Source organism: Aquirufa beregesia (assembly GCF_011090385.1).
GTDB classification, from domain to species: Bacteria; Bacteroidota; Bacteroidia; order Cytophagales; family Spirosomataceae; genus Aquirufa; species Aquirufa beregesia.
Genome location: NZ_SEWW01000007.1, coordinates 115,343 through 173,013, shown reverse-complemented (window position 1 = coordinate 173,013; position 57,671 = coordinate 115,343). Strand labels below are relative to the sequence as shown.

The 57,671-nt window shown below is 38.1% G+C and carries 52 protein-coding genes (2 of these 52 running past the window's edge); 32 read left to right on the top strand and 20 right to left on the bottom strand.

The genetic code is table 11. The features are described from left to right. From pgeF to EWU23_RS11285, 7 genes are all read left to right on the top strand, one after another. A protein-coding gene (gene pgeF / locus EWU23_RS11315; RefSeq protein WP_166232232.1) for a peptidoglycan editing factor PgeF crosses the window boundary here: on the top strand, positions 1 to 162 show its final stretch. It extends 585 nt beyond the left edge of the window; the window shows 162 of its 747 coding nt (coding positions 586–747); its start codon lies beyond the left edge, outside the window; it ends in the stop codon at positions 160 to 162. 407 nt (positions 163 to 569) lie between these two features. Then, the gene (locus EWU23_RS11310; RefSeq protein WP_166232230.1) at positions 570 to 1,439 is read left to right on the top strand and encodes a hypothetical protein; all 870 of its coding nucleotides are present in this window, start codon (positions 570 to 572) and stop codon (positions 1,437 to 1,439) included. Positions 1,440 to 1,455: 16 nt separating this feature from the next. Next, positions 1,456 to 2,724 carry a YcaO-like family protein gene (locus EWU23_RS11305; RefSeq protein WP_166232228.1) on the top strand — a complete coding sequence of 423 codons (1,269 nt, stop codon included), beginning with the start codon at positions 1,456 to 1,458 and terminating at the stop codon, positions 2,722 to 2,724. Positions 2,725 to 2,727: 3 nt separating this feature from the next. After that, the gene (locus EWU23_RS11300) at positions 2,728 to 3,438 is read left to right on the top strand and encodes a hypothetical protein (protein ID WP_166232226.1); all 711 of its coding nucleotides are present in this window, start codon (positions 2,728 to 2,730) and stop codon (positions 3,436 to 3,438) included. A 4-nt stretch (positions 3,439 to 3,442) separates the two neighbouring features. Further along, a complete protein-coding gene (locus EWU23_RS11295) occupies positions 3,443 to 4,273 on the top strand; it encodes a SagB family peptide dehydrogenase (RefSeq protein WP_166232224.1) in 831 nt (276 codons plus the stop codon). A 2-nt stretch (positions 4,274 to 4,275) separates the two neighbouring features. After that, complete coding sequence (locus EWU23_RS11290) at positions 4,276 to 5,439, top strand: hypothetical protein (protein WP_166232222.1); 1,164 nt, start codon at positions 4,276 to 4,278, stop codon at positions 5,437 to 5,439. Beyond that, positions 5,436 to 7,547 (top strand): carboxypeptidase-like regulatory domain-containing protein, encoded by a 2,112-nt coding sequence (locus EWU23_RS11285; RefSeq protein ID WP_166232220.1) that lies wholly within the window; start codon positions 5,436 to 5,438, stop codon positions 7,545 to 7,547. Before EWU23_RS11290 ends, EWU23_RS11285 begins: the two co-directional genes overlap by 4 nt. Before the next feature lie 2 nt (positions 7,548 to 7,549). On the opposite strand, the gene EWU23_RS11280 is transcribed toward EWU23_RS11285, so the two are convergent. The 4 genes from EWU23_RS11280 to EWU23_RS11265 all read right to left on the bottom strand — a co-directional run bounded on the left by EWU23_RS11280 (position 7,550) and on the right by EWU23_RS11265 (position 10,329). After that, positions 7,550 to 8,224, bottom strand: coding sequence for a peptidase associated/transthyretin-like domain-containing protein (locus EWU23_RS11280; protein ID WP_166232218.1), 675 nt, complete (start codon positions 8,222 to 8,224; stop codon positions 7,550 to 7,552). Between the two features lie 111 nt (positions 8,225 to 8,335). Then, positions 8,336 to 9,166 carry a phosphatidate cytidylyltransferase gene (locus tag EWU23_RS11275; protein ID WP_166232216.1) on the bottom strand — a complete coding sequence of 277 codons (831 nt, stop codon included), beginning with the start codon at positions 9,164 to 9,166 and terminating at the stop codon, positions 8,336 to 8,338. A gap of 9 nt (positions 9,167 to 9,175) precedes the next feature. Further along, on the bottom strand, positions 9,176 to 9,382 hold the full coding sequence (locus tag EWU23_RS11270) for a hypothetical protein (RefSeq protein WP_166232214.1): 207 nt from the start codon (positions 9,380 to 9,382) through the stop codon (positions 9,176 to 9,178). Next, entirely contained in the window at positions 9,379 to 10,329 is a 951-nt protein-coding gene (locus EWU23_RS11265) for a CPBP family intramembrane glutamic endopeptidase (protein WP_166232211.1), read from the bottom strand. The genes EWU23_RS11270 and EWU23_RS11265 overlap by 4 nt, the downstream gene beginning before the upstream one ends. Before the next feature lie 33 nt (positions 10,330 to 10,362). On the opposite strand from EWU23_RS11265, the gene dusB reads away from it, so the two are divergent. The 3 genes from dusB (at position 10,363) to EWU23_RS11250 (ending at position 13,617) form a co-directional block, all read left to right on the top strand. Continuing rightward, a complete protein-coding gene (gene dusB, locus EWU23_RS11260; protein WP_166232209.1) occupies positions 10,363 to 11,355 on the top strand; it encodes a tRNA dihydrouridine synthase DusB in 993 nt (330 codons plus the stop codon). 3 nt (positions 11,356 to 11,358) lie between these two features. Beyond that, positions 11,359 to 12,246: a DMT family transporter gene (locus EWU23_RS11255; protein WP_166232207.1), complete on the top strand. Its 888-nt coding sequence runs from the start codon at positions 11,359 to 11,361 to the stop codon at positions 12,244 to 12,246. Between the two features lie 102 nt (positions 12,247 to 12,348). Then, positions 12,349 to 13,617 carry a DUF2851 family protein gene (locus tag EWU23_RS11250; RefSeq protein ID WP_166232206.1) on the top strand — a complete coding sequence of 423 codons (1,269 nt, stop codon included), beginning with the start codon at positions 12,349 to 12,351 and terminating at the stop codon, positions 13,615 to 13,617. Here EWU23_RS11250 and EWU23_RS11245 read toward each other — a convergent pair. Next, positions 13,609 to 15,363 carry a family 43 glycosylhydrolase gene (locus tag EWU23_RS11245; protein ID WP_166232204.1) on the bottom strand — a complete coding sequence of 585 codons (1,755 nt, stop codon included), beginning with the start codon at positions 15,361 to 15,363 and terminating at the stop codon, positions 13,609 to 13,611. The genes EWU23_RS11250 and EWU23_RS11245 overlap by 9 nt on opposite strands. 87 nt (positions 15,364 to 15,450) lie before the next feature. On the opposite strand from EWU23_RS11245, the gene EWU23_RS11240 reads away from it, so the two are divergent. Genes EWU23_RS11240 through frr form a run of 3 tightly spaced genes read left to right on the top strand, consistent with a single transcriptional unit; the run spans position 15,451 to position 17,489 of the window. Continuing rightward, the gene (locus EWU23_RS11240; RefSeq protein ID WP_166232202.1) at positions 15,451 to 16,149 is read left to right on the top strand and encodes a fatty acid desaturase; all 699 of its coding nucleotides are present in this window, start codon (positions 15,451 to 15,453) and stop codon (positions 16,147 to 16,149) included. Positions 16,150 to 16,201: 52 nt separating this feature from the next. Continuing rightward, positions 16,202 to 16,912, top strand: coding sequence for a UMP kinase (pyrH, locus tag EWU23_RS11235; protein WP_166232200.1), 711 nt, complete (start codon positions 16,202 to 16,204; stop codon positions 16,910 to 16,912). A gap of 16 nt (positions 16,913 to 16,928) precedes the next feature. Continuing rightward, positions 16,929 to 17,489 carry a ribosome recycling factor gene (gene frr, locus EWU23_RS11230; protein WP_166232198.1) on the top strand — a complete coding sequence of 187 codons (561 nt, stop codon included), beginning with the start codon at positions 16,929 to 16,931 and terminating at the stop codon, positions 17,487 to 17,489. 82 nt (positions 17,490 to 17,571) lie between these two features. Here frr and EWU23_RS11225 read toward each other — a convergent pair whose 3' ends face one another. Beyond that, entirely contained in the window at positions 17,572 to 18,459 is an 888-nt protein-coding gene (locus EWU23_RS11225; RefSeq protein ID WP_166232196.1) for a patatin-like phospholipase family protein, read from the bottom strand. Between the two features lie 85 nt (positions 18,460 to 18,544). Here EWU23_RS11225 and EWU23_RS11220 point away from each other — a divergent pair, with 85 nt between their 5' ends. Then, complete coding sequence (locus EWU23_RS11220; RefSeq protein ID WP_166232194.1) at positions 18,545 to 19,519, top strand: polyprenyl synthetase family protein; 975 nt, start codon at positions 18,545 to 18,547, stop codon at positions 19,517 to 19,519. 93 nt (positions 19,520 to 19,612) lie between these two features. Here the strand turns inward: EWU23_RS11220 and EWU23_RS11215 are convergent, their stop codons facing one another. Next, complete coding sequence (locus tag EWU23_RS11215) at positions 19,613 to 22,225, bottom strand: TonB-dependent receptor domain-containing protein (RefSeq protein WP_166232192.1); 2,613 nt, start codon at positions 22,223 to 22,225, stop codon at positions 19,613 to 19,615. A gap of 141 nt (positions 22,226 to 22,366) precedes the next feature. Here EWU23_RS11215 and EWU23_RS11210 point away from each other — a divergent pair, with 141 nt between their 5' ends. The 5 genes from EWU23_RS11210 (at position 22,367) to argH (ending at position 27,213) form a co-directional block, all read left to right on the top strand. Further along, complete coding sequence (locus tag EWU23_RS11210; RefSeq protein WP_166232190.1) at positions 22,367 to 22,927, top strand: GNAT family N-acetyltransferase; 561 nt, start codon at positions 22,367 to 22,369, stop codon at positions 22,925 to 22,927. An 83-nt stretch (positions 22,928 to 23,010) separates the two neighbouring features. Further along, the gene (locus EWU23_RS11205) at positions 23,011 to 23,985 is read left to right on the top strand and encodes a Rossmann-fold NAD(P)-binding domain-containing protein (RefSeq protein ID WP_166232188.1); all 975 of its coding nucleotides are present in this window, start codon (positions 23,011 to 23,013) and stop codon (positions 23,983 to 23,985) included. A 4-nt stretch (positions 23,986 to 23,989) separates the two neighbouring features. Next, positions 23,990 to 24,775 (top strand): acetylglutamate kinase, encoded by a 786-nt coding sequence (argB, locus tag EWU23_RS11200; protein WP_166232186.1) that lies wholly within the window; start codon positions 23,990 to 23,992, stop codon positions 24,773 to 24,775. Then, positions 24,776 to 25,864, top strand: a complete 1,089-nt coding sequence (locus EWU23_RS11195) for a M20 family metallo-hydrolase (RefSeq protein WP_166232184.1) — start codon at positions 24,776 to 24,778, stop codon at positions 25,862 to 25,864. Between the two features lie 5 nt (positions 25,865 to 25,869). Next, the gene (gene argH, locus EWU23_RS11190; protein WP_166232182.1) at positions 25,870 to 27,213 is read left to right on the top strand and encodes an argininosuccinate lyase; all 1,344 of its coding nucleotides are present in this window, start codon (positions 25,870 to 25,872) and stop codon (positions 27,211 to 27,213) included. Here the strand turns inward: argH and EWU23_RS11185 are convergent. Next, a complete protein-coding gene (locus EWU23_RS11185; protein WP_166232180.1) occupies positions 27,199 to 27,786 on the bottom strand; it encodes a riboflavin synthase in 588 nt (195 codons plus the stop codon). The two genes, argH and EWU23_RS11185, sit on opposite strands and share 15 nt — an antisense overlap. Before the next feature lie 199 nt (positions 27,787 to 27,985). Here EWU23_RS11185 and EWU23_RS11180 point away from each other — a divergent pair, with 199 nt between their 5' ends. Continuing rightward, positions 27,986 to 28,444: a DUF1684 domain-containing protein gene (locus tag EWU23_RS11180; protein ID WP_166232178.1), complete on the top strand. Its 459-nt coding sequence runs from the start codon at positions 27,986 to 27,988 to the stop codon at positions 28,442 to 28,444. Here the strand turns inward: EWU23_RS11180 and EWU23_RS11175 are convergent. The 3 genes from EWU23_RS11175 to EWU23_RS11165 form a co-directional block, all read right to left on the bottom strand. Beyond that, on the bottom strand, positions 28,441 to 29,157 hold the full coding sequence (locus tag EWU23_RS11175) for a head GIN domain-containing protein (RefSeq protein WP_166232176.1): 717 nt from the start codon (positions 29,155 to 29,157) through the stop codon (positions 28,441 to 28,443). The genes EWU23_RS11180 and EWU23_RS11175 overlap by 4 nt on opposite strands. A 66-nt stretch (positions 29,158 to 29,223) precedes the next feature. After that, positions 29,224 to 31,656, bottom strand: a complete 2,433-nt coding sequence (locus EWU23_RS11170) for a PspC domain-containing protein (RefSeq protein ID WP_166232174.1) — start codon at positions 31,654 to 31,656, stop codon at positions 29,224 to 29,226. A gap of 12 nt (positions 31,657 to 31,668) precedes the next feature. Further along, positions 31,669 to 32,010, bottom strand: a complete 342-nt coding sequence (locus EWU23_RS11165) for a PadR family transcriptional regulator (protein WP_166232172.1) — start codon at positions 32,008 to 32,010, stop codon at positions 31,669 to 31,671. Between the two features lie 141 nt (positions 32,011 to 32,151). On the opposite strand from EWU23_RS11165, the gene EWU23_RS11160 reads away from it, so the two are divergent. From EWU23_RS11160 to porT, 4 genes are all read left to right on the top strand, one after another. Further along, positions 32,152 to 33,363 carry a sensor histidine kinase gene (locus EWU23_RS11160; RefSeq protein WP_166232170.1) on the top strand — a complete coding sequence of 404 codons (1,212 nt, stop codon included), beginning with the start codon at positions 32,152 to 32,154 and terminating at the stop codon, positions 33,361 to 33,363. Continuing rightward, complete coding sequence (locus tag EWU23_RS11155) at positions 33,360 to 34,286, top strand: AEC family transporter (protein WP_166232168.1); 927 nt, start codon at positions 33,360 to 33,362, stop codon at positions 34,284 to 34,286. Before EWU23_RS11160 ends, EWU23_RS11155 begins: the two co-directional genes overlap by 4 nt. A gap of 72 nt (positions 34,287 to 34,358) precedes the next feature. Continuing rightward, positions 34,359 to 35,084, top strand: a complete 726-nt coding sequence (ubiE, locus tag EWU23_RS11150) for a bifunctional demethylmenaquinone methyltransferase/2-methoxy-6-polyprenyl-1,4-benzoquinol methylase UbiE (RefSeq protein WP_166232166.1) — start codon at positions 34,359 to 34,361, stop codon at positions 35,082 to 35,084. 4 nt (positions 35,085 to 35,088) lie between these two features. Next, the gene (gene porT, locus EWU23_RS11145; RefSeq protein ID WP_166232164.1) at positions 35,089 to 35,760 is read left to right on the top strand and encodes a type IX secretion/gliding motility protein PorT/SprT; all 672 of its coding nucleotides are present in this window, start codon (positions 35,089 to 35,091) and stop codon (positions 35,758 to 35,760) included. Here porT and EWU23_RS11140 read toward each other — a convergent pair whose 3' ends face one another. Continuing rightward, complete coding sequence (locus EWU23_RS11140; RefSeq protein WP_166232162.1) at positions 35,761 to 36,681, bottom strand: DUF4249 domain-containing protein; 921 nt, start codon at positions 36,679 to 36,681, stop codon at positions 35,761 to 35,763. Position 36,682: 1 nt separating this feature from the next. Further along, complete coding sequence (locus EWU23_RS11135) at positions 36,683 to 39,058, bottom strand: TonB-dependent receptor (protein ID WP_166232160.1); 2,376 nt, start codon at positions 39,056 to 39,058, stop codon at positions 36,683 to 36,685. 197 nt (positions 39,059 to 39,255) lie between these two features. Here EWU23_RS11135 and EWU23_RS11130 point away from each other — a divergent pair, with 197 nt between their 5' ends. Next, positions 39,256 to 39,462, top strand: a complete 207-nt coding sequence (locus tag EWU23_RS11130) for a helix-turn-helix transcriptional regulator (RefSeq protein ID WP_166232158.1) — start codon at positions 39,256 to 39,258, stop codon at positions 39,460 to 39,462. A gap of 10 nt (positions 39,463 to 39,472) precedes the next feature. Then, positions 39,473 to 41,374 carry a glucosamine-6-phosphate deaminase gene (gene nagB, locus EWU23_RS11125; RefSeq protein ID WP_166232156.1) on the top strand — a complete coding sequence of 634 codons (1,902 nt, stop codon included), beginning with the start codon at positions 39,473 to 39,475 and terminating at the stop codon, positions 41,372 to 41,374. Between the two features lie 9 nt (positions 41,375 to 41,383). Here the strand turns inward: nagB and EWU23_RS11120 are convergent, their stop codons facing one another. The 5 genes from EWU23_RS11120 to EWU23_RS11100 all read right to left on the bottom strand — a co-directional run bounded on the left by EWU23_RS11120 (position 41,384) and on the right by EWU23_RS11100 (position 50,082). Then, entirely contained in the window at positions 41,384 to 44,308 is a 2,925-nt protein-coding gene (locus EWU23_RS11120; protein WP_166232154.1) for an FAD-binding and (Fe-S)-binding domain-containing protein, read from the bottom strand. A 14-nt stretch (positions 44,309 to 44,322) separates the two neighbouring features. After that, a complete protein-coding gene (locus EWU23_RS11115; RefSeq protein ID WP_166232152.1) occupies positions 44,323 to 44,988 on the bottom strand; it encodes a lysoplasmalogenase in 666 nt (221 codons plus the stop codon). Positions 44,989 to 44,993: 5 nt separating this feature from the next. Beyond that, entirely contained in the window at positions 44,994 to 45,947 is a 954-nt protein-coding gene (locus tag EWU23_RS11110; protein WP_166232150.1) for a glycosyltransferase family 2 protein, read from the bottom strand. Between the two features lie 4 nt (positions 45,948 to 45,951). Next, positions 45,952 to 47,544, bottom strand: a complete 1,593-nt coding sequence (locus tag EWU23_RS11105; RefSeq protein ID WP_166232148.1) for a glycosyltransferase family 39 protein — start codon at positions 47,542 to 47,544, stop codon at positions 45,952 to 45,954. 90 nt (positions 47,545 to 47,634) lie between these two features. Beyond that, positions 47,635 to 50,082: a ribonucleoside-diphosphate reductase subunit alpha gene (locus tag EWU23_RS11100; protein ID WP_166232145.1), complete on the bottom strand. Its 2,448-nt coding sequence runs from the start codon at positions 50,080 to 50,082 to the stop codon at positions 47,635 to 47,637. Between the two features lie 518 nt (positions 50,083 to 50,600). On the opposite strand from EWU23_RS11100, the gene EWU23_RS11095 reads away from it, so the two are divergent. From EWU23_RS11095 to EWU23_RS11075, 5 genes are all read left to right on the top strand, one after another. Further along, positions 50,601 to 50,846 (top strand): type B 50S ribosomal protein L31, encoded by a 246-nt coding sequence (locus EWU23_RS11095; RefSeq protein WP_166232143.1) that lies wholly within the window; start codon positions 50,601 to 50,603, stop codon positions 50,844 to 50,846. 72 nt (positions 50,847 to 50,918) lie between these two features. Next, complete coding sequence (locus tag EWU23_RS11090) at positions 50,919 to 52,049, top strand: putative sugar nucleotidyl transferase (protein ID WP_166232141.1); 1,131 nt, start codon at positions 50,919 to 50,921, stop codon at positions 52,047 to 52,049. Positions 52,050 to 52,076: 27 nt separating this feature from the next. Further along, positions 52,077 to 53,210 (top strand): DNA polymerase III subunit, encoded by a 1,134-nt coding sequence (locus EWU23_RS11085; protein WP_166232139.1) that lies wholly within the window; start codon positions 52,077 to 52,079, stop codon positions 53,208 to 53,210. Positions 53,211 to 53,212: 2 nt separating this feature from the next. After that, complete coding sequence (hemC, locus tag EWU23_RS11080; RefSeq protein ID WP_166232137.1) at positions 53,213 to 54,139, top strand: hydroxymethylbilane synthase; 927 nt, start codon at positions 53,213 to 53,215, stop codon at positions 54,137 to 54,139. Positions 54,140 to 54,156: 17 nt separating this feature from the next. After that, positions 54,157 to 55,062 carry an SDR family oxidoreductase gene (locus EWU23_RS11075; protein WP_166232135.1) on the top strand — a complete coding sequence of 302 codons (906 nt, stop codon included), beginning with the start codon at positions 54,157 to 54,159 and terminating at the stop codon, positions 55,060 to 55,062. Here EWU23_RS11075 and obgE read toward each other — a convergent pair. Continuing rightward, the gene (obgE, locus tag EWU23_RS11070; protein WP_166232133.1) at positions 55,059 to 56,147 is read right to left on the bottom strand and encodes a GTPase ObgE; all 1,089 of its coding nucleotides are present in this window, start codon (positions 56,145 to 56,147) and stop codon (positions 55,059 to 55,061) included. The genes EWU23_RS11075 and obgE overlap by 4 nt on opposite strands. A 19-nt stretch (positions 56,148 to 56,166) precedes the next feature. Beyond that, entirely contained in the window at positions 56,167 to 56,736 is a 570-nt protein-coding gene (locus EWU23_RS11065; RefSeq protein ID WP_166232131.1) for an adenylate kinase, read from the bottom strand. Between the two features lie 264 nt (positions 56,737 to 57,000). Between EWU23_RS11065 and EWU23_RS11060 the strand changes: the two genes are divergently transcribed. Continuing rightward, positions 57,001 to 57,671 carry the start of a SusC/RagA family TonB-linked outer membrane protein gene (locus tag EWU23_RS11060; protein ID WP_166232129.1) on the top strand. Its footprint extends 2,584 nt past the window's final position, so only the first 671 of its 3,255 coding nucleotides appear in the window; its start codon is at positions 57,001 to 57,003; the stop codon falls past the right edge of the window.

Here is a 57,671-nt window from a genome sequence, read left to right as displayed (position 1 = left end):
GATTTGAAAAAACACCACGTACTTCAATTAGTTGAATTGGGGATTTCACACATAGAAATTTCCCCTTGGTGTACAGTTGAGCATAACGAACACTTTTTCTCACATAGAAAAGAGCAAGGTTTGACGGGTAGAATGTTGGCATTTGCTGGATTTCAGTCCTAAATTTTAATCAAGTATTTGGAATCTCAAATCTGGTGATTATACCAAATTGTCTTTCAATTGAGCTCCCAAGCCCATTTATTCTCACAAATTATCTACAAACTGATAATGTACTCCTAGACCATGAACAAGCCTTTTGTAATTAGGACATTTTTTTGAAATTGCCTTCGAAATAATTCAATCAATCTAACCCTAATTACAATGAAAAAGTTAAAATTAACCCTGACTGTTTTAGAAAACAGAGATGCCTCTTTTGGAGGATCAAACGAGGTAGCTCTTGCTGGTTCGACTTGCACATGTACATGTACCTGTTGCAAATCAAACAATGATACTCCAGCAGAAGCTACAGCCTAATTGGATAAATGGGTAGAGATTTTCTCTACCCATTTTACATACATACCTACCCACACATGAAAACTACGATACCCCACCAAGCCATATTTTGTGGTCCAGATACGCTATTCATCGTAAACGGAGATCAGAACCTGATAGAAATTCATGGAGAATCCACTCCATTAATCAAAGAGATACTTAAAGGAATACAGCAAGAGGAACCTTTAGAACGTATTTATGAAAACCATAAAAGGGATTTTGGGCATGATATTGAAACATTTCAGGAATTAATTTCTTGGATGAAGGAAAAACAAGTAATCCAACAACCCAGAAGTCCCCAAACAATAAAAATCCATTTACTAATTGGCGCTACGTATTCAAATCAATCAACATCATCCATCATAAACTCACTGAATCAACTAAGCCTTAATTCATTTGAGTATCTATTGGAAGACAACCTAAAGGCCTCAGATTTAATCCTTTATATGGGTTCTCTCTTTACTCATCGAAGCAGCATAAAAGAACTTGCACAACTTAGTTATGAGGCAAAAATACCCCTTTTATATACAGAAATTGACAGCTCATCATTCACCCTTGGGCCGATTATTTCTCCAGAATTATTAAGTCCATGCTTGAATTGCTATGCTGATCGAAAACAAGTGCAGCTTAAGAACCCAAAAGCATTTTCCATCCTACAAAAAAAACAAAACCAAGAGTACATCTATACTCCCTTAGTAGAGAACAAAAAGTACTTCCCTGCATTGATCAATTTCATCAACGAAGAAATACACCAATTTTTCTTGTCGGGCTTAACCTATTCTCCACTACTAAGTCAAAGTTATGTTGTCAATGGCAGTCCAATCGAAATACAAAAATACAACATCCTAAAAGTACCACACTGCCCAATTTGTAGTCAAAAGAATCAATCCATGACATTCAATGTATAAACCTGATAAGCTCACCATGACTCCATTAAAAGATGATTTAATCCACGGAAATCAATATCCGATTCCTACAAGAAGGTGTTTACCTTCAGGTTTATATCAAAGCTATGTTGAGGCAACGCACCTAGACTTATTAGCTTCCAACACCCATATGCTACAAGGTTCAGGGATAGGTTTCAGTCAACTAGAAGCTAATAATTCCGCCATAGGAGAATGGATAGAAAGATATGCAGCATCACATCAGGACATCAAGAATCTCATCTTTGCCAGTGAATCAGACATGAATCATCAAGGTAGAACTTTCTTGCCAATTGAAACATTCATCCCATTTATTTCAGATCAGTATTGCACTAATCTCCCATATCAAATGTGGGAAAAAGAAGATGTAACTAGTTGGATTGAAAGTAAAAACATACTCAATCAACAGTCCGTTTGGGTCCCTGCTTTCGCTGTTCATTTACCACACAATACAGATTGGGATCAAAAAAAGAATTACATCCTTCAAACTTCCACAGGCATTTCGGCAGGTAAAAATCTACAAGATGCCACGATTGGAGGCTTTTTAGAATGTGCAGAAAGAAATGCCTTTGCGGAGTTTTGGTACCGGCAGGAGCAATGGATTCAGCAGATTCCCATGTTAAATCAAGAAGATGTACTTCGTTCACACAAACATCCGAAAATCAAACATTTGTTTGATAATAACCGAGTTCAAATAAAGCTTTTTGATTTATCTCCCATTAGCCCCATAGAAACTCATGTGGTTGTTCTCTATTTTCCATATAAAGGTCAACTATTCCAATCCATGGGATGCGCTAGTCGATTTAATCAAGAGGAATCCATCATAAAAGCTTGCTTAGAAGCATACCAAGGAATTGAATATGCCATTGGGCTAAGTCAGAAACCAGAAAACTGGATTCAAAATCTGCCAGGATTTGAAAGCATCAATAGTTTTGACAAGCATTTTGCATTCTACAATCGATTCCCTCTATGGAGGAAAAAATCACCCATACTCCAGGCTGCACTAAGCAAAGATTCTTTTTTCCCAGACCAGGCATCTTTTCAAAGCAAAATCCATTCTTGGGAAGATATAAATCAAATGGGCTTAAATCATATTTTGGTCATTCCATTAAGTACGGAAGATGTACAATCACAGGGTTTCGAAGTTGTTCGTGTGATTGTCCCCCATTGGAATTTACTCACAGGAGTACATACACAACCCTTCTTAAAAAATCTAAGAGCTCAATCAGGTGAAAATCTATTTCTAACATATCCACATCCTTTCCCATAAACCATGAAAAAACGACTAATTGTTCTATTGACCACTCTTCTATTCCCTGCCTTAAGTTGGGCACAGGAAAACATGTTTCATGAGGTTCAAAAAATTTCATGGAAAACACACAAGGATAGTTTACAAAAAATCATCACATACATGAATAATCACCCAAGCAACGATTATTACTATCTGTACTGGACTGCCTATGCGCATTATATGAACTACTTCAATTACAAATTATCAATACCCGCTGAAGAGAAAAAAGCACATCAATGTCTAGAACAAGCATCCAAAATTCTTAGCCAAATTACCAAGCCAAATTCGGAAACCATGGCTTTACAATCACTAATAGATGGACTCAAACTCAACTTTACGAATATTTTCCTATTGCCAATCAAAGCTGGGAAAGTGGGGAAATTAGCTGAAAGAGCGATTGATTTAAATCCTAAAAATCCACGAGCCTATTATGCATTAGCGATTTATGATTTTTATACCCCAAAAATGTATGGAGGGAGAAAACAAGTAGAATCTAACCTGATTAAAGCCATATCTCTCTCAACTATCGTAGCCGAAAACTCCAAAGAACCGCAATGGTGCATCATCGAATCTTATTTATTTCTAATCCGATATTTCAAAGAAGAAAATCAAAAAAACAAGGCACAACATTATTTACAAGAGGCCAAAACCAAATTCCCTGAGAATACCACATTCCTTCAGTATAAACTATAACTCCATGGCTAAGACTAGAAATCTATTATTTGAACCCTGTATTTCGGACATTTCCTATGATTTCCTTGAACAAAGTAAATTATATAGCTATCAGGCTAAAGAATACAGCGAACGTCTTCATGCGGTCATGTCCAGTGACTACTTCATGAGAAACATTAGTCAACATAGCATTGAATTGGGCTTTTGTGATGAATATGACTTGTTGAAAAATGACCAATTGCCCCCCTTGGCTCAAGCATTAAATCAATTAAACCACCTAAGAAGTAGCCAAAGAAATTATGATCTAGAGGACAAAATCACCTTACAAGATCTTTCTCATTTTCTTCATTTAAGTTATTCCATTACTCAAGGGTTTGATCCGTCCCTACTAATTCCTCCTCGAAGAAACATTGCTTCGGGTGGCGGATTATACCCGATTGATGTGTATGTGATTAATCAACACATCCCTGAGCTTCCCTTGGGTGTTTTTATCTATGATCTCTTTACCTATAAACTCAAATTAATCTATGCATTCAAGGATCGAGATGAGTTAAATAAAGCTCTAAATAAAACACTATTTGCCGAGCAAAAAAATGACATCGACTATACAAATGCTAGTGCTTTTATGGTATTGGGTGCAGAATTAGAAAGATCCTGTTTTAAATACTTAGATAGAGGTATACGATGGGCCATGCTAGAAGCAGGCGAGATTGTACAAGCCATGTATCTAGCTGGTGCATCACTTGACATGAGTAATTGTGCCATAGGTGGATTCAATGATGAAGCGCTGGCTCAATTAATTACTTACCAGAATCCCAGTCAGATTACCCTCTTAGCTCTAGCCCTAGGTAAATAAATATGAACTATGTAATTAATCCTGATTTTAAACTAATCTATGCTAAAGAGAGCACGGAAGAACTATTTTTCAAACACACTTGGAAAGATATGCTCATTCAAATCAGTCAATGTGAATGGGAAATACTATCTCATTTAGTAAACAATCGAGATGAAAACAAAACCTTAGCATACATGATGCAAAGCTATGATGCAGACCAAAGTATACTAAATCAATTAATCCAGTATTCACAGGAAATCGAATTACTCATACTCGAGGATGCATTGGAAGAGTACCAAAAACAGAAAACTATATTTCAAAAACAAAGTCTCTCCACTTGGAAAATGGGCATTAGTCAGTTGCTTTCCTATATATCTATTCCTATTGAATTTATTGGTAGAGGAAATCTTCGTTTTTATAAAATTGCCAAAATCCCTTTAGAGAAAACTTGGATGGAAACATGGGCCAAGAATTATTGGACACAAAACCTAAGTCAGATTTTGGCCTTATTCATCATGGTAATCGGAATTGGGCAAGTCATATTTAAGCCTCAGTTCATAGAACATTGGCTTGAGTTTGAATTACTAAGCAGTCCATATCTCCTCCCCTTTTTGCTCCTTGGACTTCTTTTCTCTACCTTTTTACATGAATTTGCCCATTATATCATCTATTTGAAACATGGAGGTTTAGTCGCTGATTTGGGATTTTCTTTCGTTCTAGGCTTCATTCCTTTTGTTCATATTAATACCAATTCCCTGCATTTCTGGGAAAATCAAAGACACCGAATTGAGGTCATTGTAGCGGGAATCATATTAGATATTTCTTTGCTAATGGGAATTAATATCATCTTGAACTGGAATATTGATACAATCTGGATGTCTCACTGGCAATTTCTACAATGCTTTATTGCTTTCCGGATCGCCTTCAATGCCATTCCGTTTATTCCAGGAACAGATGGCTATTTTCTTCTTTCAGAATATCTACATGAACCCGCACTTTTCCATGAGGCTAGCCGCGCACTGAACAAATGTAAATCGACTCTCTTCCGAAAGGAAGTAAACAAATTAAAGCCAAAAGACTATTTATATGTAAGCTATATAATCATGAGCTACTGCTTTATAACGGCCTACTACTGCTTGTTGGCTCTTTGGATTATCGTTCCATATTTCATTAGTATCATACCATGATAAGAAAAAGTTTGCTCCTATATTTCATACTCATTTCATCTTGTTCGATGGCTCAAACTAGTTTAAAAGGGAGAGTTCTGGATGCTTATCACCAAATTTACTTGGAAAGTGTAAGTCTATATTTAGTCCAAAATAAACTCAGTTTACTAAGTGACTCAACTGGCTCATTTCAATTTCAAAAACTTACCAAAGGACTTCCAGATACATTAGTAGTATCCATAATCGGTTACAAAAAACGGAATATCCCAATACTTGAAAACAACTTCCAACATATTCATTTACAACTAGATAAACCCAATGCTCTGGCTGAAGTTAAAGTAAAGGCAAGTGTCCCTATGTCAGAAGATTTTGTCAATCAAAAAATCAATTTCTTGGATGTTGTAGTAAATGCCTCCTCCAAAGCCGATCCTCTTTTAGCCGTTCAGTCGACCTCAGCTGCCAGTCCCTTTAGTGAATCAGCATCCATTAGTTTCAGAGGAAGTAACCCACAATTGACTCAAATATACATCAACGATATCCCCATACCCGAACCCATCAAATTTACTCAAATGTCAAGTTTGGGTACTTTCAGTCTCATCCCTATCAACACCATCAAGGATTTACTAATTTTCCCAAGCAACCCACCGCTCGAACTGATGAATGCCAGCACTGGGGTTGTCCAAATTCAGAGTAATGAATCATTTAAAAAGCAAAACCTTGAAATAGATGTTAGCCTAGGGCAAGCAGGATTTCATTGGACCCCATGGGCAAAAGAAAAAAATGGGATCGGCCTATTTGGTCACCATCAATTTAGCTCATTGCTAAAATTCGTCAACCCTAACTCTTTGAGTGATTTACCTCATTTTAGTGAAAGCGACTGGGGGATAAATGGCTATTTCCAAACAAAAAATTTATGGCGTTTGAAGTTATTTAGTCTATTTATGACGGAAAAATATGCTAGCCAATTTAGACATCCTTCTTTTGAGGGCACTTTTGATTATCAAAAATACAGACATGTTCAAACCATCAATTTATCCAAACTCCTAGAACATGCTCAATGGACCTTCAAGTTTGGATTTCATGAATCCACCCAACATGACAGCACGGGTAATTATGCTTATCACCCAAAAGCACATCAACTATTCAGTGGTATTGACTTACAACTATTTCCACATGAAAACTGGACGATAAAAACAGGTTATCAATGGTTTCAAACACAAACACAATACCAAATCCGAAAACCCTACTATAATTTTGACTACCGTCCACAATCCGCATTTGTTTCGTTTTCAAACAATCCTTGCTTATCACAACATGAATTATTTCTTTCTAATAATTATACTCTTTCCAAGCCATTCAGAATTGGAGTTGGAATGAAACTGACCCATTTCCCTCAGCTAAACGATATGCAATTAACCCACCAAATCCATACCCGATGGTATTTAAATGATTCCTATACGTATACTAATCTAGCCTGGAGCAAACAAATAGCCAGTTTATTTACCCAAGAAAATGATTACATATGGGTCAATACTCAGCAGGTGTCTTGGGATATCGTGCAGGAGCAAGAACTAAAAAAATGGAGTTTCCATGCCTTTTATAAGTCAGAAAAATCACTCATAAGCACAGGACAAGCTTGGGGGGCAGAAATTAACTTCAGCCTAATCAAATCAAAATCAAAACATGAATGGGGTATAGGTAGTCATTGGAGTCAACTGAAAACAGGAATAAATACTCAAAATTCACCATATCAAATTCCCTTTTTCTTACGAACAACTTCGCAATGGAAATGGAAACATTTTGACTTGAGTATGAGTAGCCTATTTAGGATAGGGAATTATTTTAGAACATTAAGTTCATCTACTTATTCAACCGAATTGCAAATGTATATTCCACAATATGAACCAACAGCATCGAAAAGCTTACCTCCCTACATGAGAATAGATGCTATGCTTAGTAAAATGATCCATAAAACAAATCATGGCTCTTGGATTACCTATTTATCTATAAGCAATTTATTGAACCATGACAATGTCAAATCCATTAATTATAGCTGGGATTATCAACAGTCTTTCCAAGAATATTTTCAGAAAAGAGTTATTTATATAGGTGTACAGATGAGGTGGTAATTCTATTTATTGGCGTTGGTTTCCCTTAAAAACTGTTGTCTAGAGATATTTTCCTTCGGCAAAAATTCATACGCTTTCTTCCATTCTTTTTTCTTTAAATCCCCATTTTTAATTGATTGAATGAAATTAATCCAAGCAAAAGGATTGGTTAAAGATAAAATAGGGCTAGCATAAAATGTTTTGTTTGCCTGAGCAGAAACCATTTGATCCGAAAAATTTCTAAAATTGGATGAGGCCCCCATACCTGCCTGTAAAGCAAAGACATTGAGCTTCGACTGTTCCAGATTATTGGCCAAAATCCCCCTCTGTTTTTCATCTCGCAGTCGCATATTTAAGAAAGCTTGCTTAAACTCATCTTCGGTACTATGCGGAAAAACTTTTACCTCGGACAACATTTTAGATTCTTCTGATAAAGAAATAATCGCTCGATGAACCTGATCTGTATTTTTAGGAATAATGTAATATTTTTTCTGATATCCCACATAAGTAAATACCAAACTATCTCCTGGAAATACATACATCTCTACCATACCAAAATTATCGCTCAATGCCCCTCGGCCCGCCTTTGGATTGTAGACATAAGCTAAAGGCAAATCCTCTGCTTTGGTCGCGGTAACGACCCTTCCAAGAAATAATACTGTTTTATCCTGCCCTTGAGCCAATAGGTCTTGACTCATACATGCAACAAAAAAGAAAAGTCCCAATATGACTCGTTTGCAAATTTTCATTGAGCTGCAAATAATATTTTTTTAATGATTCTCTTATAATATTCGTTAAACGAATGAAGCCTAAAATAATTTCAAAAAGGTGATAATAAATGGAATTGATAAAAGTAAGCCATCAAAGCGATCTAAAAATCCCCCATGTCCTGGAATAGTATTCGCCGAATCCTTAATATTAATACTCCTCTTAAACAAAGATTCTACCAAATCTCCATAGGTTCCCGCTACCACGATAATTACTCCAATGGCGAACCATTCCCATACTTCATAATTCGTAAAATATATCGAAATAATATATGCCGCAATCATGGCACTCAATAAACCTCCCATCAATCCTTCCCATGATTTTTTGGGAGATACTCTTTCAAATAATTTCGTCTTTCCAAAATACGTTCCGGCAAAATAAGCTCCGGAATCACTCGCCCATAATAAGAATAAACAACCCATGATAATGTTCGCATCATAGTTTCCTGACCTCATGAAGGCTAACACCGTCAATAAGGCAAAAGGAAGCGCTACATAAATAATTCCTAAAAATGTAAATGCAATATTTTGAAATGGTTTGCCATCTCCTGATTTATACAATTTGATAAAAAAGATAATCGTTAATAAGGGCGACAAAATATAGTAATTATGGTAACCTATCATCCCTTTTTCAATAAAAAAGGTTAGTAAATGAAGTATTACCCCACAAAAAGTCCCATAAAAAGTTAAAGGTAAATTACCTTCCAAACTCCCAACTAACTTATAAAATTCCAGTTGGGCTAAAACACCAATCAACAGGAATAATCCCAAAAAAGTATAGTCATTAAAATTGATACAGAACAACAAAAACGGGATGGCAATCAATGCCGCAATAACCCTTTGCCATAAATTACTCAAATTGGACAATCCCATAGGTTGATTTTAATTCTTGGATTCGATAATAGCTAACTTAGCCTGCTCGAAATTATCTTGGTGTACATACAATTCAAATACTCCTAAGTCATAAGGACTAATTTTCTTATTAATCACAACTGCAGGTATCTCATAACTTTCAGTGAGCATCAATTTTTGTAATTCCAAATCAATACCATGTTGAGAACTACCTAACAAAGTCCAGTCCTTGATCATAATTCTTCCCTTTGTTGATACATTAAACGAATATAATAAATAAGGAACAGCAATGAAACAGCCGCAGACCATAAGGGAATCATCTCGCCTACTTGCTCGGGATCTAAATCAATTAGCTTTTCTTGATGCAAATAGGTTAATGTTAATGTCCATGCATTATTAAAAAAATGGGCTAAAATGGGTAACCAAATATTTCTATACCAAATGTACAAATACCCAAAAAAGGCTCCCAATAACATTCTAGGTAGAAACCCATAAAATTGAAAATGGATAAAACTAAAAATGGCCGCTGATAACCAAACAGCCACATGTACATTGACCAAATATCGCTCAAACAAATTTTGCAAAACCCCACGGAAAAATAATTCTTCCCCAATAGCCGCCATGCCTGCAATCACGGCTAATGCCGTCACAAAATCCAATGGAGTTTCAAAATGCAATAAAAACTTGGTCAAACGTGCCATATTATCTTCCGAAGATCTCATCCAAGCCTCCACTTCTTCATATCCAGCTGGAAGAACAATGGATTGATTCCATTGAATGATATATTCCATCAAGGGAATGGAAACCAACAAAGCAACGATGGCCCAAGAAAAAACCCGCCAAGAAGGTACTTCTAGTGGACTTAACTCATATAAAGTACGTTTTTCTATAAATTTCAAATATGCCCATGAGCCCCCCACAAAGGTAAATAGGGAAACAAACCACTGCAAGGCCATGATTCCCTTAAAGGCTCCTTGGTATTTTTCTGGATTTGCCATAAAATCCAAAAGCAATTTTTGAAACTCCGCTACATTTGTCGAAGGAAATTCCATAATTAAAACCACCGCTACCAGACCCAAAAACTGCCCTAAAAAGCTTCCAAGCAGAAAAAATCCAAATAAGCTAAGCAGCTTCGAAAAAAGACCAAACCAACGCGCGGGTCCAGAAATGTAGTTTTCTTCCATAATGGTCGTAAATTTACTGAATTTTTAATGAGAATGGTAAAAATAGGTAACATCGAATTAGGCTCTTTTCCCCTGCTTTTAGCACCCATGGAAGACGTATCCGACCCTCCTTTTCGTGCAGTATGCAAAGAAAATGGAGCAGACTTGATGTATACAGAATTTATCTCCTCCGAAGGCTTAATCAGAGATGCTGCTAAAAGCATCCAGAAATTAGACATCTTCGAATATGAGCGCCCCATAGGTATTCAACTTTTTGGGTCATCCATTGAAACCATGGCTTCCTGCGCAGAAATAGCTACCCAAGCTGGCCCTGATTTAATTGATATCAATTATGGTTGCCCAGTGAAACAAGTCGCTTGTAAAGGTGCCGGAGCTGCACTTTTACAAGATATCCCCAAAATGGTTGCCATGACTAAAGCTGTGGTCAATGCGACTCATTTACCTGTCACAGTAAAAACTAGATTAGGATGGGATGAGTCTACCAAAAACATTGAAGATGTAGCAGAGAGACTACAAGACATTGGTATTCAGGCATTAAGCATACATGGCCGAACTCGAGTCCAGATGTATAAAGGAGAAGCCAATTGGGAATTAATAGCCAAAGTCAAAAACAACCCCCGCATCAAAATACCTATTTTTGGAAATGGCGATATTGATACTCCAGAAAAAGCCTTGGAATATAAAAACAGATACGGGGTTGATGGAGTCATGATTGGTAGAGCCACCATAGGTTATCCTTGGATTTTCAATGAAATCAAACATTTCATCCAAACTGGTGAACACCTAGCTCCTCCTACTTTAGAAGAACGAATCCGCGTTTGTCAAAGTCACCTAGATTTTTCTATCAAATGGAAAGGAAATCATGGTGGAATCGTAGAAATGCGCCGACATTATGCCAACTATTTCCGTGGCATGGATCATTTCAAACCATTTAGAAGCCGATTAGTTACCTCTTTATCTTACGAGGAAATCAATCAAATATTACAGGAAATTGCCGAACATTACCAGGCAATTTTACAAGCATAACACATGACATCAACACAAAAAGTGCCCTCCCTTTGGATTATTTTAGCCATAGCTGCCATTTCATTAATCTGGGGTAGCTCTTTCATTTTGGTCAAAAAAAGCCTGAGCACCTATTCTGCCATGGAAGTGGGTGCCTTGCGCATTGCCTCTGCTGCACTATTTTTCAGCCCATTCTTTTTTAATAGGAGAAAATACATTCAAAAACAACATTGGCCTTCTTTCTTACTAGCAGGTTTAACGGGAAATTTGTTTCCTGCCATTCTGTTTTCCATTGCAGGTGAACATCTACCTAGTGCTCTTTCTGGCATGTTAAACGCTTTCACTCCCCTATTCACACTGATCATCGGGATTGTTTTATTTCATCAAAAGTTCGTTTTAAAACAAACTGGGGGCATCATCTTGGGCTTAATTGGATGCATTGGGTTATTGGTTGCAGGAAAAAGCTTTTCCTTTCAATTTAACTACCATACTCTTTGGGTTATTTTAGCTACATTCTTATACGGCATAAATTCACATACTGTCAAATCAAAATTTGCCGATTTACACCCACTTACATCCACTGCTGGCGTGTTTATGATGATAGGACCCTTAGCCCTAGGACTATTAGCCTATTCGGGATTTTTCAACCGCCCCTGGTCTGACCACGCACAAATGTGGCCTTTACTAGCTGCCATTGCTCTGGGACTATTTGGTTCAGCTATTGCGATGGTCCTATTTAATCAATTAATCAAATGGACCAGTGCCATTGTGGCAAGTTCAGTTACCTATTTAATCCCCATCGTGGCCGTGGCCTGGGGGCTTTTTGACGGGGAAACCATTTATTGGGCACAAATCGTATTTATGTTCATTTTACTTTGGGGAGTATACCAAGTTAACAATTCAAAATCTTGATAAAATTTGAATCTCCAAAGTCCTATTAGAGATTATCAAATAACTTTTAAGAATGGATGGTAGATTGCTTAGACCTTTTAAATAGGTCAAAATGTCCTACCTATGAATGAACAAATCCTAAGTCAAATTTGGAGTAAACAGCTTTTTGATCGTAAAAACTTACGTAGCCAACAAGGGGAATACCTTCAAATCATCCACCCTGGATTTTTAAATAAACATGCCGGGGCAGATTTTCAAGAAGCGCATATCCTTCTCAGTGATTATGCTTGGATTGGATCCGTAGAATTGCACGTTTTAGCTTCTGATTGGTTGCTTCATGCTCACCACCAGGATACCTCTTTTGAAAATGTCATTTTACATGTTGTCTGGAAAGCCGATTTACCCATTTATTATCAAGATGGACGGGAAATTCCTACCCTTGAATTATGCCATCGAGTACAAGATATAAATTTCGTTGAATCGCTCGCTCCTGCTACTGATTCCATTGCATGTCAATCTTTTTTTCATGAAATCCCTCATGAGATAAAAACACAAATGCTGAACCGTTGTGGAGAACAACGCATGCAAATCAAATATGAATCCATCTTGGACTTATGGAATAAAAATAAACAAGATTGGGAAGAAACATTTTACCAATCTCTAGGTAAAAGTTTTGGTTTTGGATTAAATGCGGAACCCATGCTCCGGCTTACCCAAGCCATACCACTAAAACTCATATTAAGAAATAGAGATCGCCCCTGGGGCATTGAAGCAGCCATGATGGGTCTAGCAGGCATGTTAGAAGAGCCCATCAAAGATGAATACCAATGGGAATTAAGAAGAGAATTTATCCATCTCAAGAAAAAACATCAGTGGGAGAATGCCTATTTACATATGTCCGACTGGAAATTTCTTCGATTAAGACCCGCCAATTTCCCCACCATTCGGATGGCCCAGTTTGCCGAGGTCATTCGAAACAATTGTTCATTACTCTCCATTTTGCTCGAAATCCAAGAGCTCAATGTCATACAAACCCTCTTTGAAATTAGTCCATCCTCCTATTGGCAAAAGCATTACCATTTTGGTAAAATAAGCAAAAAACCTCATGGACAATTAGGTAAATCTACCTTTCACTCCTTGTGCATCAACACCTTAATTCCCATATTATTGGCCTATGCTCAAAGCAAAAGAGAACCTAAATATGCGAACAAAGCGTATCGTTGGCTATTTGAAATGGAAGCAGAAAACAATGTAATTTCCCGGATTTATACTCAAATGGGTTTAAAAATCAAAAACGCCCACGACTCTCAAGCTTGTTTACATTGGTACAAAAATTACTGTCAGACAAAAAAATGTCTCACCTGCCAAGTTGGGCAGCACATTTTACTCTGATTTAATGATGGCCCCTCGTTTACCAATTCCATTTTCATTGAATGCCTCCATTTGAAAATAATAGGTCTTATCCTTATCCATGGATTTAAAATAGTACTCATTGGCACCAAAAACTTGTACGGAAGTATATAACTTATCTGGAGCAATACCCGCATAAACCACATAACCCGTAGCCTGTGGATCATGTCGCCATTTCAACCAAGCAGATCGCTTATCATGTTCCCCTCGAAGTACTACAAAATCCTTGACCTCCTTAGCCAATTGGCCATGCCCCTTTCCAAATACCCGTAAACCGCTGATGGCAAATTTCCCTACTGCCATATGTTCATTAACTAATTTGATATACCTGGCCTCCACTGGCTTTGCCAATTCGACATAGTCATGCGGAACGTCCTTTCTATTCTTTAATTTATCAATCATCAACTGCCATTTTTTCCCATCCTTACTTCCATATACTCGATATTGATGATAAATTCCTGGTATTTTACCTAAAAAACTGGAGTCCACATCCTGATCAGCATAATTAATTTGTATAGCCTTCACAGTAGATATTTCTCCTAAATCCGACTGAATAAATTCTCCTTTTTGGGATGTTTTAGCTGACCAATAGGTTTTCATTTGCTCATCTACTGCATAATTAGCACCGTATCCAGCTAAACTTGATGATACTTTCACAGGCTTATTATAATTGAGCAACATCCAGCCGGTAAATAAATCAGCCGGTTTATCGAATTTGGAAGTAGGCATGCGATATGGGTAATCCCCATAGGCCGTCTCCGTATACAAAATTCCCTCTTTATCAAAGGTACTTGGCCATAGTCCCAATCGACGCTCAAAGCTATTTTTAACAGCAATGGTAATGGTGGACACATGCCACCAATTTCCATATTGACCTTCAAAAGTAGCGCCATGACCGGCCCCACGAGTAAACCCACCTGGCTTAAATGAAAAAGGATTATGCGCTTGATAAGTAAATGGCCCCATAGGTTTATCCGCTGTATAAACACCATCTCCATAGGCAGAAAATTCCGTACCAGGAGCACCATACTGGAGATAATACTTGCCTTTATATTTATTCATCCAAGCCCCTTCCATAAAGGGCTTTAAAAATGTATTGTCCTGATATTCTCCAAATCGCTCCCAACCATGTAGCTCATCATTCAGACGGATTAAATCCATTCTTTCACCGATAGGTTGCAAAGTCCTGCGATCAATCTCCTGTCCATACATGGGATAAAAATTACTTGACCCATGATATAAATATATCCGACCATCATCATCCACAAAAAAAGCTGGATCCCAAGCCCCTGCCTTAAACGCATGAACTGACTCTTTCCAAGTATCTGTTTCAGGTGAATGACTGGACCAAAGCGTAAAATCTTTGGCATAAGTAGACCCAATAACATACAAACTATCCCCCATCACGAAAGTCGCAGGTGCACAAAGCTCATCATAGACTTTATGGTATGCTTGTAAAAAGCGGCGGGAGACAAAATTCCATGTTAACATATCATGACTCCACCAATAGCCCCATTGATTGGTCGAAAATAAATAATACTTATTTTTAAAATAGCTGATGACTGGATCTGCTGTAGCCCTATGCCGCCCAGCTTCTGAAAAATTGGGGATAGGTGTAAAACCATAATCCAGATTCATGGGATTACAATAGGTATTTTGAGCCGAAATATTGCTGAATCCTAAAGCCAAACAAATGGCAAAAATCCAAGTTAAGTAACTAGTTTTCATTTTTACGCAGTGAAATTATTGTCCAAAATACACATTGATCTCGATAAAAATACCAATTTTACAAAGACAAAGACACGTAGATCCCCTATGAAAAAATATACCGGTATATTCAGTGCAGGGATAATCATATTGCTCTGGATTCTACATCTAGCCTTTTGGATACAAATGCCACTGGATTGGGGAAATCCATTTCTATTTTTGGCTATTCTAGTCCAAACTCATTTATATACAGGTTTATTCATAAGTTCACATGATGCCATCCATGGTGTAGTTTCTAAAGAATATCCCCAATTAAACCATGCGATAGGTAGACTCTGCGCTACCCTTTTTGCCTTCAATAATTATACGATACTACGAAAAAAACATCAACATCATCATGCCTATGTGAATACCGCCGACGATCCTGATGTACACCAAGGAAACTTTTTTATCTGGTGGTTTAAGTTCCTGTTTCAATATGTACATTGGACACAAATTTTGGCCATGGCCATCACCTACAACCTATTAAAAATTTGGTTTCCCATGGAAAACATCATACTTTTTTGGGAATTGCCCGCCATATTAGCTACACTTCAATTATTTTATTTTGGGACTTATCTACCCCATCGGGGAGTACATGAACCTGATAATAAACACCAGTCAAGAAGCCAACAAAAAAATCATATTTGGGCTTTCCTTTCCTGTTACAATTTTGGCTATCATTATGAACATCACGATAAACCCTATTTACCTTGGTGGAAATTAGCAGAAGTCAAGGAGCAAAACAGCCAAATTTCTAGCAGATAGATGAATATTTTTTCTAAATTTGCAGCGCACATAATCGACCCATCACATTCCAATGTCAGAACCCAAATACAAGCGAATTTTATTAAAACTTTCTGGTGAAGCCCTTTCCACTCCTACGGAAGTCATTGATCCAAGCATTTTAGATCAATACGCAGCAGAAATTAAAAAAGTCCATGATTTGGGAGTTGAAGTAGCCATTGTGATTGGAGGAGGAAATATTTTCCGTGGAGCTAGCGCAGCTAAAGCGGGTATTGACCGAGTACAAGGTGATTATATGGGCATGTTAGCCACGGTTATCAACGGTATGGCGGTTCAAGCATCTTTAGAAAAACACGGATTGTACACACGAATGATGACTGCCATAAAAGTGGAAGCCGTTTGTGAGCCTTTCATCAGAAGAAGAGCCATGCGTCACTTAGAAAAAGGCAGAATCGTTATTTTTGGTGCAGGTACAGGTAATCCTTACTTTACAACAGACTCGACAGCCTCCCTTCGTGCCATCGAAATTGAAGCGGATGTGGTGTTAAAAGGCACTCGTGTCGACGGCGTTTATACAGCAGATCCAGAAAAAGACCCTACCGCCACAAGATATACCCATTTGAGTTTTTCAGAGGCTATTGGGAAAGGTTTAAAAATCATGGATACAACGGCATTTACCTTATGCCAAGAAAATAAATTACCTATCATCGTATTTAACATGAACAAAAACGGAAACCTGTGTGATTTGGTTTCTGGAAAAGATGTAGGAACGTTAATTAGTTAATCAGCAATTAAATTAAATGGAGGAGTTAGAATTTTATATAGAAGCCGGACAAGAAACCATGGAAGGTGCTATCAAGCACCTAAACATTGAACTTTCAAAAATTAGAGCAGGAAAGGCCAGCACTAGCATGTTGGATGGTTTAATGATTGAGTACTATGGTGTCCCCACACCCATCACCGGAGCATCATCCATTACAACACCAGACGCTAGAACCATTGCTATCAAACCTTTTGAAAAAAATATTTTTAGCGAAATTGAAAAAGCGATTCGCAATTCAAACCTAGGCTTAAATCCCATGAATGACGGTGAGTTAATCCGTTTATCCATCCCTCCATTGACAGAAGAACGTAGAAGAGATTTAGTCAAGCGAGTAAAACAAGAAATTGAAACCGCTAAAATCAATATTCGTAATGCCCGCCAAGATGCCAACAATAGTATCAAAAAATTAAAAGGCGAAGGTGTTGCAGAAGATGATATCAAAGCATCCGAAGATCGAATCCAAAAATTGACTGATGCATTTGTGTCCAAAATTGATCAAATCTTTTTGGACAAAGAAAAAGATATCATGTCGGTTTAAGCTCATACTACCCACATAAAAAAAGCTGATCTAGACGATCAGCTTTTTTTATACCCAATTCTGTCATTCAAATTGCCATGATTTAAAAATACTCCTCTGCCTTACCCATGGCATAACCAATTTCCAGCATACGACGAATATCCAATTTATTAAAATGCTGAATATCGATTGATAAGGGCTGAATCGGCCTTATGGAATAAATAGCCAAATCACTTCGTTGGTTTTGAATCAATAATGCTTCCTTTAAATCTGCATTTAAAATCTCATTGACAGCAATGTCCATGACACGGTCTACCAAAGCCAACAAATCCCCCGTTTCAAAAACTCCACCTTCAATGGTTTGTGTATGGCAACTGATACAAACTATGTGTTTTCCGCCATCTTTGATGGCTTTTTGTAAAGGTGCAACATCCCGTAAACCTCCATCCAAAAAACTGCGCCTCTTTTCCAGATTGATTCGAACTACTGGCATCAAAATGGGCACAGCCGAGGAAGCTAATAAATAGTCATAAAAATGATCATAACTAGGATCAACATACAGGATTCCCCCATCAATGATATTGACTGCCCCAATGCGCATTTCAATGGGACTAGCTTGTAAATTTCGCATGTCTAAAACTCCCTCCACTAATTCTTTTAATGGCTTTGTGCTTACTAATCCCCTAAAATTCTTAGTTAATGCTGTCCAGCCTAATTCCCATATGCTTAGAGGTTTTGACAAACATTCTGGATGTGTAATTCTTGTTTCCCAAAAATCCCATAAATCTTGTCCTGCCTGAGGAAAATTCAATGGCTCTCCGTTCAATTTTTGTCGACCTAACTGATTGACCAAATAGGCTGCATTTAAACTTCCAGCAGAAATACCATAAATCAAATCAGGTTCATATCCCCTTTCAAATAATGCTTTAATGACTCCTGCTTGAAATGCGCCCTTAACAGAGCCTCCAGATAATGCCAATATCTTACTCATAAATTTGAATATTGTAAGGACTATTTGTCCCAAATTGTTTTAAATTTACAAAATTAATAAGCTTAAAGCTTCTACTCTTTACATTATGTCCTATTCGCTTTCATCCATTCAAGTGCCCATTGCGGAACCGATGAAAGCATTCGAAGGCAAGTTTCGCCAATTCATGCGCTCCAAAGTAATGCTCTTGGATACCATCATGAATTACATCATTCAACGCAAAGGAAAACAGATGCGACCTATGTTCGTATTCCTTTCTGCTGGGGTAATGGGTGAAATTAACGAAAAAACACATCGTGGCGCTGCACTCATAGAATTATTACATACAGCTACTCTGGTTCACGATGATGTGGTCGATGATTCCAATTATCGACGAGGTTTTTTCTCCATCAATGCCATCTGGAAAAACAAAATTGCCGTTTTAGTCGGTGATTATTTATTATCCAAAGGATTATTACTATCCATTGAAAACGAAGATTTTGATTTATTAAAATCCGTTTCCACTGCGGTAAGAGAAATGTCGGAAGGCGAATTACTCCAAATAGAAAAAGCCCGTAAACTCGACATCACAGAAGACATCTATTTTGATATTATCCGCAAAAAAACAGCCACACTTATTTCAGCTTGTTGCGCCATAGGTGTTCAATCCGTGGGAGCTAGCGAGGAATATGTACAAATTGCCCGAGAGTTTGGGGACCGCGTAGGGGTAGCATTCCAAATTAAAGATGACCTGTTTGACTACGGTGATGCTGAAATAGGTAAGCCATTAGGTATTGACATTAAGGAAAAAAAAATGACCTTGCCTTTGATCTATTCCTTACAACATACCAGCTCCAGCACGAAAAAAAGAATCATACATTTGATTAAACATGATTCTGAAAATCCACAAAGTGTGCGTGAAGTCATTGAATTTGTCAAAAATACGGGGGGGCTGGAATATGCTACCCTACGGATGCATGAGTTTGCTCAAGAGGCTCGAGAAATCTTACATAAATTCCCAGAATCTACGTATCGTAACTCACTCCATGATTTACTGGGATATACTATTGAAAGAAATAAATAGCCTGTTCCGATAAATTATCTTATTTTCAGGGGCAAAAAAAGCTGGAAACCATCGGTTTCCAGCTTTAAGCACTAAACTACTTTAAAACAAAATCTATCTTGGGCCGCCGCCGCCCATTCTACCTCCTCCGCCGCCCATTCTACCGCCACCTGGTATTCCTACCGGTTGAGCTTGAACGGGTTGTGGTGTAGGTGTAGCTTCTCCTCCCCCATCTTTCTGGTCATCGTTATTCACGGATTTCTTTCTCTTCGTTCCTTCAAAACTCATTTTACCAATTCGGAAAGAGAAATTAACCTTAAAGTTCATATTACGCATGGTATTATATCCCACTTGCGAAATAACGGGTGTTGTGGTCTCACTACGAATGATCATAGCCGAAGTAAAGAAGTTCTCCGCTCCAAATCCAATACTTCCCTTCTTGTTTTTGAAATCCTTTTTGAAACTTAAACTGTAAATTCCAAATCCTCCACGCTTTCCTTGCAACTGAATCTCGTTCGCACGGTAGAAAGAGAATAATTGCGCTCCCCAGCCTCCACCTAAGTTATAGTTACCAAAAATACGGAAGTTAGATACCAAGCCTTCATTCTTCGCATTCAACAATGGATCTGGTACATTATTAGCCAATTTCAAATAAGAGAAATCTGCACCACCACCAATCATCAATCGATTCGTTAAATTGGCATTGATATTCAAGTTCATACCATATGCATCCTCATTTCCAATATTCACAGAACGAGTCTTCACGGTATCACCAATGACTTCGCGAATTTGGTTAATGGCCCCAGTTGTATTTCTAACAAACACAGCAGAAGAAATATAGAATGATTTGATGTACTTACTGTAACCAATCTCAAAGTTATTGGTATACTCCGGTGCTAAATTTGGATTACCCGTAGAGATATTTAAAGGATTTGTCGAATTCACGTTAGGATTCAAGAATTGAACCGATGGACGTTGAATACGCTTATTATAACTGAATCTCCAAGTTCCCGATTTAAATGTTTTGGACATATTAAAACTTGGAACAATTACTCCATATGGAGGAATGGTCAAGTTCTGTCCTTCTTTCTTCAAGAAACTAGCAGTAATGTCCGTATGCTCATAACGAGCACCCGCTTTCACACTCCATTTGTTTTTAGTGGTTAAGGTATAAGAAGCATATGTACCCCAAATATTTTGATTATAATCAAAAACGTTGGTTGGCAAAGAAGCTAAATTAACTTGATTGTATCCCGCTGGATTATTTCCTGTAGGATTAATAAATGACTTGTAATCAGAAGATGCATTTCTCAAAATACCTTTTCCTCCAAATTCAAGTATCTGATTTTTTAAGATTGGTGTCTGATAATCCAATTGGAACGTAGCCTCTTCATTATAAGCTAAGTTCTCATTTTTAATAGAACTCAAAATTTGGCTCATCGTCGCATTCGGATTCATGATATCATTGTAGAAATCACTGGTACGATTACTGCGGCTGTACATCGACAAAATACTAAACTCTTTTTGTGGCGTATCGTAGGTATGAGAATAGTCAATATTCAAATCCACATTGCCCGATACATCGGAAGAGTTTGTGTTTCTTAAGCTAGTAAGCAAGCCATTACGAATCTGTTGTAAATTATCTTGGTAGTTATTTCCATTTCTTACCCCAAATCTAGATGAAGCTGTAATGGAATTATGTTTGTTAATATCCCAATCAAAACCTATTTGATAATTACCAAATAAATTATTGGTTCTGCTTTCTGCTGTTTGAACGTTAATTGTTTCAACACCCTGACTTCTGGTAGTTTGTGTATTTTCATATTTACCTGTCACGTTGTACTGAGAACGACCAAAACCACCTAATGACATACCCCAAGTCTTATTACGGAAATTACCATTCAAAGACATGTTAGAACCTCTAACACCCACACTTGAATCAAAACCTAAAGTCAAACCTTGCAAGGTATTTTTCTTTGTAACAATGTTAATAATACCAGCAGAACCCTCTGCATCGTATTTAGCTGATGGAGAAGTAATCACCTCCACCGTCTTAATCATGTCAGCAGGAATTTGCTTCAAAGCATCAGCCACATTGGATGCCATAATAGAAGATGGCTTGTTGTTAATCAACACTTTAATATTAGTAGAACCACGGAGTGAAGGATTACCGTCTAAATCAACCGATAACATCGGCACCTTTTTTAATACATCAGTCGCATCACCACCACGATTGGTTTGATCACGTTCAGCATTGTATACCGTACGGTCCACTCTTTCTTCAATCATGGCTCTTTGACCTTCTACGGTTACTTCTTGTAACATCTTGTTCGATGACTGCATTTTGATAACACCTAAATCATGGTTATCTTTTTTGTCTGTTACATCAATGGATAAGGTTTTACTTTCATAACCCAAAAAAGAAATAACAATTTTATAACTTCCTACTGCCACTTTAGTCATCGTAAATTTTCCAACCTGGTCGGCAACCGTTCCATCCACTGGGCGATTAGTAGCTTTATTAATTAAAGCAACGGAAGCAAATTCAACGGGCTTATTGTCCGTGGAATCTAAAGCATAACCCACAATTTTGGCAGAACCTTTAGGGCTAGCTGCAACTGGGGCTGCCACCTCTCTTCGTGCGGGTGCACCTGCTCCACCTGGAACTTGAGCGTTAACCTGCATAGCGCAAACTACTAAGGCAATAAGAGCGAATAATTTTTTCATAGTTTTTTTAAATTGGCTAATTGATTTTAAACTAGTAAAATCGAATGCAAAACTGAGGTAATTCCTTTGAGTAATTTCTTTTTTGCGACCAATAGTCATAATTTGTAGGTCAATTTCAAAGATACAAAACGACCATAAAACATGATTACTATTAAAACACCACGTTTACAATTAATTCCGCTAGACCATTCGTTATTGTCGACTTGGGCAGAACATGGACGTGATGCCCTAGAAATTCAAATAGGTTTACAACATAATACCTGGGAAATAGAAGCATTTTTTCAAGAAGAAACCCAAATGGCCCTACAAGACTTTTGGCTTCCTATGACAAAAAAATTCCCCTTCGATTTTATTTGGTATACAAGTTGGGAAATAATCCTAACAGAAAAGTCCTGTTCTATAGGGGGAATTGGACTAGCAGGTTTACCCAATGACCAAGGTTTCACAGAGGTTGGCTATTGCTTAGACAAAAAATTCAGAGGACATGGCTACGCTAGTGAGGCTTTACAGCGTGTCATTGAATGGGCCAGTCAAGATAAAGATCTACAATACTTAATAGCCGATACTCCCATCGAAAATCTGGCTTCCCAATCAGTCCTGTTAAAGAATGGCTTTTTTCAAACTGGACAAAAAATACTCACGCAACCCAAAGGCATGGAAGTGTTTACTTGGAAACGTCCTATACAATCCCCAAGAACTTAATTCTTGGATTTTATTTCCTTTCGAGCAATTTTCGGTAATTTTACTGAATTATAAATGCCCAAAGTCCCTAAGGACCCAATCATATGCATCATTTCACTTCCATCCGTGACGCTTACAACATTCCTCAATTGGTCAATGAAGCCCTTTTAATGAAAAGAGCTCCTTATTCCGATTGTTTCATTGGCAAGAATAAAACCATTGGATTGTTGTTCTTTAACTCCAGTTTGCGCACTCGGTTATCTACCCAAAAGGCCGCCCAAAATCTAGGAATGAACGTGATGGTGATGAATGTAGGTGCCGATTCTTGGCAATTAGAAATGAATGAAGGTGTCATAATGAATGGCGACAAAGCAGAGCATGTTTCAGAAGCCGCAGCCGTCATTGGTCAATACTGCGATATTGTAGGACTTCGTAGTTTCCCAAGTTTAGTAAATCGCGAGGAAGATTATTCCGAATTGGTACTAAATCAATTCATGAAATATACAGGTAAACCCATATTAAGCTTAGAGTCAGCTACTAGACACCCTTTGCAGTCGTTAACAGATTTAATAACAATCCAAGAATATAAAAAAACGGCCCGCCCTAAAGTGGTCCTAACCTGGGCTCCTCACGTAAAAGCCCTACCCCAATGTGTGCCTAATTCCTTTGCAGAATGGATGAATCACTCCGAAGTGGACTTTACCATTGCACATCCCAAAGGTTATGAACTGGCTCCTGAATTTAGCGGTAATGCCCCAATATGTTATGACCCTAAGGAAGCTTTTGAAGGAGCAGATTTTATCTATGCCAAAAACTGGTCATCCTATCAAGATTATGGTAAAATCCTAAACTCTGATCCAGCTTGGATGGTAACGATGGAAAAAATGAACTTAACCAATCAGGCTAAATTCATGCATTGTTTACCTGTACGCAGAAATATAGTGGTGGAAGATGCCGTTTTAAACTCAGAACATTCCATTGTCATTCAACAAGCTGGGAATCGCGTTTGGGCTGCTCAAACTGTCCTAAAAGAGATGCTATTATCGCTTGCTAAAAAAGAAAGCCCTTACTTATTCTAATGTTATGAGTGTAAATCTGCCTACGCTTCAGGTAATAAAAATAGGTGGAAATGTCATCGATAATCCTCCTTTGTTAGAAGCTTTTTTACGTGATATTGCTAGCATTAAAGAAACCTTTGTTCTCCTACATGGCGGTGGTAAAATTGCTACTGAAATGGCTAAAGAATTAGGTATTACGAGTCAAATGATTGATGGGCGCCGCGTCACCGATACGGCCAGTTTACGCATTGTTACGATGGTATATGCTGGATGGATTAATAAAACCCTGGTTGCGAAACTACAATCCAAACAGAAAAATGCATTAGGTTTTACAGGACCAGATGCAGGATTAGTGATAAGTAAAAAAAGAAATCCTTTACCCATCGATTATGGTTGGGTGGGAGATATTGACCAGGTCAATGGAAAAGCTTTAAGCGACTTCATCAAGCAAGGATATTGCCCCATTTTTGCACCCATCACTGCCGATAAAGAAGGGAATTTATTAAATACTAATGCAGATACCATGGCACAAGCCATCGCCATAGCATTAAGCGAGTTTTTTGAAGTAACCTTAACCTATTGCTTCGAAAAAAATGGGGTTTTAAGTAATCCAGATGATGATCATTCTGTTATTCCTCACATCAATCAATCTTCCTTCATGGAATTGAAAAAAAGTGGAATTGTAACTGCTGGAATGATTCCCAAATTAGAAAATGCCATAAAAGCCATTTCTCAAGGTGTTAATACGGTCAAGCTCTGTCACGCAAGTCAAGTATTACTCCAAGAAGGTGGCACAAGAATAACAGCATAGATGTATAGAGAATCTGATTTTTTAGAGGCCCTTTCTTTACTTTCTCAATTGATTGCTTGTCCATCGTTGAGTAAAGAAGAAGCAGGTACAGCTAACATTATCCAGCATTTTCTGCACCAAAAGGGTATTGAATCCCATCAATATTTGAATAATATTTGGGCAAAAAACGTGAATTTTGACCCAAATAAACCAAGTATTTTATTAAACTCTCATCACGATACAGTCAAGGCCAATGCCTCTTGGACATTTGATCCATGGGGAGCCACAGAAATAGAAGGCAAACTCATTGGTCTAGGTTCAAATGACGCAGGTGCCAGCTTAGCTTGTTTAATACAAACATTTTGTTCCTTCTACGCACAAGAAAACTTACCATTCAATATCGTGTTAGCAGCCACTGCCGAAGAAGAGATTTCAGGAAAAAACGGCATTGAAGCTCTTCTTCAATCCCCCAATTTCCCCAAAATTGATTGGGCCATTGTAGGTGAACCCACAGATTGCCAATTAGCCATTGCAGAAAAAGGCCTCATGGTGATTGATGCCATAGCTCATGGAAAAGCTGGTCATGCCGCTAGAAATGAAGGAATAAATGCCATTTACGTCGCGATGAAGGATATTCAAAAAATTGAAAACTTTCAATTTGAAAAAATATCTCCAGTATTAGGACCTGTTAAAACGACAGTCACCATCATCCATGCAGGTAAACAACATAATGTCATACCAGATACCTGTGAATTCAGCATTGACTGCCGGGTAAATGAATGTTATACTTTGGAAGAAATTCTTGACATATTAAAACATGAACTTAGCTCTGATTTAAGCCCCAGATCCATCCGATTACAGCCAAGCCGTATCGATGAAAATCATGTTATTTGTCAAGCAGCCAAAGCATTAGGAATAGTAAGTTTTGGGTCACCCACCCTTTCTGACCAATCCTTATTGAACTGCCCTTCCGTAAAAATAGGCCCTGGACATTCGGGTAGATCTCATACTGCCGATGAATTCATTTACTTAGATGAAATCAAACAGGGTATTCAGACCTACCAAAATTTATTAATGCAAACGATTATTCAATACCAACATAAATCATAAGAAACGTGGCAAAACTTTGGCAAAAAGCGAATCAGACTACAGATGCTAAAATTGAAAAATTTACGATAGGGAATGATCCCATCTATGATTTACAATTGGCTCGCTACGATGTATTGGGCTCTTTAGCCCATATAACCATGTTGGCGGAAGTCGGACTGTTAAAAAAAGAAGAACTAAGCCCTTTATACCAAGAATTGAAAGTCATTTTAGCCTCCATTGATGCAGGAGAATTTGAAATTGAATCTGGTATGGAGGATGTTCATTCTCAAATCGAATATTTACTAACAAAAAAGCTAGGTGATTTAGGAAAGAAAATTCATGCGGGCCGTTCTAGAAATGACCAAGTGTTAGTGGATTTAAAATTATTCATGCGTGCTGAAATTCAAGAAATTGCTGAAGCTGTTGAAAAGCTTTTCAATTTACTACTTGCCAAAAGTGAGGCCCATAAAAAAGATTTGCTTCCTGGCTATACCCACTTGCAAATTGCCATGCCGTCCTCTTTTGGTTTATGGTTTGGCGCTTATGCAGAAAGTTTGGTAGAAGATGTTGAATTACTAGAAGCAGCCTTTCGATTAGCTAATAAAAATCCACTAGGTTCAGGTGCAGGATACGGTTCTTCCTTTCCCTTGGATCGCCAATTAACCACCGACTTATTAGGCTTTGAAAGTCCTCATGTCAATGTAGTTAATGCCCAGTTATCCCGTGGTAAAACAGAGTTTTATTTATTAACTGCCATCAGCCAAATTGCTAGTACGTTGAGTAAATTGGCCATGGATGTGTGTTTATACAATTCTCAAAATTTTGGATTCATTGAATTACCTGATTCTCTTACTACAGGGAGTTCCATCATGCCACATAAAAAGAATCCAGATGTGGCTGAATTATTGAGAGGAAAGGCCAATAAACTCAAAGCACTCCCTAATCAATTGCACCTGCTGACCAGCAATTTGCCTTCAGGCTATCATCGCGAGTTTCAATTAACCAAAGAACTTTTAATGCCTGCTATTGAAGAAATTTTAGATGGTTTGGAAATTACTCACTACCTAGTAGAGCACATGAAAGTAAAATCTGATTTATTAAATCATGATAAATATGACTTACTTTTTAGCGTAGAAGAAGTGAATCGACTAGTAGTTCAGGGTGTTCCATTTCGGGAAGCTTACCAACAAATTGGTAAAATGATTGAAGATAAACAGTTTGATGGTAGCCAAAGGAATCTGAATCACACCCATTTAGGAAGTATAGGTAATTTAGGTTTAGATCAAATTCAAGCCCAAAAAGATACTGCTTTCCAACGATTTGGATTTGAGAAAGTTAATCAAGCCATTGCTCGGTTAATTGCTAGCTAGCATTTTTTGAACATATTTTCCTACAATATCAAATTCTAAATTGACAGAATCACCTACTTTTAATTGGTGGAAGACGGTATGCTCATAGGTGTAGGGGATGATGGCCACCGAGAAATCATGTTGACCAGAATTGACTACGGTTAAACTAGTTCCATTCACACAAATAGAACCTTTGCTTACCGTGATATGCTCTTTGGAAAGAGGATATTCAAAATAATATTCCCAAGAGCCTTCTTTAGAAACGATTTGAGTACATACGCCCTTGGTATCCACATGACCTTGGACAATGTGCCCATCAAATCGACCAGTAGCCGCTAAGCAACGCTCTAGATTAACCTTTTGCCCCAATTTAAGTGCTCCTAAATTAGTCTTATTGAGGGTCTCTTCTATGGCAGTAACTCGGTATTGATTATGCTTAATTTCGACTACAGTTAAACAAACTCCATTATGCGCCAAAGATTGATCTATCTTTAATTCATGGGTAAAAGGTGAACTAAACCAAAAATCGATATTTGTTCCTTGAACCAATCTATTCTCTAAGGTGCCCATGGCCTCCACTATGCCTGTAAACATCGAATTAAATTTTATATTTTTGCCTAAACTCAAAATTACACCCAATCTTATGAAATTCAATAAATGGATTTTGATTCTTATACTTGGTGCTATCGCTTTGGTGATAATCAGTTTACCCAAAAATAATATTCCTAGCCTTAGTAAATCTCATGAAGATTCTTTGGCGGTAATGAAACATCGACAAGAAAAAGACATTTCGATGAAAGAGCAAGAAGATTCTCCTATCAAGAATAAAGAAAACTTTAAGGGCTTAAGCTATTTTCCTTTCTCTAGTGCCTGGCAAATAGAATTTGAATTAGAAAAAAATAAAAAAGCAGATAAAATCGCCTTGCCGATGAATGATGGCACGAAGGAAGACATCCTGTATATTGGAGATATTAAAGCCCAAATAAATGGACAAGATGTTCGCTTAAAGCTTTATCAACATGATAATGGTGATTTCTTCCTTCCTTTTAAAGACAAAACCGCCTCCACAGAAACCTATGGAGGCGGTAGGTACTTAGATATACCCCTAATAAATCTAAACGGTAAAAAACTTAAGGCGGATTTTAATTTGGCTTATTTTCCTTTTTGTGCGTACAATCCGGAATATGCTTGCCCTGTACCACCAGCAAGTAACCAACTAAACTTTAGGATACCCGCTGGTGAAAAAAACTAGTCTACTTGGTTAATGGAAGCTGCACCTGACAGATCTTTGCTGATAGTAGGCACTCCTTTATAAGATACTTTTGAAGCTCCAGAGGCATCAACACGTAAAGTCTTTTGGCTTTGTACACTGACATGACTAGCGCCACTTGCCTCGACATCGGCATCACGGGCCATCAAATTAGTACCCTCCAAGTGACTTGCACCTGAAGCATCTACATTTAATTTTCCTGCATGTCCGCTGATATTTAATTTGGAAGCACCAGATAATTCAACATTTAACTTATCGGCATTAATTTGATTTAATTGCCCCTTAGAAGCTCCAGTAAACACAAAATTCATTTGTTCTTCGTTCGAGAAACCGTCCACATCTACGCGGCAAGCTCCAGAAAATTCTGCATTGGCTAAACGAGGCATCGTGATAACCAAACGTACTCTTTTACGATTTTTACCCCAGCTAAAACCCCAATTTCTATCTTTATAAGAAACCTTCAAGGTATTGCCGTCGATGTCTACTTCTAAGTCATCTACATCTTCTTGACGTCCATAAGCCGCCAAAGAGAAGGCACTTCCTTTGCTTACCTTAATTTCAAAAGCATGACCTAAGTCTAGGTTTTGAAAACCCGATACCTTAAACTTTTTTGAATAATCTTCTGGAGATGCGAATGCCACTATTGACATGAATAATGCTCCCAGGAAAATGAATAAATTGAATTTTGTTTTCATGATTGTTATTATTTTGGAATGTAGAGAAGATGAAATGAATGATCAAATGGTTGCATGATCTTCTATTTATTTTTGCGTTTTAAGGTTTACTTGTAAGTTGGAAATGGTTGGATAACTTAAATTGGCATCCATGGATTTATTACCTGTAATACTTTTGATCACTTGTAAATCCATTTTAGATTGATCTTTTAAGGATACAATGGCCTTTTGAACAACCAAGTTTGGAGCAATAAGCTCAGAGTTTTGATCAGATGAAGCAATCAATAAATCCGTAGTACCGTCAACATTGACACTATGGAAATCATGCAAGACAACTTCTAATTTAGCTTGATTGAATCCTTTGATTTCAGTTCTAGCATTTCCTCCTAATTCCACTTTAGAGAGCTTAGGGGATTGAATTTCAATCTGAACGCCAGATTGTACTTTATCCAATTTCAATATACCATTCACCACTTTAGCTTCCGTTACAAAACTAGGCTTATCATTTCCTTCAAAGCGAATGACATATTTATCACCTGACACGATGCGAATGCTGGCACCTTCGGTATTCAAGGCTTCTATACTTTGAAAGTTCTCCAAATCCTTACTGATAGAAAAATTAACTCCTATTTCATCGGAAGAACGATCTTCATGGAATGACTCATTCTTATCCTCAATCGGTTCACGGTTAATACAAGTCAAACCTTTTTCAGGAGTAAAATTCCACATCGAACCAACAAATAAGTCACCTGTACTTTCGTTGAAGTAACCTCCATGAATTTCATTTTCAATATAGGAAGCAAAATCACGGGTCATTCCAAAACTCTGACCAAAAGGAATCAACACCTTAACACGCATTCGCTGATTTCTGAATCGTTGATTCGTAATTCCAAAATGACTATCAAATATGATTTTATCATTTTGAATGGAGTAATCGTATTTAATACTTCTGGCATTTTTCTCCGCATCTAAACGGTCCTTTCCGTTTGATTTTGAAAATTCAATGACTTGAATCGTTGTTCCTGAATATCCCTCAATGGTGATTTGCGTACGCGTAAATCCTTCGCGATTATAGTCATGCATATCTTCATCATCCAAGATCTCATCTACCAGTTCTCTACTACCTAACATCTTTTCCCAAATCGACTCTTGAGATTCTTTTTTGATATCAAATACAAATGGCTTTGTCGGAATACTAATGTCTTTTACTTGATTGACAGAAGCTGTTCTGGAAAAATTTCTTCCAACTGTTGGTAAGGCCACAAATAAGCCAACCCAACCAATAATGCATAATGTAGTAGCAATGTATTTATATGTTCTATTATAAAATTTACGGTTGGCTAATAAGGACACTCCAGAAATAATTATGGAAACCAGAATAGGTAGAATTGCCGCAATGAAGGCTAAATAAGTCCAAGAAGGCAAGTCATTAGCTAATAAATATAATGGAATAGCTTCACCAAAGGCAATTTGAACTTGACCATGATCGAATCCTGAGAATCCAACAGAAGAAAATGTAATCAAGGCAATGATACTACCCAAACCAAAAACGGTTAAAATGATACCAAATGCTATTTGAACAATCCACCGAAGAGCTATAAAAAAGCCTTTAAATGCACCAAAGAAAGCAGCAATCAGTCGAAAAGGAACTAATAAGATACGTGTCAAAGCACTTTCTTCAGCCTCTCCTTCCTTTTGGAAGTTCTTTTTGATGTTATTTTCAATATTTTCAAGTGTGATAGGTTCACCTGTCATCTCCATTTTATCGGTAAGGGTTTTAGCCTCTGGTGCTATGATTAATATCACCAGATAGGCTACAATTCCTGTTCCAAAAAACAATACAGAGAGTACGGCTAACACACGCAATAAACCTAAATCCCATCCTGTATAGGCAGAAAATCCGGAGATAACACCTCCAATTACTTTCTTTTCAGGATCGCGGTAAAACTTACGGAAGGATTTATCCTCTTCTAAATTGATTTCACCTGGGATAGCAATCCAACAAATGACATAAGCCCAGAAAATGACATTAGCTACGTGGAATAATGGGATAAGACCAAAGAATCCAACGATCATGCATAAACGAACCCAAATAGGATCAGCATGTAGATAACGAGCCAAACCCGAAGCCACACCACCAATCATTTTCCTTGACAAATCTCTTCTAAATACTTTTTGATGAGGACTAGACTTTTCTGAATGAGTCGAATGAGTCTGAGATGAGTTACTTTCTTTCTTATCTTCTTCGCTTTCTAAAGCCTGAAAATCTGCTACAGTTCCTAAAGAAGCGATTAAGGTATTCACATGTTCCAATGAAATGGCCTCGGTTTTCTCGTCCTCCCGAATGCCCCAAAATTTTTCGGCAATTCTTGCTTCAATGTCAGCAATAATCTCTTTTGAACCTTCGAAATTCTCGAAGTAAGCATGGATGGATTTGATATAGGCATCCAATGTTGCAAACGCATCCTCCTCAATGTGGAAGATAATCCCTGCGATATTAATTGAAAGGGTCTTTTTCATACAATAATAGATTTATGAATTGGGGGTGACGGGATTGGTTATTTGAAGTACTGAGCCTTGTAACTCATCCCATGTTAAATGAAGTTCTTCTAAAAATTCTCCTCCTTTTTCTGTTAATACGTAATACTTACGTGGTGGGCCTGAGGAAGATTCCACCCATTTGTAATCTAAAAACCCAGCATTTTTTAGGCGGGTTAAAAGAGGATATAAGGTTCCCTCCACGACCATGATTTTTGCTGAGGTTAATTCTTCCAACATGTTGGATGCGTAAACCTCGCCTCGCGAAATAATCTGCAGAATACAGAATTCCAAAATTCCTTTCCTCATCTGCACCTTGGCATTTTCAATATCCATCGGTTTCTGTGTTTTAATGTGATACAAAACTACGTAAGGTACTTTGCATTACATAGTACCTTAGAAACTTTTTTTTGATTTTTGGATAAACGGTGACTATTTTGTGATGAATAGCCTTTTTTAGGTTCGAAAAATCACCATATGTTCAAAGAAGTCTCCTTACCCCTAGCCTTTTACAACCGCGACACATGGCTTAAGGTGGCTTTTTTTGCTGTTTGTGTTTTCATGGCGGGTTTTTCGCTCTACTTTACAGACGGCTTAGTCACTAAATTAGAAGAAAGAGAAAAGCAGCAAATCGAATTATATGCAGAAACTATTCGCTACGTCATGACAAGTGATGAGAATGCTGATATCAATTTCTTTTTTGAAAGGATTAAAAAAATCAATGAAAACAATACCATCCCCGTTATATGGAAAGATGGTTCAGGGCATTTAAATTCCATTAATATCCCAATGCCCAACCAGCTCTCTACTGAGGCAAAGCAAGTTATACTCAAACAAAAGCTGACCGAAATAATTTCTGAAAACAACAAACCCATTGAAATGGACATGGGTTTTCAGAAAGAATACATCTATTATGGAAATTCCAAATTGTTGAAATTACTACGGTATTATCCCCTTTCTCAGCTTCTTGTTGTATTGATTATTGGATTCTTAGGATATATCTTTTTCTCTTATTCGAGAAGGGCTGAACAAAATCGAGTTTGGGTAGGATTGGCCAAAGAAACAGCTCATCAATTAGGAACGCCTCTTTCTTCCTTGACAGCATGGGTTGAAATCCTTCGAAATGAACCTAGTATTGATCCTAATATAGTCATTGAATTAACCAAGGATATTCAACGCTTAGAAACCATCACCACTAGATTTTCCAACATTGGCTCTGCCCCTATCCTGAAAGAAGAGAATCTAGAAGAGTTAATCAGTACCTTTTTGCAATATTTAAAGAACCGTATTTCAAGTAAAGTTCACATTGAAGTCATCAGCATGTTGGCCCCAGACCAAGTGGCAAAAGTCAATCGATATTTGTTTGAATGGGTCATTGAAAATATTTGTAAAAATGGAGTGGATGCCATGAGTGGTAGCGGAGATATTCAAATTGTACTTTCAGAAGGGAAAAACAATGTCATCTACATTGATATTTCTGATACGGGAAAAGGAATATCCAATAAGAATATGTCCAAAATATTTTCCCCAGGATTTAGTACCAAGAAAAGAGGTTGGGGATTAGGACTTACATTAGCTAAAAGGATTGTCGAAAATTATCATGAGGGTAAACTCATTTTAAAATCCACAGAAATTAACAAAGGAAGTACATTCCGAATTTCCTTGCCTAAGCCACCGATACACGCATGAATTCCCCTAATTTTGTTTTTGGTTCAGCTCTCGTTGTCATTTCCATAGGTTACATCCTGAAAAGCCTAGGTTATGTAACAACCCATGATGCCAAAAATATTTCGAAATTTTTGATGCACACCACTTTCCCAGCCTTGGTGTTTAGCACCATGATCAAGGTACAATTCACCTCCGAACTATTATGGCTGCCCTTAATCTGTATCTTATTTGCCCTGCTTTGTTCATTTGTAGGTTTTCATATTTTCAAAAAAGAAGGCTCAGAATACCGGGGAATCTTAACCATGGGTTGCTCAGGATATAACCTTGGCTTATTTGCCTACCCTTTGATTGAAGGGATTTGGGGTTGGAAGGGATTAACTTATGCAGCTATGTTTGACATTGGTAACTCCTTTATCAATTTCATTTTGACTTATGGAATGGGGAATTATTTATCGGCTCAAGCCAAAAGAGGTAGTATGTGGAAACATGTATTTAAGCGTATTATGTCTCTTTTCCCTTTTCAAGCCATGATCATTGGATTGCTTGTCAATTTACTGGAAGTTCCTTTGCCCTTATTCCTAACTAGCATAGTGGATACCATTGCACAAGGTAATAAACCCTTGGTATTGCTATTAATGGGAATTTATTTCAGTGTACGATTACCTAAAAAATCCTTTGTTAAGGTATTTCAAGTACTCGGTATTCGCTACCTTTTGGGTCTATCCATTGGCTTATTTTTATATTACAGTCTACCGTTTGATGCTCATTTTAGAAATATGATGTTAATCTGTATCATTCTTCCCGTGGGTATGACGCTCATCACCTATTCAGACGAACTAAATTTTGACACCTCCATTGCGGGTGCATTAGTTAATTTTTCCATGTTGATCAGCTTTGCTCTCATGTGGATATTGGTAGCTGTATTCCAAATGGCTACCGCCTAACCAAATAATTTTGGTAATTTGCAGAAACAAATGACCCTAATTTACGTTTGGGATTAAAGCAATCAATCAACAATGGTAGTACCCTACAAAAATCAATCGCAAGGAAAAAAGGAACAAGTAGCAGAAATGTTCAATTCCATTTCACCCAAGTATGATTTCTTAAATCATTTACTTAGCGGAGGAATCGACATTATCTGGAGAAAAAAAGCGATTAATTTGTTGAAAAACAAGGGTATAAAATCCTTGCTTGATATTGCTACAGGAACTGGAGATTTTGCGATTGAAGCGTTAAAAATTCAGCCTGAAAAAATCATAGGGGTTGACATTTCCCAAGGAATGCTAGATGTGGGAATCGAGAAAATCAAAAAACTGGGCTTACAAGATAAAATACACTTACAATTGGGCGATTCCGAAAAGCTACCTTTTTCGGATCAAAGCTTTGACGCTATTACTGTGAGTTTTGGTGTTCGAAATTATGAAAACCTTGAAAAAGGCTTGAGTGATATGTTACGTGTGTTGAAACCTGGAGGATATTGCCTTATTCTAGAGTTTTCTAATCCTAGAACGTTCCCGATGAAGCAATTATATGCCTTCTATTCCAAATTCATCCTTCCTTTATTAGGGAAAATGATTTCCAAAGATCCGGCGGCATATACCTATTTACCAGAATCAGTTCAAGCATTTCCTGATGGTCAAAACTTCTTAGATATTTTTCATCATGTGGGTTATGAAAATACCCAATGGATTCCCATGACGGGAGGTATCTGTTCTATTTATTTAGGCCAAAAATCAAAATAGGAATTTGAAAAAGCTATTGGCACTTATTGTTTTCAACTTGATTGGCTTTTATTCTTTGGCCCAGGGAAACAAGTACATTCGCATCAATAATGAGTATTATGACGACAAAAGGGTTCACTTTGGATTCCTCTTTGGCCTAAGTTCTAGCAATTTTAGCATGGAGGCTGATCCCACGCTAGCCCCAAGTATTTCTCCCAGAAATTTTGGATTTCAAATTGGGGGATTGGCAAATTATTCCTTTAATCGGTTTTTAGAATTAAAATCTGGAATTAATATTGCCCTATATGACCGGGAAATCACCTTTACCCAGCCTAAACCAGCAGAAGATATCAATATAGCAAGAGAATCTACTTGGTTTGAAATTCCTGTGCTACTAAAATATAAATCCATCCGACGAATGAACCATCGGATGTATGTTTTGGCTGGATCCAAATTTGGAGTAGAGGCTAATGTGAAGAAAAATAGTGCCGCTTTAAGTGCTCAAACGGTGGATTTTGCCTTAGAATATGGTTTCGGCTTTGAAGGATTTTTTAAATACTTCAAATTCACGCCCGAAATCAGATTTTCACATGGAATAGCCAATCTATATTCAGCACCTTCTGTTTCCACCAATCCTTATTTCAAAGTAAGTCGAATTAATACCCACAACGTCACCTTGTACATTAATTTCGAATAATTACTTCAAGCCTTTTCTTGCCAACTTAGGGTCAACTTTCGTTTCAAATACGCTGACAGCCGATACACCAAACCATCCTGCTCCTTGGAAAGAAGAATTACTATTCAAATTCTGAATATTGGTAGGGATATTAGCTGCTGGTCTTGAAAATAATCCTGCATTATTTAATTCCAGTCGAGCCTGAGAATAAAAATTGAATTGATCCTGGGAAATGGAATAAAGCTCCACCTTGATTAAATCATTTTCTACATACAATTCTGGAGAAATAGATCGGCGGATGGGTAGGTTAAAGGTTAATCCATCAGAAGCTGCTCCCTGCTGAAATGCACCATCATAGATGACAGATATATTGGATGGATCATTAAATAGCTTCCCATTTTTAAAGGTCTTAACGCGATAACAATCCCCCAAACCTAAAAAATCCTTAGCAAAAAATTGGGCATCATACCCTTCCTTAGGTTTATCATCCCCTCTTTGTCGACCCGATGCTTCATCAAATTGATATAATAAGGAATCAATAGTAGGTACTCTGCGCATCGTTGCCGAAGCGGCAAATTGCTCATTGGACCAGTTAATGGATAATTGATAGGTCATACCCATTTTACCTAATATTTCTGTAGGTGTTTTAGGTTGCCATACATAAGTACCCGCTTGATCTTTTTGCTCCACAAATACATATTCTTGGCCTGTATTATCTCGAACTTTGACTTCGGCTCCACTAATTTTAGGCACAGCTGAATTGTCAAAATAGGCTTGAGATTTAGTCAGCATAATTTTTTGAGGACCCAGTAAATTCGTTAATGTAGCTTCAACTACTACATAATTATTGGATTTGGGACTTTCCAACTGAACGATGTCTTCACAAGAGCTTAATGCCACAATGAAAAGAATACTTATGATATAAATAGCTTTGATTTTCATATTAGAACGAGAAATTATATGTTACTGCTGGAACGAATGAACCAATAATCGATAATTGAACAGCCTCAGTCTGAGCCGAATTTGTTTCGTTCGGACGGGTATAAACAGAAAAAGGATTTTTTCGATTATACAAATTATAAACAGAGAATACCCACTCTGACGTTCCTTTTCCAAATAGGCCTTTCTTGTTTTTCTTCGTAGCTGATATATCTAATCGATGATAATCAGGCACTCGAATATTACCTCGCGTACCTGGTATTGTTTGTGGATAGGCTATTCCTTCATAAACATATTTTTGTACGGGAATAGAATAAGGAACTCCGGTGATGTAAGCAAAATTTGCTCCAAATGACCATTTTTCAGATAAGGCATATTGCCCTATCAAATTTAAGGTATGCGTCCGGTCGTAGCGACTTGTATACCACTCATTATTATTGATTCCTTCAATCTTACGCTCCGTTCTTGCCAAGGTATAGCTTAACCAGCCTGTCAGCTTGCCTACATTCTTTTTCACAAAGACTTCTAATCCATAAGCACGCCCATCTCCAAATAATAAGTCCTTTTCAAAATATGGATTTAAAAACAAATTTGCCCGGTCTGCGTAATCAATTTGATTTTGCATCTTTTTATAATAGACCTCTACCGAAGCCTCATAATCATTTCCACTTTCTCCATAATTCTTAAAAAATCCCAAAGCTACTTGGTCGGCAATTTGTGGTTTGATATTATTGGTAGAACTTGTCCATACATCTAAAGGGGTGGATGCCGCTGTGTTGGACATCAAATGAACATATTGCGACAATCGATTAAAACTTGCTTTTAAAGATGACGCCTCATTCAAAGTCCAATTCAATGCCAAACGAGGCTCAAAATTTCCATATGATGCAATAACCTGATCTGGATTCACCTGATTAATCTGCAAAACATATCCAGATGGATTTTGCGCGGACATAGGTACAGCTATTCGATTATAATATTCTCCATCTAGACTTTGATAATCATAATGAGAATAACGTAAACCATACTGTGCTGAAAACTGCGGAGAAAATTTCAATTCATTTCCTACATAAAATGAAGCTTCTAATCCTCTTTTATTGGCTTGCCCAAACTCTCTTTTTTCTCCAATAGATGAGGCTACTGCTTTTCCTGGCTTAAATTCATAGGAAAGGATTTGACCTCCAAAAGTTAAGGTATTGTCAGGAGTAATATAATAAGTGAAATCTGGTTTAAAACTTAAATTAACAATGTTGGAAGTCCAACGGAAGGAATCATTTGGTCTTTTATTTTCTAAATCAGAATCCAATAAATAATCGTAATTACTATAAAAACTGGTGGCATTTAAAAACAACTTATTGGAAAATACGTGATTCCACCTAGCTGATAAAGTACCATTACCCCAGTTAAACCCAAATCCAGTTCCAAAAACATCTCGACCAAAATAGCCAGATAAAAACACGGTATTCTTCGAATTGATATTGTAATTGACCTTAGCAGTTAAATCATAAAAATTAAATTGAGCATTGGCATTATTCCCAGTTAGAAAAGGCTTGGCTAAAATATCAATATAAGATCTACGGGCTGCCACAATGAAGGATGCTTTATCTTTGATCAATGGTGCTTCGATGGAAAGTCGGGAGAAAATAACACCTATCCCACCATTGACCTCCAACTTTTTCGTATTCCCTTCTTTCATTTTCACATCCAAAATAGATGAAACCCGACCCCCATATTGAGCAGGAATACCTCCTTTAAAGAGTTTGACGTCCTTTACGGCATCTGGATTAAAGACGGAAAAAAAACCGAATAAGTGTGATGAATTATACACAGGTGCATCATCCATCAAAACCAAATTTTGATCTACACCACCGCCTCGAACATTGAATCCTGAAGCACCTTCGCCTACTGTACTTACACCTGGCAATAGTTGAATTGCTCTGACTAAATCCACCTCACCTAACAAGGCAGGGATTCTTTTAATGGTTTTTATATCAATCTTATTGACCGACATCTCGATGCTCTTGACATTTTCATCTATGGCCTTGGCCGTTACACGAACCTCAGCCAATTCACTATCGGCGGGTTTCAATTCCACTGAAAACTGCTGAGACTGATTAGAAAACTGAATTTTCTTCTCCACTCTTTCATAACCTGTATAAGAAAATACTAAAGTGTATTCCCCAGGAGCTAAGGTTAAACTATAAAATCCATACGTATTACTTTGATTTCCCACTTTGAGCTCTTTGACATAAACATTGGCTCCAATCAGTCCCTCTCCATTGGAACTGTCTTTGATATAACCGCTTAAAGTAGATTTTTGTGCATATAAAGTGCTGTAAAACAGACTAAATATGATGATAATAAGATGTCGAAATTTCATTGAATTAGATTATTGAACACTTGAGTATACTGATTGGCACAAAGATAAACCCATGAAGTGACAATAAGGTTTCAAAAACTGATAATGTGAAAATTTAGCATATTTTATTTTTTTAAATATATTCGGTAATATATTTCCGATTAATTTTTATTTTAAAATTTTGTACTACTTTTACATAACAATCAAGAGAAAAAGCGATGGACTTGAAAATTTTTGGCGAAATCATCCGAGAAAAAAGAAGCTCACTTCGACTGAACCAAGACGAATTGAGTGAAAAAAGCGGAGTTGCTATTAAAACTATTCATTCCATCGAATTGGGAAAAGGAAATCCCGCCATCAAAACCATACTCCGATTGTTTGATATACTGGAACTAGATTTAATCGTCATAGCCTCTAAACCTTAATTTTTTTACCATGGAACAGGCCATTAGTTTTGAAAGAGTACCCACTCGCATTTATTCAGATTCGGAACATGCATCTAAAGCAGTAGCACAGGAAATTGCTTCACTGATTCGCGAAAGAGCCAAAGAAAAGAAACCCGCTGTCTTAGGATTAGCCACGGGTTCCTCCCCTAAAAAAGTGTATCAGGAATTAATCCGAATGCACAAGGAAGAAGGATTAAGCTTCAAAAATGTGATTACCTTCAATTTAGATGAATATTATCCGATGCAGCCGGATGCCATTCAAAGTTATGTTCGCTTCATGAAGGAACAACTGTTTGATCATGTCGATATAGCCTTAAATAACATCAATATCCCAGATGGAACTCTTGCCATTGAAAAAATTCCTGAGTTTTGCCGGGATTATGATGAAAAAATCGAAAAACTGGGTGGCTTAGATTTTCAATTATTAGGAATTGGCCGAAACGGACATATTGGTTTTAATGAACCAGGTTCCTTGATCAATTCTAAAACTCGCTTAATGACCCTTGACATTAGCACCAAAATTGATGCTGCTATTGATTTTGGAGGTTTAGAAAAAGTTCATAAGAAAGCCATTACCATGGGTATTGATAAAATCATGCATGCTAAGCGTGTGATTTTATTAGCTTGGGGTGAACATAAAGCCGAAAGTGTAGCCCGTGCTGTAGAAGGAGCCGTGTCTTCTGATATCCCTGCATCTTATTTGCAACAACACAACAATGCTACTTTCATCTTGGATGAAACAGCTGCTGCAGCATTAACCCGGATCAAAACTCCCTGGGTGGTAGATTCCGTAATTTGGGATCGTAAAATGATTAAAAAAGCAGTAACCCATTTGGCATTACAATTGGATAAACCTGTTTTAAAATTAACGAGTAAGGATTATAATGAACATGGCCTTTCAGAACTGTTATCTCTTTATGGCCAGGCTTATGATATCAATATTGAAGTGTTCAATTACTTACAACACACCATTACGGGTTGGCCAGGTGGGAAACCGAATGCGGATGACACACACCGCCCAGAAAGAGCCTTTCCTGCCAAAAAGAAAGTCATTATTTTCAGTCCACACCCAGACGATGATATCATCTCCATGGGAGGTACATTCCAACGTCTTCATGACCAAGGACATGAAGTGCATGTGGCTTATCAGACAACAGGTAATATTGCCGTAGCGGATGATGAAGCGCTTCGTTTTGCCGAATTTGTGGTGGATTTCAATGAAAAATTTGAAAACTCCAATCCCAAGGCCAATAAAATTTACAAAGAAGCGGTCAAGTTCTTAAAAAGCAAACGCGATTCAGAAATTGATATTCCTTCTGTGAGAGAAATCAAAGGTTTAATCCGAAAAGGAGAAGCCAAAAATACGTGTCGATTCGTCGGTATTAAAAAAGAGAATACCCATTTCTTAGAAATGCCATTTTATGAGACAGGAACAGTTCGTAAAAACCCGATTGGCGAAGAAGATGTGCAGATTATCATGAATTTGATTGAGGAAATTCAACCTCACCAAATCTATGCTGCAGGTGATTTAGCGGATCCACATGGAACTCATAAAGTTTGTTTGGACGCCATTTTAGAGGCTGTACAGCGATTAAAGCATCGTGAATACATGAAAAATTGCTGGGTATGGCTATACAAAGGAGCTTGGGCGGAGTGGGATATTGATCAAATAGAAATGGCCGTACCGATGTCACCTGATCAGGTATTTCAAAAGCGTATGGGTATTTTTAAACACCAATCTCAAAAAGATGGTGTGGTATTCCAAGGTGATGACTCCCGTGAATTTTGGCAAAGAGCTGAAGAGCGTAACCGTGGAACAGCAAGCATTTACAATAAATTAGGACTAGCGGAATACGAAGCCATGGAAGCATTCGTTCGCTGGAGATTTTAAAACAATCCTCTAAACCAAAGCCTCAAATAAGATTTCGGCGGTATGCTTCGCTTCGCGTTGCGTACCGTCGTGAATCTGATGACGACAACTTGTCCCTGAAGCCGCTATAATCACCTCCGGTGCCTGTGCTCGAACCGTTGGAAACAACACTAATTCGCCTATTTGCATAGACAAATCATAATGTTCTTTTTCATATCCAAAAGAACCAGCCATACCACAACATCCCGAAGGTATCAATTGAACTTCATAATTAGCAGGTAAGGATAAAGCTTTCTTGGCTGGCACTAAAGAGCTAATGGATTTTTGTTGGCAATGACCATGCAATTTAATTAAGCGCTTTTCCTGCGTAAACTGATTTGGAGAAATCCGTTTAGCTTCCAATTCTTTGGCGATAAATTCCTCTAACAATAAAGCATTTTTAGCCAATTGTTTAGCTCGATCTACCCAAGCTTCTGCTACTAAATCTGGATATTCATCTCGAAACGTTAATAAGGCAGAAGGCTCAATACCCACTAATGGTACATCTTGGCTCACCAAATCACTCCATAATTCCACATTTTTCTGCGCTAACTCTTTTGCTTCATCCAACATCCCTTTGGATAAAAATGATCTCCCTGAAATAGGATGATCCAAGGTTCTAACTTCATATCCTAAAGCTTCTAGTAATAAAACAGCCTTCCTCCCAACTTCTGCATCATTAAAATTGGTAAACTCATCCACAAACAAAAACACGGCTTTGCTGGATGAAATACTAGGTCTATTTTTCAACCAAACTTTCAAGGTTTGATTGGCCAACAATGGCATCGTACGATTAGGATGGAAGCCGACAATTTGATTCGCGATTCGACGTAAAAATGGAGTACCCATCACTAAATTATAGGCAAATGGGATTTTAGATGCCAACGAAGAAATGCTGGAGAAATGGCCCACCAACCAACTGCGAATGGGCAAACCCTTTTCTTTTTGGTATTGATATAAAAACTCCATTTTCAATTTGGCCACATCCACATTGGATGGACATTCCGATTTACATCCTTTACAAGCAAGACATAAATCCATTACCTCTTTGATCTCTTCATGTGCGAATCGATTCTCTTGAGGAGAACGAGTTAAGAATTCACGAAGGATATTGGCCCTAGCACGAGTGGTTTCTTTTTCATTAAGCGTTGCCATAAAAGATGGACACATCGTGCCGCCTGAAACAGGCGTTTTACGGCAGTCCCCTGAACCATTGCATTGTTCTGCGTGCTGCAACACATCTTGATCTTGGTAACGAAAAGCGGTTTTGAATTCCGGTGTTATTTGACCTGCCTCATAACGCAAAAAGCTGTCCATAGGAGGTGTATCCACAATTTTATTCGGATTGAATATTCCTTTGGGATCCCACCATGATTTCAATTCGCACATCAATTGGTAATTGGACTCACCCACCATCCAAGGAATAAACTCTCCTCTAAGTCTTCCATCTCCATGCTCTCCTGATAAGGAACCGTGGTATTTCTTGACCAATCGAGCTATTTCCTCCGCAATATGTCGGAACATCTTATGCCCTTCTTGTGTCTTTAAATTGATGATAGGTCTTAAATGCAATTCCCCTGAACCAGCGTGGGCATAATGCACGCAATACAGATTGTTCTCCGAAAGGATTTCGTTGAACTCCGCAATAAATGCAGGCAAATCATTCACATCCACGGCCGTATCTTCAATAACGGCTACCGCTTTTTCATCACCCGGTAAATTAGACAATAAACCCAAGCCTGCTTTTCGCAAATCCCACACTTTCTTGACATTTTCTCCCGTGACGTAAGGAAAATGATATCCAAGGTTCTCCGCTAACATGGCTTTTTCTACTTCCTTGGCTTGAGCTGCCAATTCATTAGGGTCTTCCGAACGTAGTTCTACTACTAAAATTGCACCTGGATCGCCTTCCACAAAAAATCGATTTTGTCTTTGTTCGGGATTGGCTTTGGTACATTCTAAAATATAATGATCCATCAATTCAGAGGCTGATGGGTTAAATTTTAAGGCAATTAAATTAGCCCGTAAAGCCTCATCAATGGTATTAAAATGCGCACAAACTAATCCTAAATGAGCAGGTGGAAGCTTGTCGACATGCAATTTTATTTTCGTAGCAAAGCAAAGAGTTCCTTCAGATCCTGCCAGTAATGCACAAAAGTTAAATGGGGCTTTCGTGGAATCAAAAGCATCTGAATTTAAGAGCATATCCACGGCATATCCGGTATTTCTCCGATGTATACTCGGTTTTGGAAATTCATCCTGGATCTCTTGTTGTCTTTTAGGATCGGAAAGAGCTTCTAAGGTTTTAGCATAGATATGATGTAATCGAGTCCCCTCTTTCAAACCTTTCAGGGTTTCAAAAGGGTTTTCTGAACTAAAGTTGACCAAAGTTCCATCAGATAAATACCCTTCCACTTCCAGTACATGGTCGCGAGTGGAACCATACACGACAGAATTGGAACCACAAGAATTATTCCCCAACATGCCGCCTATCATGGCCCGGTTAGCAGTAGATGTCTCTGGTCCAAAAAATAAACCGTGCTTTTTTAACTCGACATTCAATACATCCCGAACCACACCAGGTTCAACCCACACATAGGATTCTTCTTGATTGATTTCTACAATGCGATTAAAAAATTTGGAAACATCCACAATTAAGGCCTTCCCTACCACTTGTCCTGCCAAAGAAGTCCCTGCCGTTCTTGGAATCAAAGGCAAAGCATGCTGATCCGCAAATCGAATGATGGTTTCTAAATCCTGCTTTGTTTCTGGAATAACAACCCCCAAAGGCATTTCACGATATGCAGAAGCATCTGTGGCATACAACGTACGCATCACGGAATCGGTATATAATGAACCTTGAATTTTCTCAGCCAATTCAGCTAAGACAGGTGTTGTTTCAACAGTTGAAAGCATGAAATTATATCTAATTAAGAACGCAATTTAACCAAACCTTGCGTGAGTAACAATTGGGCTAGGATATAAGTGGACATTACCCAAAAGGAATTCCCTGGAAATGAATAATAAAACTTGTTTATGGCCAATAAACTATCAGACAAAACAAACAATATGGCACCACCTAGTATCCATTGATAGTTCCACAGAGAAACACTAGATTTTCTCTGTAAGGCAAACCACAGCATTGTTCCTAAACTAATTGCATAGATAACAACAGGAATTGCCAATGCCAAGTTCATTTGAGGTAATAGAAGACTCAATAAACCAAGTACATAGATAGCCACCACGATAGTCATTCCATTAACTGGGCTCAACACTTTATTAATTTGCTTTCTAAACATATCAATGTAAATCCATTGCATGATTAAAAAACCACCAAGTCCTAATTGAAAAAACAGAGGATTACTACCAGGAATCATCAAAAACACATCTCCTAACCAAGCAAAAAACAAAGCTAAAAGGATAGAAGGTTTACGTTCCACATCTTTTGAAACGAAGACGTAGGCCATCAACAATAGCATGAGAGCCGGTTTAGCTACATATCGAATTGGAGAAATGGATGGAAAGAGCATGGGAATAATGACATCCATGACGGCGGCAATTACGTACAGCAACAAGAACAATCTTGGCCCTTTCATTTTTTCTATTTTAATAATTTACCTTCACAAATTTCTTGGTCAATGATGTAATTCGGACGACTTTTTGACTGAAAAAAGATGCGTAATATATATTCTCCCAAAATCCCAATCGCTAATAATTGAATACCTCCAAATAAAATGATAACAAATAATAGAGAGGTAAACCCTTCGATTACTTGACCAATGAATAATTTCTTGATGACCACATAAAAGAAATACAATAAAGAAGAGGCAATGGCCAAGAAACCTGCTGAAGAGACAAATTTGATAGGGAATTCACTAAAATTGAAAATTCCATTTAATGCCAATTGGACTAGTTTGGAAAAGGTGTATTTAGAATCTCCAAAAGCCCTTTCTTCACGATTATATGAGATACCTACTTGCTTAAACCCTATCCAAGTTCTCATGCCTCGAATAAATCGGCTTTCTTCTGGCATTTGATTTAAAATATCCACTACTTTTCTTCCCATAAAAGAGAAATCACCACTATCCAAAGGAATATCGACATTGGCTATTTTCTTCAATATTCGGTAGAAAATAAAATAAGCCATGCGCTTATACCAAGGTTCCTTTCTTTTCTCTCGAACGGCATAAACTACCTCATAGCCTTCTTGGTGTTTGGCATAAAACTCTTCCAATAATTCAGGTGGATCTTGCAAATCGCCATCTAGAACAAATACACCTTCTGAGCCACGAGCTACGGATAATCCAGCAGTTAGTGCCAATTGATGTCCGTGATTACGGGATAATAATACAACATGAAAGCGAGGGTCTGCTAAGGCCAATTGCTTTAACATGGCTCGTGAATTATCTCGACTACCATCGTCAATCAATACAGCTTCTAGCGTTATTTTGGATTGATCCATAATCTTGGTCAATCGCTCTACAAGGGTGGGTAAATTACTTTCCTCGTTATAAACTGGAATCACGAAGGATACCTGGGGAATTCCATTTGTCATGCGTCTAATATCTATATTTCCCTTTTTTGAAGTCAAAAATAAGCAATCTTCTGCCATTTTTTTTCTTTAAAAGCACGGAATCTTGAATTAAGGTATCTATTTTCTGAACGAATAAATCCGTGGGTTCAAAGTACACATTGGTTAATTGAGCATCACTGACATCGGCAGCTCGAACTTGCAAGTGTGTTGAATTCAAAAAATTATTCATTTTTGAAGGATAAATCACGGTATCACCTGGCTGGTACAGCCGTTTGACCTGTTGGGCAATTTCAATATAGGGGTTAGATCTCCTATCATGGGCAAAGGTGTATTTCTGTGCTTTATCCGAATAAAGTGGCAAAAATATTTGCACTAAATAATTCACCTGAATGAATAAAAATATACTAGCCACTATCCTAATCCAGATTACTTGTTGGAATGCATACTCAGCCAAGCCAAGGGATATAAATAGCCCAAAAGGTAATCCAAAACTGGCATACCGCAAGAAATAGCCAGTTGTGGAACCAGCATTTACTGCCGAAAAAATTAATACCAATATGGGAAATACAATTTGTATGATTCCGAATATATAAATGGACCTAGCGTCTTTAGGAAGGCTCTTCAACCAAGAAAACACCCCAGCTCCCAAAAGCAATAAACAAATGGCTCCTATTTTAAATCCATGACGAACATACAGGTCATTGGTCCACAAAAATTGGTCCGACAAAATGGAAACGGTTCTTTTGAATAAATTACTGGCATTGGCAGGCTCTATCCAACCAGCAATGGGGCCACTTTGCTCCAAAAATTCTCGGTATTGTTTGGCGGCATCGGCTTGGTACGCCAAAAAATACTGTCCTGGCCCCCATACCATCCATAAGCCAAATGGAATGATGACGATGATGCCACTCAAAATATGTTTTTGCCAGAATCGCCAGGTATTTCTTTGTAGTAAAGAGAAAATCACTTGACCCACAAAGACCAAGGCCGTCAAGTAGGTACTAAATAAAGCTGCCAAACTAGTGAGCATCCACATAATCCATTTTTTTCGAGCGCTCTTTTGCTGGTTTTCAGCTTGCATGGCCGACCAGAAGTAGAAATTAGAGGCTGTGGTGAAAAAAATGCTGGTGGTATAATTTCTGGCTTGTTGACTATATATCACAAAGAAGGGTTCAATGACGGCTAAAGCTAATATGAGGATGGGGAAACCTTTTGCTTGTGGGCGAATTTTTCTGGCCCAATAAAAAAGGAGCCAAAGTGTCAACATGTTAAATAAGACAGAAACAGAACGCAGGACACCATCTTCTTTGCCAAATAAAAAGGCAAAGAGTTTGAGCATCATGTCGTGAACTAAGCTATTTCCACTGACATCACCTCGGGCATCGGCATCTAGCCAAGCTTTAATCCCTCTTGATTTCCAAAAATCTTCTGGAGTAAATGTTTTAGGTGGGGCCAGCAAATCGGTCATGCCGCCAAAATTGGTATTACCAACGGCTAAGAGTACACTTTGTTTTTCATCCCCAAACAAGCCAAATTGGCCAATATGATAGGTTCTTAAGCCCAATGCCAAGAGCATCAAAGCAAAAAAACTCAAAACAAAAAGGCCTTTATTTTTCATCGAACACGTTTAGCTGGAAAACATAAAAATCACTTGATGTTACCATCAAGTGATTTTACACACCATTTGAAACTGAATAACAGCTTTTGATTAAGAACCACAGGCCTCACATGCTTCAGGATTATCTAAAGAACAAGTCATATCGGCTCTATTTTGCGATTCTGCTTCGGTGAATGAAGCAGCAGATGCGGCTTGCTGTCTCGCATACTGCATTTCTGATTCATGCACATTATTTGTTTGTTCAATTGCCACTTCTGCTTGTTTTTCGATGGTGAATTTAATGGCATCGGCAGCAGCTTTAGTACGTAGGTAATACATACCTGTTTTCAAACCAAGCTTCCAAGCGTGGAAGTGCATGGATGTTAACTTACCAAAGTTGACATCTTGAATGTGAATGTTCAAACTTTGTGATTGGCAAATATAAGCTCCGCGGTCAGCGGCCATTTCTAAAATAGTTTTTTGCTTAATCTCCCAAACGGTTTTGTATAACTCTTTTAAGTCTTGAGGAATTTCAGGAATATTTTGAACCGAGCCATTCGCAGAGATTAACTTGTTCTTCATACTCTCATTCCACAATCCCAATTTGATTAAATCTTTTAATAAGTGTTTATTCACGACAGCGAACTCTCCCGATAACACACGACGTGCATAAATATTCGATGTATATGGTTCGAAACACTCATTGTTTCCTAAAATCTGGCTAGTAGAAGCCGTTGGCATAGGAGCCACTAACAAAGAGTTACGAACTCCATTTTCAACCACCAATTGGCGAAGTGCTTCCCAGTCCCAACGACCTGATTCTGGTGTTACTCCCCACATATCGAATTGGAAAATACCTTTGGAGATAGGAGAACCTTCCCAAGTAGAATAGGGCCCTTCTACTTTCGCTAGCTCCATCGATGCTTCCATGGATGCGTAGTAAATCGTTTCAAAGATATCCTTATTCAATTGTTTGGCTGCTTCTGACTCAAATGGCATACGCAACATGATGAAAACATCGGCCAAGCCTTGTACCCCTAATCCAATAGGACGGTGGCGCAAGTTAGAATTTCTTGCTTCCGGTACTGGGTAATAGTTCACATCGATAATCTTATTTAGATTGCGAGTTGCTGCCTTGGTTACTTCATATAATTTATCGTGATCAAAAGCCAATGCACCATGCTCGTTCATACGAACGTACTTAGGCAATGCCAAAGAAGCTAAGTTACATACAGCTACCTCATCTTTGGAGGTATACTCCATGATTTCTGTACATAAGTTAGACGACTTGATGGTACCTAAATTCTTTTGATTTGATTTTTTATTGGCGGCATCTTTGTACAACATGTATGGTGTACCTGTCTCTGTTTGTGACTCCAATACTTTAAACCACAATTCTTGAGCTTTCACTACTTGACTAGCTTTTCCAGCCAATTCATATTTTTCATACAAAGCTTCAAATTCTTCACCGTAGGCATCAGAAAGTCCTGGGCACTCATGAGGGCAGAATAATGACCATTCGGCATTTTCCTCTACACGTTTCATGAATAAGTCAGGAATCCATAGCGCATAGAATAAATCCCTCGCACGCATTTCTTCTTTACCGTGATTTTTCTTCAATTCTAAAAAGTCAAACACATCGGCATGCCAAGGCTCTAGATATATCGCAAATGATCCCTTACGCTTTCCTCCTCCTTGATCTACATAACGTGCTGTATCATTAAATACACGCAACATAGGGATAATACCATTGGATGTACCATTGGTTCCCTTGATGTAAGATCCTGTGGCGCGAATATTATGGATACTTAAACCTATTCCACCAGCAGATTGCGAAATCTTAGCCGTTTGCTTCAAGGTATCATAAATCCCTTCGATGGAATCATCTTGCATTGTCAACAAGAAGCACGAAGACATTTGAGGCTTTGGAGTACCTGCATTAAACAAGGTTGGAGTAGCGTGAGTAAACCAGCGCTCCGACAATAAATTATATGTATCAATAGCAGCAGCAATATCCGCACCGTGGATACCTACAGCTACACGCATCAACATGTGCTGAGGACGCTCAGCGATTTGCCCTTCTAATTTTAATAGATAAGATTTCTCTAATGTTTTGAAACCAAAATAATCATAACCGAAATCGCGGTCATAGATAATGGCTTCATCCAACTCCACTGCGTTCTTCTTAATGATATCATAGATTTCCTTAGAAAGAAGTGCTGCGTTTTGTCCCGTTTTCGGATCTACATACGTATACAAGCGCTTCATCGTAGCTGAAAAGGACTTCAATGTGTTCTTGTGTAGGTTAGAGATAGCGATACGTGCTGCCAGAACAGCATAGTCAGGGTGCTTGGTGGTTAACGAAGCCGCTGTCTCAGCTGCTAGGTTATCCAACTCCGTGGTCTTAACCCCGTCGTAAAGCCCTGTAATCACTTTTCTAGCAACCTCTAGAGGCTGAACAAAAAAGGGATCCAAGCTATAGCAAAGCTTCTCAATTCTTGCTGTGATTTTATCGAACTTAACAGATTCACGTCGACCGTCTCTTTTAATTACGTACATACTTTATATATTAGAAAAATTAGCGTCTATATAATTCAAGTTACAACCTTGTTAAAGCACAAAAGATTCCCATTCTAGAAAATTTCTTATCTAAAACATTCAAGCAAATATCACTTGAAAAATGGTTGGCGGTTTTGTTTTAAGCTTTAACTTCATCCAAGGATTGCATACTCCTTGGGGGGTTGGGCACTACGTAAAATTAGAAAAAAAGAACACCGCTTGCAAACTATTTTTTCTCCAAAAAAAATAAAAAAATAAGGCTTATTTGAAATACAACATTCAATTAACCTCATGTCAATTCGTTACGACATCTGCGTCTTTGAAAAGTACCAGAAAATATTTTTTAAGATTTTTTTAAGCTCTCAATTATTGGCAAAAACCCTGAAAAATTGTTATGCATTTTTTTGGATTTCCTTATTAAATCTTTAATTTTGCATCCCGAATTACGTAAACCTGCATCCCATAGGTTTCTTTATAAAACAACAAGACGGCAGGGAATCGTCACTTTACTACCCAACATGAAAAAAGACATTCACCCAGAATACAAAGAGGTTGTATTTCACGATTTATCAGCAGATTACAAGTTTATAACTCGTTCTTGCGTTAATACAACAGAAACAACTGAATTCGAAGGAGCTACTTACCCAGTATTTAAAATTGAGGTTTCTTCTCAATCACACCCTTTTTACACAGGTAAAAATGTGTTATTAGATACTACTGGTCGTGTGGATAAATTCAACAAGCGTTACGCTCAGAAAAACTAATCCAAACAAAAAACATTACCTTGGCCTCCTCGAACTTATTTCAAGGAGGCTTTTTTATTGTATTTTTGCCTCATGCTGGAAAACGTCAACTTCTTTAATGACCCTCTCCTTGTTCAAGCAATGAGACCCCTAAGCTACTATCGATCTTTAGATCAGTTGTGGCTAGGCACCAGCACGATACAGGATAAATGGAAGGCTTATCCCCTACCTCATCCTTCTGCTCAAATGTCAATATTAGGCTCCTTAATCCCGGATGCCGACATTACCCAAGCCATCCGTCAGTTAAATCCAAATTCCGTCTTAGTTCAAGGAAATCAAGTGCTCGCCTTCACCACTGAACAAGGCCAACATCAAACCCCTCTTTCTTTGGCTAAAAACAAAATTGAATACATAGGTAAGGCTCAATGGATTCAGCATCCAGAAGATCTATTAGTACATCAAGCCGCAGTCCTACGTCATGAAATACAGCCTGCACCTTTTGATATTGAGAAATACCAAGCTTTAGGGAATATCATATTAGCCCCAACCAATTGCTATATACATCCAAGCGCCCAATTGAAAGGATGTATGTTGGATGCCAGCCAAGGACCTATCTATATAGGAGAAGAGGTCAACCTGCAAATGGGAACCATCATACAAGGGCCCGCAGCCTTTTTGAAAGGCTCATCCACCAATCTGGGAGCAAAAATTAGACCCAACACTACCATAGGCCCTGGCTGCAAAGTAGGTGGGGAAATCAATCATTCCATCTTTTTTCCTTACAGCAATAAAGCACACGAAGGATATATTGGAAGTTCTGTCATCGGTTCATATGTCAACATGGGAGCACTTACCAGCAACTCCAATATAAAAAACGACTTAAAGCCCGTTTCTATCTTTGATTATAGCCAAAGTAAACAACGGAATACGGGTTTAAAGGCATTAGGTCTCATCATGGGGGATTTTGTGACGACAGGTATTCATAGTAAATTCAATACTGGGAGTGTCATCGGTTGCCATACGAATATTAGTAGTCAGGGTTTCTTACCCAAATTCATTCCTTCTTTCACTTGGGGAGAATATCCAAAGGTTCAAACTTATCAAATGGAAAAGGCGAAACAAGTAGCTAGCCAATGGATTAGCTTAAAACAGCAAGCAATTCCTGAAAATCTAGCTCAGGTCATGGAAGAAATTTGGAAAGAGGAGGCTTCTTTCCGAACTTAGCCTTTTCGTTTACTCATTCCAAAAGGCATGCTTTTTAAGGATATTCCGGGCTTATTTGATATCAAAAAAACATTGAGTGCAGCCGTGCAAAATAAGCACATTGCGCATGCTCAATTGTTTCATGGTCCATATGGAGGTCCACAATTAGCCTTGGCCTTAGCATTTACCACGTATTTATTCTGTACGAATCGACAAGGGGATGATGCCTGTGGAGAATGCGCGAGTTGTCAAAAAATGAAAAGAGCGGTTCATCCCGATTTGGTGTTTTTATTTCCTACCATTGTTACTAAAAAAGTAAAAGAGCCCGAATCTGATATCTTTCTACCGGAGTGGAGAAATTTCATAGCCGAGTCAACGTATCGAACTTTACCCGAGTGGCTCGTTTATTTGGGAGCAGAAGGAAATAAACAAGGCAATTTCCCTGTGGAAGAAACCCGAAAATTAATTCCCAAAATTAGCTTAAAGCCATTTGAGGCTCCATTTAAGGTCGTTATTTTATGGAATCCAGAATCTTTAAATGCCTCTTCTGGAAATGCCTTATTAAAAACATTGGAAGAACCTCCATCGACTACCTTGTTTTTGCTGGTTTGTTCTGAGCCCCAAAAATTACTCGCCACCATCCTATCTAGAACCCAACGAGTAAAAATCCCATCGGTGGAAGAACATGTATTGGCCGATTTTTTAGTAAAACAATCCGCTATTGACTCGGAAAAAGCATTACAACTAGCCCAAAGTGCAGAAGGGAACATTTCTTGGGCATTAGAAAAGTCAAAAACAGAGAACCTAAGCACATCTACCTGGTTTGCGGAATGGATGCGAGCGGTGTATTCCAAAAACTTAAGTAAATTGGTCATTTTAGCGGATCAGTTTGACGGGTTTGCCAAAGAAGACCAAAAAGGCTTATTGGAATATAGCCTACATGTACTTAGGCAATGTTTATACCAAATATCTGAGACGCCTCAGTTGATAAAATCACTAGAAAAGGAAAAGAAATTCATCGATAATTTTTCCAAGACCTTAAGTCAAAAAAAAATAGAACAGATGTCCAATAAAGTTTCGGATGTTCACTACCATTTGGAAAGAAACGCTAGAGCCAAAATGGTTCATTTGGACTTATCCTTACAATTTGTTCGCATATATCATGCACAAAAAAACGCCTAATCATGCAGCATATTAGAATTGGAACCCGAAATTCAGCATTAGCTCTTTGGCAAGCAAATCATATTGGTCATTTATTAGAGAAGGCTGGATTTAGCTATGAACTGATGGCCATCAGTACCAAAGGTGACCAAGTCTTAGATCGTTCCTTATCCAAAATAGGCTCTAAAGGTGTTTTTACGGAAGAGCTAGAGATCATGCTCCGACAGGGGGAAATTGATATTGCCCAACATTCCGCCAAAGACTTACCCTCTCTTCTACCCGAAGATTTAGAATTAATAGCCTACACGGAAAGAGAAGCGGCACATGATGTGGTGCTTAGTTTAGACCCTAGTCTTCATTTACAAACAGATAAAAAATTAAAAATTGGTACTTCTTCTACTCGAAGAAGAGCATTTTTACAGCATTTCTATCCGCAACATGAGGCGGTGGAAATGCGAGGCAATTTACAAACGCGCTTAGAAAAATTGAAGCTAGGCACTTGTGATGCTATGCTGCTCGCTTATGCAGGGGTTCATCGCATGGATATGAGTGCGTATATCACGCAACATTTAGCTATCTCTGAATTTGTTCCTGCGGTAGGACAAGGCTCTGTAGCCATTCAGTGTGCCGTTAATTTGAATCCCAGCCTCAAAGAACAAATTAGGGCCGCATGTAATCATGTAGACACGGAAAAATGCCTGTTGGCCGAAAGAAGTCTATTATTTCAATTAGAGGGCGGCTGTAGTGTTCCTGTATATGGACATGCTATTTTACATGAGAATTCGCTCCACTTAACGGGCGGAGTGCTAAGTTTAAATGGTCAACAAAAAATAGAATTCACGCAAATTGGTACTCATCCTCAAATTTTAGGCGAACATTTAGCAAGAGATTTGGTAAATTCGGGTGCTAGAAAAATCCTACAAGCCATTAGGGCAGAGTTAAATCCATAATCTTGTTGAAATTTCGCATGAAAAAGAGAATTTTAATTACTGGTTCCAATGGCTTATTAGGTCAAAAATTAGTCCAATTGCTCGTCAAGCAGGCAGACATTGACTTAATAGCAACAGCTAAAGGCCCCAATCGTCTTGTGTCAAATTCAGGCTACACCTATGTATCCTTGGATATAACCCAAGAAAAAGAGGTAATGGAAGTCTTTCAGGAATACCAACCTGACGTATTAATTCATACGGCGGCCATGACGAATGTAGACACCTGTGAAGTGGATCCAGCAGGTTGTGAACTATTGAATGTCACAGCTGTCCATTATTTAATCCAAGCCTGTGAAGCGCATGACACGTTTATGTGTCATTTATCTACTGACTTCATTTTTGACGGAGCTGCTGGCCCATATGATGAAGAAGCACAACCGCATCCTATTTCCATTTATGGAGAAAGTAAACTAGCCGCAGAAAAATTGCTTCAGGAATCTTCCATTCGCTGGGCGATTGCTAGAACGGTCCTTGTTTTTGGTATTGTTCAAGATATGAGCCGTACCAACATTATTTTATGGGTGAAAAAATCTTTAGAAGAAGGTAAATCCATCCAAGTCGTTACGGATCAATTCCGAACCCCTACCCTGGCCGAAGATTTAGCGATTGGCTGCTGGTTAATTGCCCAAAAAGAAGCAGAGGGTATATTTAATATTTCAGGTTCTGATTTCTTAACCCCTTATGAAATGGCTATCAAAACGGCTAATTTCTTCCAGCTTCCCTTAGATTTAATAAAAAAGGCCGATTCTTCTACATTTCAACAAGCGGCCAAAAGACCTCCTAGAACGGGATTTATTTTGGACAAGGCAAAAAAACTCCTAGGATATCAGCCTAGGAGTTTTGATGAGGGAATTGCTATCGTAGCGGAACAAATTCGCGCTTAATCTTCCAATAAAGGCCTGTCTTCTTCCAATAAAGGTAAATCATTTTCCTCTTGAGTAGATTTAGCTACTAAGGATTCTGCTTGAAACTTCGCATTTTCTTCTTGTAAGGTTTTCCAAAGTACATCTTTCAATTCTTGAATACCTTCCTGAGTTATGGAAGAGATGAATACCACTGGCAAATCTGAAGGCAAAGTAGCTCTAATTTCTTCCTGCATTTCTGGAATCGAAATATCTATCTTGGAAACGACCAAAACACGCTGTTTTTGAAGTAGTTCTGGATTATATTTCTCTAATTCTCCCAAAAGAATCTCGTATTCTTTACCCCATTCTTTGGCATCGGAAGGAATTAAAAAACATAAGATTGAATTTCGTTCAATATGACGTAAAAAACGTAAACCTAAACCTTTACCTTCGGAAGCTCCTTCGATGATACCAGGAATATCGGCTACCACAAAAGATTTATAATCGCGGTAAGCAACCACGCCTAGATTAGGAACTAATGTAGTAAATGGATAATCGGCAATTTCAGGTTTGGCGGCTGATAGAACTGAAAGTAATGTGGATTTACCTGCATTGGGGAAACCTACTAAACCAACATCGGCTAATACTTTTAATTCCATGATGACCCAGCGATCCAGCCCTTCCTCTCCGGGTTGAGCATGGCGAGGGGATTGATTAGTAGAAGATTTAAAATGGGTATTACCCATGCCTCCTCTTCCCCCTGGAAGTAATAATATCTTTTGTCCTTCTTCAGTCACTTCTGCTAAAAACTCGTTGCTTTCAGCATCTTTTACGATGGTTCCAAGTGGAACTTCGATGTAAATATCTTCGCCTTCGGCCCCAGATCTTCTTCCACCTTCTCCACCTTTGCCATTATCTGCGATAATGTGTTTTTGGTATTTCAGATGAAGTAAAGTCCAAAGTTGAGAATTACCAACCAAATAGATATGTCCACCTCTTCCGCCATCTCCTCCATCGGGTCCTCCTTTAGGCACGTGTTTTTCACGGCGAAAATGGGACGATCCAAATCCTCCTCTACCGGAGCGGACGTTTATCTTTACGTAATCTATAAAATTGGATGTCATAAGGTATGATACAAGGTTATTAACCTTCAATGATGCGGACAATTTGTCCAAATATTTCTTCTATTTCACCTATACCATCAATTCCTTGGAATTTTCCTTGGGAAGCGTAGTATCCGGCAACTGGAGCCGTCTTTTCTCCATATTCTTGTACTCTTTTACGAATTAGATCTTCGTTTTGATCATCGGGTCTTCCCGAAGTCTTTCCGCGTTCTAATAAACGTTGCGTCAATTCCTCTTGGTTTACTTCCAAGGAAATCATGTGCTTGATGGATAATTGATGACCTTCTAATAAAGTATCCAAAGCTTCAGCTTGAGCTACCGTTCTAGGGAAACCATCGAAAATAAATCCGGCAGCCCCTTTATTTTCATTCAATTTATTCTCAATCATTCCGATCACCACAGAATCTGGAACGAGAATTCCTTGATCCATTAATTTTTTTGCTTCAAGACCTAAATCAGTACCAGCGGTAATTTCAGCCCGTAATAAATCTCCTGTGGATAAATGAATTAAACCATATTTTTCAATCAATTTGGCTGACTGAGTTCCTTTTCCAGCCCCTGGAGGCCCAAATAGTACAAGATTTAACATAAAAAATGTAAATGGTTGACTGTTAAACAAGAATAAAAATTGAAGGACAAAGGTAATCAATGCCAAAGGATAAAACCACCTTTATCTAAAATATACCTTTCTTATATAAGTTACTGAGTTCAAGAAAGGTATATCAAATAAGTGAAAATTTTTTAGCTATATGTGCTAATCTTTAATTTGTATGGCCTAACTTGCAGGCGATTAAGTGGATAAAAGGCTATTTTTTATCGACAAAATCAAATTTTCACTCAAATCTTTTACTAAATGAAAACAAATTTCTACGTAAGCAGAGTGGTCTTCTTAATGGCTTTAATGTTATCCGTTTCATGGGTAGCTTGGGGTCAGGACCGAAAAGTATCTGGTACTGTACAAGACGCTAAAGGCGACGGTATTCCAGGAGTATCCGTCTTAGTTAAAGGTACTACCACCGGAACAACAACCGATGGTAATGGAGCATTCTCCATCACAGTAAAAACAGCCAATGCTGAATTGACAGTTAGTTCAGTAGGTTATGTGGCTAAAACTGTTCCAGTAGGAAACAGATCATCCATCAGTATCTCATTAGATGAAGATGTAAGCCAATTAAGCGAAATCGTTGTAACAGGTTATGCCTCACAACGTAAAAAAGACATCACTGGTGCGGTAGCCGTTGTTAGTTCGAAAGAATTAACCGCTGTTCCTTCCGCTTCAGTTACTCAAATGTTACAAGGCCGTGCGGCGGGTGTGACAGTGGGTAATGACAACTCTCCTGGTGGTGGTACCATGGTTCGTGTACGTGGTTTTGGTTCGATTAACAACAACAGTCCACTGTATGTAATTGACGGCGTTCCCACTCAAGGTACTTTGAACCAAATCAACCCAAGTGATATTGAGTCAATGCAAGTATTGAAAGATGCTTCTGCGGCTTCTATCTATGGTGCACGTGCTGCGAATGG

Bases quoted from the DNA above. Each gene is read 5' to 3' on its own strand.
- EWU23_RS11310 (WP_166232230.1), top strand. From the start codon at position 570: ATGAAAACTACGATACCCCACCAAGCCATATTTTGTGGTCCAGATACG.
- EWU23_RS11305 (WP_166232228.1), top strand. From the start codon at position 1,456: ATGACTCCATTAAAAGATGATTTAATCCACGGAAATCAATATCCGATT.
- EWU23_RS11300 (WP_166232226.1), top strand. From the start codon at position 2,728: ATGAAAAAACGACTAATTGTTCTATTGACCACTCTTCTATTCCCTGCC.
- EWU23_RS11295 (WP_166232224.1), top strand. From the start codon at position 3,443: ATGGCTAAGACTAGAAATCTATTATTTGAACCCTGTATTTCGGACATT.
- EWU23_RS11290 (WP_166232222.1), top strand. From the start codon at position 4,276: ATGAACTATGTAATTAATCCTGATTTTAAACTAATCTATGCTAAAGAG.
- EWU23_RS11285 (WP_166232220.1), top strand. From the start codon at position 5,436: ATGATAAGAAAAAGTTTGCTCCTATATTTCATACTCATTTCATCTTGT.
- EWU23_RS11280 (WP_166232218.1), bottom strand. From the start codon at position 8,224: ATGAGTCAAGACCTATTGGCTCAAGGGCAGGATAAAACAGTATTATTT.
- EWU23_RS11275 (WP_166232216.1), bottom strand. From the start codon at position 9,166: ATGGGATTGTCCAATTTGAGTAATTTATGGCAAAGGGTTATTGCGGCA.
- EWU23_RS11270 (WP_166232214.1), bottom strand. From the start codon at position 9,382: ATGATCAAGGACTGGACTTTGTTAGGTAGTTCTCAACATGGTATTGAT.
- EWU23_RS11265 (WP_166232211.1), bottom strand. From the start codon at position 10,329: ATGGAAGAAAACTACATTTCTGGACCCGCGCGTTGGTTTGGTCTTTTT.
- dusB (WP_166232209.1), top strand. From the start codon at position 10,363: ATGGTAAAAATAGGTAACATCGAATTAGGCTCTTTTCCCCTGCTTTTA.
- EWU23_RS11255 (WP_166232207.1), top strand. From the start codon at position 11,359: ATGACATCAACACAAAAAGTGCCCTCCCTTTGGATTATTTTAGCCATA.
- EWU23_RS11250 (WP_166232206.1), top strand. From the start codon at position 12,349: ATGAATGAACAAATCCTAAGTCAAATTTGGAGTAAACAGCTTTTTGAT.
- EWU23_RS11245 (WP_166232204.1), bottom strand. From the start codon at position 15,363: ATGAAAACTAGTTACTTAACTTGGATTTTTGCCATTTGTTTGGCTTTA.
- EWU23_RS11240 (WP_166232202.1), top strand. From the start codon at position 15,451: ATGAAAAAATATACCGGTATATTCAGTGCAGGGATAATCATATTGCTC.
- pyrH (WP_166232200.1), top strand. From the start codon at position 16,202: ATGTCAGAACCCAAATACAAGCGAATTTTATTAAAACTTTCTGGTGAA.
- frr (WP_166232198.1), top strand. From the start codon at position 16,929: ATGGAGGAGTTAGAATTTTATATAGAAGCCGGACAAGAAACCATGGAA.
- EWU23_RS11225 (WP_166232196.1), bottom strand. From the start codon at position 18,459: ATGAGTAAGATATTGGCATTATCTGGAGGCTCTGTTAAGGGCGCATTT.
- EWU23_RS11220 (WP_166232194.1), top strand. From the start codon at position 18,545: ATGTCCTATTCGCTTTCATCCATTCAAGTGCCCATTGCGGAACCGATG.
- EWU23_RS11215 (WP_166232192.1), bottom strand. From the start codon at position 22,225: ATGAAAAAATTATTCGCTCTTATTGCCTTAGTAGTTTGCGCTATGCAG.
- EWU23_RS11210 (WP_166232190.1), top strand. From the start codon at position 22,367: ATGATTACTATTAAAACACCACGTTTACAATTAATTCCGCTAGACCAT.
- EWU23_RS11205 (WP_166232188.1), top strand. From the start codon at position 23,011: ATGCATCATTTCACTTCCATCCGTGACGCTTACAACATTCCTCAATTG.
- argB (WP_166232186.1), top strand. From the start codon at position 23,990: ATGAGTGTAAATCTGCCTACGCTTCAGGTAATAAAAATAGGTGGAAAT.
- EWU23_RS11195 (WP_166232184.1), top strand. From the start codon at position 24,776: ATGTATAGAGAATCTGATTTTTTAGAGGCCCTTTCTTTACTTTCTCAA.
- EWU23_RS11185 (WP_166232180.1), bottom strand. From the start codon at position 27,786: ATGTTTACAGGCATAGTGGAGGCCATGGGCACCTTAGAGAATAGATTG.
- EWU23_RS11180 (WP_166232178.1), top strand. From the start codon at position 27,986: ATGAAAGAGCAAGAAGATTCTCCTATCAAGAATAAAGAAAACTTTAAG.
- EWU23_RS11175 (WP_166232176.1), bottom strand. From the start codon at position 29,157: ATGAAAACAAAATTCAATTTATTCATTTTCCTGGGAGCATTATTCATG.
- EWU23_RS11170 (WP_166232174.1), bottom strand. From the start codon at position 31,656: ATGAAAAAGACCCTTTCAATTAATATCGCAGGGATTATCTTCCACATT.
- EWU23_RS11165 (WP_166232172.1), bottom strand. From the start codon at position 32,010: ATGGATATTGAAAATGCCAAGGTGCAGATGAGGAAAGGAATTTTGGAA.
- EWU23_RS11160 (WP_166232170.1), top strand. From the start codon at position 32,152: ATGTTCAAAGAAGTCTCCTTACCCCTAGCCTTTTACAACCGCGACACA.
- EWU23_RS11155 (WP_166232168.1), top strand. From the start codon at position 33,360: ATGAATTCCCCTAATTTTGTTTTTGGTTCAGCTCTCGTTGTCATTTCC.
- ubiE (WP_166232166.1), top strand. From the start codon at position 34,359: ATGGTAGTACCCTACAAAAATCAATCGCAAGGAAAAAAGGAACAAGTA.
- EWU23_RS11140 (WP_166232162.1), bottom strand. From the start codon at position 36,681: ATGAAAATCAAAGCTATTTATATCATAAGTATTCTTTTCATTGTGGCA.
- EWU23_RS11135 (WP_166232160.1), bottom strand. From the start codon at position 39,058: ATGAAATTTCGACATCTTATTATCATCATATTTAGTCTGTTTTACAGC.
- EWU23_RS11130 (WP_166232158.1), top strand. From the start codon at position 39,256: ATGGACTTGAAAATTTTTGGCGAAATCATCCGAGAAAAAAGAAGCTCA.
- nagB (WP_166232156.1), top strand. From the start codon at position 39,473: ATGGAACAGGCCATTAGTTTTGAAAGAGTACCCACTCGCATTTATTCA.
- EWU23_RS11120 (WP_166232154.1), bottom strand. From the start codon at position 44,308: ATGCTTTCAACTGTTGAAACAACACCTGTCTTAGCTGAATTGGCTGAG.
- EWU23_RS11115 (WP_166232152.1), bottom strand. From the start codon at position 44,988: ATGAAAGGGCCAAGATTGTTCTTGTTGCTGTACGTAATTGCCGCCGTC.
- EWU23_RS11110 (WP_166232150.1), bottom strand. From the start codon at position 45,947: ATGACAAATGGAATTCCCCAGGTATCCTTCGTGATTCCAGTTTATAAC.
- EWU23_RS11105 (WP_166232148.1), bottom strand. From the start codon at position 47,544: ATGAAAAATAAAGGCCTTTTTGTTTTGAGTTTTTTTGCTTTGATGCTC.
- EWU23_RS11100 (WP_166232145.1), bottom strand. From the start codon at position 50,082: ATGTACGTAATTAAAAGAGACGGTCGACGTGAATCTGTTAAGTTCGAT.
- EWU23_RS11095 (WP_166232143.1), top strand. From the start codon at position 50,601: ATGAAAAAAGACATTCACCCAGAATACAAAGAGGTTGTATTTCACGAT.
- EWU23_RS11090 (WP_166232141.1), top strand. From the start codon at position 50,919: ATGCTGGAAAACGTCAACTTCTTTAATGACCCTCTCCTTGTTCAAGCA.
- EWU23_RS11085 (WP_166232139.1), top strand. From the start codon at position 52,077: ATGCTTTTTAAGGATATTCCGGGCTTATTTGATATCAAAAAAACATTG.
- hemC (WP_166232137.1), top strand. From the start codon at position 53,213: ATGCAGCATATTAGAATTGGAACCCGAAATTCAGCATTAGCTCTTTGG.
- EWU23_RS11075 (WP_166232135.1), top strand. From the start codon at position 54,157: ATGAAAAAGAGAATTTTAATTACTGGTTCCAATGGCTTATTAGGTCAA.
- obgE (WP_166232133.1), bottom strand. From the start codon at position 56,147: ATGACATCCAATTTTATAGATTACGTAAAGATAAACGTCCGCTCCGGT.
- EWU23_RS11065 (WP_166232131.1), bottom strand. From the start codon at position 56,736: ATGTTAAATCTTGTACTATTTGGGCCTCCAGGGGCTGGAAAAGGAACT.